This window comes from Sphaerospermopsis aphanizomenoides BCCUSP55 (genome assembly GCF_001586785.1).
Taxonomy (GTDB): domain Bacteria; phylum Cyanobacteriota; class Cyanobacteriia; order Cyanobacteriales; family Nostocaceae; genus Sphaerospermopsis_A; species Sphaerospermopsis_A aphanizomenoides_A.
The window spans coordinates 1-57,671 of the sequence record NZ_LUFH02000022.1; the positions used below are offsets into that span (position 1 = coordinate 1).

Genomic DNA, 57,671 nt, shown 5'->3' on the forward strand with positions numbered 1-57,671 from the left:
AATTAGATTATAGTTGCCATGAAATTGCAAAAATAAACAAACAAATGCAAGAAGATTTTGATAAAATAAAATAATTACATCAGGAGAATAAAACAATGTCAAGTTTTCAATTTAATGCTAAATCCCAAAAGGTTAACCAACTTTGCCAAGAAACAATAGACATTTTAGAAATTCGGACAGAAGATGAAGTTAAAAAATTAGTTGATAATTTTCAAGACTTCTGGGAAGAATATCAACAACAGAAAAAACTATCTCTTGCTTTTATTGGACAGTACAATGCTGGTAAATCTACTTTAATTAAAGCTTTAACTGGAAATGAAACAGTTAAAATTAGTGCAGAAATATGTACTGATAAAGTTACAGAATATGCTTGGCAAGATGTATTACTATTAGATACACCGGGAATTTATGCAGGTAATGAACAACATGATGGTATTACCTTAGAAAGAATTTCTAAATGTGATTTACTGGTGTTTGTCGTTCCCAATGAACTATTTAACCCCCAAGGTGCAGAATTTTTCCAAAAAGTAGCTAACCAAATGCAAAGAGTTGGCCAAATGGTGCTAGTAGTTAATAAAATGAGTCGTGAATCAGGAAGTCCCCAAGATTTATTATCAACAATTACACAAGTTATAGAACCATTTTATCCTCAACAATTCTATACCTGTTTTATTGATGCTGATTCCTACCTCAAATCTCAAGATCCTAAATATATAAAATATCAGCAATCTTTACAAACTAAATCTAATTTTAATGATTTTCTTGATTCTCTGCAAAAGCTAATTCAAAAAAATGAACTTTCCGCTAAATTAGTTACTCCTTTGCATCGTGCTGTTGGTACTCTGGAGAAATCACTAAATTGTTTAAGTAAAAATGATGAAAAAACCCGTAATTTATTAGAGATATTACGACGCGAAAAAATCATCATACAAGCATCTCAAACTAGAGCGAGAAACGCTTATCGTTCTGAATTAGCTAAACTTAAACATGAAGTGATCATGCTAGGTGAAAAAATAGCTAGTATGATTGATGGACACCATACGAAGGAAGAAATTGAAGTAGAAATAGAAAAAGTCACACAAGAAATTACCACTTTGTCAGAGAAGATTATAGGAAAAATTCAAGCTGCTTTAGAAGAAGAATTAAAAACTCTTGAAGAGAAATTAAAAGACTTACAAAACTCTCAATTAGGTAAAACTATTGATAGGGAAATAGTTATTGATTTAGTAGATGGTAAGAGGATTAACGATCCTAATATTCCTGATGAATTTGGACAATCAATCTTAGAAAAAAAAGGTGGTGAAATCCTGGAAGAACTTGGAAAATTATCATCCAAAGTATCCAGAAAATTAGTTTATAAGACAGGAAAATTTCTGGGGTTTAAATTTAAACCATTTGGTGCTATAAAGACAGCTAAATTTATCCGTAACTTGGGTCCAATTTTTACTATTGGTGGTGTAGTATTGGATGCAGCTATGACAGTTAAAGCAGAAAAAGATGAGGAAAAAAATCAGCAAACCCTACGTAATGCTAGAAACCAGAAGCGAGAAGAGTTTAGAAAGTTAGCAGAAGAAATGGTAGAAGAGTATGAATTAAACATTGAAGAAGCTATAAGTTTCTATGATGAGGAATTAAATGATATTGAAGCTAAAGCGAAAGAATTGAGAAATTTTGACCAGTCTAAACAGGAGATATTAACTCAAATTGAGAATAAACGTCAGGAGATAAAGAAAGAAATTAAGATATTATTGAAGTAATTTCAGGATGTAATTATCAGAATCCTGTAAATCCTAAAATCCTGGATATCCTGATTCAGGCAAAATAAACATCTTGTAAATCCTAAAATCCTGTACATCCTGATGCAGACAAATTACGACTCGTAAACGAATTTTATCATAAAATCAATTCTACATATTCGGTATTATTAGTTAAGTAATTCTGCTAACGGTAAGTTAATGCAGATGAACGCAGATAGACGCAGATATTCTTATAATGTTTGCGACAAATAAAGGAGATAATTATTGTTAAATATCTTAATAAAACATATATGAAAACTTTCACCATCGGACATTCAAATCATTCAATAGAAACCTTTATCGAACTGGTACCAAAACACGAAGTCACAGCGTTAGCTGATGTCCGGTCTCATCCCTATAGTAGTAGATTTCCTCAATTTAACCAATCAGCTTTAAAAGCAGAACTCAAAACCGTAAATATCGCTTATGTTCCCCTTGGAGATAATTTAGGTGCGCGTCCTCTTGATAGAAACTGCTATGTAGATGGAATGGCTAGATATGATTTAATAGCAGCAACAGAAGCTTTCAAAATAGGGATAAATCGTTTAATTCAAGGTTCACAGAAACATCAAATTAGCTTAATGTGTGCGGAACAAGATCCTATTGTTTGTCATCGCGCAATTTTGATTTGTCCACATTTAAAAAGTGCTGGTTTGGATATTCACCATATTCTTAAAAATGGTGATTTAGAAACAAATGAAGATTTAGAAAATAGAGTTTTAAAACAACACAATTTATATACAATGTTGCCTGAAAATCAAAGTCCTATTAAACAACTTTCTCTGTTTGAACTGCAAGCTACACAAACTATAGAAAAACAACTTTCCCGTGCAGAGTTAGTAGAAAAAGCATATAAATTACAAGCTGAAAAAGTCGCGTATACTGAAAATAAGGATGAAGATGAATAAAGAAATTGATTTATTTACTATTGGTTTTACTCAAAAAAAAGCAGAACAGTTTTTTGAACTTTAATAAAATCTGGTGTGAAACGAGTGATTGATACTCGATTAAATAATGTTTCCCAACTTGCGGGTTTTGCAAAAAAACAAGATTTAGAATATTTTCTGCGTAGAATTGGGGGAATTGAATATATGCATATTCTTGATTTAGCACCAACTCAAGATATTTTAGATGCTTATAAAAAAAAGCAAATTACCTGGGATGTTTATGAGGAAAAATTTAATCTTTTGATTTTACAACGTCAAATTGAAAAGAACTTATCTATAGATATCATAGATAAAAGCTGTTTATTGTGTAGTGAACTCAAACCCCATAACTGTCATCGTCGGTTAGTAGCCGAATATTTGCAATGTAAATTAGATAAAAGTATCAAAATTCATCATCTTTGAGTATATTCCTAGATTTATATCCTTGGTTTTTTGTTTAAGCAGTACGTGATTTTACTGTTCACATATAAATTTGTCTTATTCTACTATTACTTAGGTAGTTAGGGTGCTAATGAGACTAAAGAATGTTGAGTTTTGATATTATCTGTCTTGCGAAATCTACTAAACATGGTGGAATTTGTATTGCTGGGATAAAAACCGATGGTTCTGGGTGGTTGCGGCCAATTTCTAATAAAAGAGATGGTACTTTATATCCAGAACATTACACAACTAGAGATGGTAGAGAACCGGAATTATTTGATATTATTAGAATTCCTTTGATTAGACATGAACCACAATGTCATCATCCAGAAAATTATTTAATTCATTATAGTTATAAATGGCAGATTTTAGGAAAAGCTAGTTTAGAACAAGTAAGGAAATTAATTAAACCAGAAATTCAAATAAATTCTTCTGAACCTAAATTATTAGGTAATTTTGATAAATTAATTCGTTATGAAGATTTAGAAATAACACCTCTTAAATCTTCCTTGACTATGATAAATCCAGAACAATTAGAATGGGAAATTAAATATAATTCTCACAACAAAAAAACTTTTAGATGTCTTTTTTCTTTGTGTGGTAATTTTTATGATTTACCAATTACTGATCCGGTTTGGATAGAGAAAATGAATTCTTTAGAAGAGGGAATTTATTCCTGTAAAGATGTGATCAAAAAATTGGATTTAGTAAATTTTGAACCTGATAAATTTAGATTAACAATTAGTTTAAGTGAACCTTTTCAACCTTCATTGCAAACAGAGTCAGAATTTTGTTATAAATTAGTTACATCTGTGATTAATGTTACAGATATTTCTAAACGTTTAGGATGGATTTTATAAAACAAGATTTCTGAATTTCTGACTAAATTTGTCTTTTTAAATACTACATCTATTATTTTTTCAGCTATAAAATGTGGGTAACAATATATTTTTTAAGGTTGTATTTCTACCGCTTCAAATGTAAATGTCAAAAGTATATTTTACCATTTTAGGTATTGATAATGACTTACAATTCAGAAGAAATGCAACAAATTCTCGAAGTTGCTTTTAGACGTAAGCAACAGGGAGAATTCACGCGGGAACAGATTATAGAAATTGCATCAGAATTAGGTGTTTCTTCAGAATCTCTCATTGCTGCGGAAAAAGAGTGGTTAACAAAAGAAGTAGAAGTGAAAAAAGATCAGATGTCTAATAGTCACAAACGCAAAGAGTTCCAAGTACATTTGATTACTTTTATTGCGGTTAATGGGTTTTTGATTTTGCTGAATTTGTTTACAAGTCCTGGATATTTTTGGGCAATTTTTCCCCTTTTGGGTTGGGGTTTAGGTTTGTTTTTGCATGGGATGAAGGCTTATATAATGTAAGGATTTACCTCCCCCCAACCCCCCTTAAAAAGGGGGGCTAACGTTTGCTATTCTCCTGCAACTAATAAAACTTCTGCATACAACTGTTCACGAATCCAGAAGCCATTAGCAATCAAATCATCTAATATCGGTTTTACCAGTGGAATAAACCCTTGTTGTCTAGCTGCTAGTACAATACCTAAGAGTCCAGTAACCTGTAAACCGGACTTTATTGCTTCATTTCTACCTTTTCGCTCATCAATAATCAGTCTATCAGCATTTAACTCAACAGCAAGAGAAATCGCTTCTGCTTCACCTGGATCTAAAATTGTTTGTAGAGTCTGAACTAGGATAATATTTGTAACTGGTATAACTTCAATCCAATCAAGAGTTTGAAGTGCTAATGTACCTGGATCTGTACTACCACAAGCAAGAATTTCCTGATAGACTGCTTGTGGAATAATGACCTTACCATAAAGTTGTTGCAACAAAGTTAATTGTCCAATCGCAGCGAGGTTACTTATAGGTGATGTATTGCTAATAATAATCATCGCCAATTATTAGCTTTCAAACTTTTTACATCTTCCCTAAATTCAGCAATATCATAGTGAATGGGAATTTTTCGACTAGCAAGTAATCGTTGAAATTCAAGTTGATTCATTCCTACAAAATGACTCGCTTGTCCTAAAGTAAACCGTTCCTGTACAAAGAGCAAAATTGCTATTTCTTGAACTAATTCTTTCTCAGACATTTGAATTGTCTGCAAAACTTCATCGGTGATAACAATACTCATATTTCTATTCTCCTGCTGAGATTCGGCGTTGCTGATATGATAACTATCGCACTATTCAATTATCCTTCAAAATCATCTCTATCTTTTCACTGATCATCTGCGTTATATCCACAAAATCATTTTTACTAAAATCCTCCCAAAAATTCAGAATTTTTTTGATTATATTTTCAATATCACCATCCTCATAATCAATCTCGGTTAAAATTGGTTTCTCATAAAGAGTAATTTGATCTTTCTCTAGCTCTATAGTTGTTAGGTCGAGAAATTTTGAATAGTCTTGGTTTTGTAATAATTCAAATATTTTCGGACGGATTTTTTAGGGATTTCTTTACGGTTTTCTTTATAGTCACGGTCTCCGATTTGCACTCTCATTTTAAGAGAACCAATAAGATTTTCAAATTGAAAATAAATCAGTGTTCGACTTCCTAATTTATTTTCATTTTCCCAGGGTTTAGCTCCAAAACTTGTGTATCCATTGTTCCAAAAATCTGCAAATATTTTGTTAGATTTAATAAGTGGATTTAGTAATTTCTTAATTTCTACATCTATTTCTGATTGTAATTTTGATTGTAATTTTGGACGATGCTCAATAATTAAATCAAGAGCTTGCTTATGCTTAAAATAAATTTCGCGGCAGAGTTTTGCAATTTCTGAATCACTCACAATACGTCTCCTAATTAATGTAGAATAATGTGTCATTAATGTATAAAGATCTCGTTCAAGAATAGATTTATAACTGATACAAATACTATCAATTATTTCAACCACTTTATAGTAGTCATAAGTTCTCCAATTTGTTTCAGATGGTGAACTTCCTTCGGGATTTAAATAAATAAAAATTGCTTGACAATCCTTATAGTGTCTGTTAATAGTTTCTTCGTATTTTTTCAGTTGATTTGGACGTTCTCCTGAACGAATTTTATTTTCTATAACACATACTAATTTATTTTGTGGTGAATGGATGAGAATATCAATATAGTGCTTCTCACGACTAACTTCTGCATCTGTCAAATCAGCTATATCTATATCAGCATGATTAATTGCATCTGTAGGGTTATCCGTTTCTAAAAGCACTCGCTTCAGAAATAGCTTGAGAAAAATATCACCAAGTCTATGATTTTGAGATGGATCTAAAAGAAATGCTAAAAGATTTGAATGTACCTTTTCTTTTCTAACTACACCAATAACCTCAAAAATATTGAACTCAGCTAGTTTTGTTTTTAGCTTTTTTAAATCTTGACTGTCAACAAAACTTTCTAATAATTCGTGTTGTTTATTTGAAATCAAATTTCACCCCACCCAAATCCTAAAATTTTACCTAAACAGAGATTTATATTATTTTACAAGAAATTCATGACATGAAACATACTTCTTTCTTTCATATTTTTGTTAATTATTCGGAAATAAAAACCATCTTTGGGATTATAACACCTGACAAGGATCTTCATCAGGTGGATGTAACCCAGCTTTTACCCAAAAACCTCGCGCACTACGGATAGAATCATCTTCTGTATATCGCTCATCATTAACATCAAGTCGCTTACAAGTAGCTCTACCTGTAGGAGTTGTTCCTAAAATAGTCTTACCGTCAGCACTCCAGATAAAATGATCTGACCATTTTTGTTGACGAGGATTAAATAAAGGGGTAATGGCTTGTGTTTCTGGGTCAATTCCTGCTAAAAAATTATAGCGGCGTTCATTGCACCGACGACAAGCTAAAGCTAGATTATTAATATCATCAGCACCACCCAAAGATTTAGGTATTACATGATCTAAAGTGAATCGAGTTGTAGAAATGCGCTCAGGAGAATGACAATACTCACACAAATATTTTGCCCGGTTACGCACTAATTCCCTGGTAATATCATCAATAGTCATACTTGAGCTACTAACATCGCATTAATGTGAGTGAAAATTCTGTCTAACTCTCCAATAGCTTCTAATTCTATAACTTCCTCTGAAGTTAGCAAATCAGCTTTTTTTCTCTCCAAAAGTTCCTCCATTCGCTTCTGGAGTTCATCAGTAAATTTAAATAAATTGAATTTATCTACTTTTTCAACTTTAATTCGACCAAGTAAAGTTGAAGGTCTACTAATAGCTGGTATCATAGTTTAGCTCCATGATTAATTTTTATTTTACCTTTTAGTAGCAAGTAAGATTCATCGCAAACATCTAATTGCTTCTAACAAACCTCTAGCTTTATTGAGGGTTTCTTCATATTCCTTTTCTGGTTCTGAATCTGCTACTAAACCTGCACCGGCTTGGACGGTAACAGTATTATTATTTAATACCATTGTTCTAATAGCGATCGCACTATTTAATTGTCCTTCAAAATCATAATATCCATATACTCCAGAATATACACCTCTGCGAGTTGGTTCTAACTCGTTGATAATTTCCATTGCGCGGATTTTTGGCGCACCACTAACTGTACCCGCTGGAAAACAAGCTTTTAATAAATCCCATGCTGTCTTGTTTTTGGCTAATTTCCCTACCACATTACTAACAATGTGCATCACATGAGAATAGCGTTCAACTATCATTAATTCATCAACTTTAACAGTGCCATTTTCACATACTCTGCCTAAATCGTTGCGTCCTAAATCAACTAACATGATATGTTCTGCAACTTCTTTAGGATCTTGTAGTAAATCTGCTGCAAAAGCTTCGTCTTCTTTAGTTGTTTTTCCTCTGGGTCTTGTGCCGGCAATTGGTCGAACAGTGGCGATTATTCCCCCTTCTTCGTCTCGTTCTGCTTTGACCATAACTTCAGGACTAGAACCGATAATTTGCCAGTCTTGGAAGTTAAAATACGCCATGTAAGGTGAAGGGTTAATTTGGCGTAGAGAACGATATAAAGCGAAAGGATCTCCCTGATATTTTGTAGATAATCTTTGAGAAATTACAACTTGAAAAATATCGCCGGCTTTAATATATTCCTTGGCTTTTTCTACGCTGGCGCAAAAGTCTTTTTTAGTAAAATTGCTGCTGTATTCTTCTATTCCCGCTTTGGGTTTATTTTGGGGAGAAGTCCAAGGGAGTTGGGTATTTTGGGGTGATAGAGGTAAGGATAATTTACTTACCATTTCCTGAATGCGATCGCTCGCCTTTTGATATGCTGCTTCTAAGTTATCTGTGTTCCTTAAATCAGCGTAGGCGATCGCCCAAATTTTCCGCTTCACCTGGTCAAAAATTAACAACTGATCTACCTGCATCCATAATCCATCAGGGATGTTACGCTCATCTTGAGGATGAATTGGTACACGCGGTTCAATCCAGTTAATTAATTCATAACCCCAAAACCCAAATAAACCGCCAATTCCTGAAGGTAATTGTGGTATTTTCACTGGGTGATAAGGTGCTAAACAGTCAGCTAAAACCGTAAAAGGATCACCTGTGAAAACTTCCTGTGAACCATTGCGGTGTGTTTGGGTGGTTTTGTCCCCCCGCGCTTCCAAAATCCACAGCGGATCACAACCGAGTAAACTATAACGACCTACCTTTTCTCCACCTTCCACCGACTCCAGCAAAAAGCTATAAGGTTGACCTGCACACACCTTGTACCAAGCAGAAACGGGAGTATCTAAATCAGCAACCCATTCTTGATAGACAGGGACGAAATTACCTTGTTGAGCTAGTTCTGTAAATTGGTGTAAATCGGGGAAAATCATAAATGAAGAGGTGACAGGTGACAGGTGACAGGTGACAGTAAGAAGAAAATAAAAGTTTATGAGTATGGCGATCGCCAAGTTATGCTATCAGAATGCAGGTATTAAGAATAAAGAAATTTTATAATACAGGATTTATAGACGTGAGTAATGGGTAATTAGCAAAGGTTCTTCCCATTACCCTTCGGGTTCGTCAGTCGCTCATGAGGGAAACCCCCAAGACCGCGCTGACTCACCAATTACCCATTACCAATTACCTAAACATTAGGCATCGTGAGTAGCTTTACCACTGAACTTAATTTGTGCAGGACTGGGGTTTTGACCAATTCTGCGGGGTACGTGGCGGACTTTTTCACGACCAGCATTTACCTTTTCAGGGAACACACCATCAGCAGGGTGAATGAAGGAAGTTTCACCGCTGGGGAGAATCCGGTAAACTTTGTAGTCTGTGATTTTGAATTTGCGGAGTTGAGCGCCTAAAGCAATGCCATACTCCTTGCGAGCCAAGTACAACAAGTTTTCGCCCTTCAGCATTGTAGCAGCGCCACCGGTGGGCATTTCAAAAACTTGTTCTTTGGGGCTAGTCCATGTGATAGCGTACTTTTCTTCTACTTCTGCTTTCTTGAGTAGACCGCCAGTGCTACCACCAAATAGGGGGGTTTGTCCAGTTAGAGTTGCCATAAGGTTAAGGTTTTCTCTCAACGTTTTTAGGGCATACTAACACCGTAACCTAACTTATATTGCGATCGCGTTATAGACTGTAACAGTTTTTAGTGTTGATATCCTACCCATATCACACAAGCCATTTTCCGGCGCAAGAGATTTTCTGGCTCGGTTGGTGGATATAAACGTTTATAAAGGCTTTTCTATATTTTACATACCATATTAACTGTTAAGCCTTCCTGGAAGGACGGGGTTTTCGACTCAGATTTTTCGATAAACCGGAAAATTTGACAAAGATTTGTGATAAAATGTAGGTACTTAATAACTAATAACTGCAATTCATCACAAAAGTAAAATTGCATGACAGATAAGTAAACCGATGTAATTATGTCGAAAGTAGAGAAAATACTGAGTTACGCTTCTCAAACAGGTGTAATTAGAGCAAAAGAAATCGCAGCCAAAGGTGTTCACAGAGAATATTTGAAACGTTTAGAAAACCAAGGAATACTTGTACGTTCTGCTCGTGGAGTTTACACTTTTACAGATGCAGAAATTACAGCCAATCACACCCTAGCTGAAACTGCAAAAAGAGTTCCTAACGGAGTAGTTTGTCTTCTATCTGCACTCAGTTTCTATCAACTAACCACGCAAACACCTTTTGAAGTTTGGCTGGCAATTCCTCAAAAATCTCGTCCTCCTAAAGATAATCTTCTACCGATTAGAATTGTTTATATGTCAGGTAAATCCCTAGAAGAAGGTATTGAAGAACATATCATAGAAGGCGTGTCAGTTAGTATATATTCTTTGCCTAAAACAGTTGCTGATTGTTTTAAATTTCGCAATAAAATCGGTCTTGATGTTGCGTTGGAAGCATTGCGTGAATGTTGGCGAGAGAAAAAATGCTCAATAGATGAAATATGGCATTATGCCAAAATTTGCCGAGTACATAATGTAATGCGTCCTTATTTAGAATCACTCACATGACATCGAAAAAGCCTGTTAATACCGCAGCATCTATCCAAAACTGAAGTGTTTGTTAATGATTCAGATAAGCAAAAGCAGTGGCAAGCTTTTAAAAATAAATTAAAAATAGTAGATACACCAAATTCATTTGGTGAATTAATTAACGAAATTAAAGATTTTATCATGCCACCTTGCCTAGCTGCGGCTGAAAATGAAACCTTTGACAAATTATGGTCTAGATCAGGAAAGTGGCAAGATGCAAATTTTATTTAATCAAATTTCCGTCCCTATGCTTTGGGCGTAAATCACCTCAATATTGCTACCAAAATCCAATTTATCTAAGGATTCTGTGAAAAATACAAAACCCTTATACGCCGTCACATACTTATATATTTTCGTAAAATAACCCTCACTGGTGACGATGACCAGCGGCTCTGCACTCTTGGAGAGAATATTTAAAAAATCCTCTAATTTTACACAAACGCCAGTACCCCGATGAGTGAAAATAGTCCCACCAAAAGCAGCAGGTTGAGTAGCCGCATCACCACTGTAATAAGTCATTTGGCGCTAATTTTTACATATATTGACCTGCTGATTTTAAACTTTTGTTTTAATTACAGGCTGTGAAGTTTGTAACGTTTGGGGTAAACTCCAATCTGGACGAAGTTTAGCCGCTTGACGCAAATAAATGTGGTGAATAGTTGCAGAAGTTGGTAAATAGGCGTGAATTAAAAAGCGGATGCAGCGTTGTAGACTACCTTCAACGTGCATTTGCTGAACATCCAACATAGCTACACTATCCCATAAGGGACGACTGCGAGCGATCGCGGCGGGGAAAATAGCGTCTATGTCTCGTGTGACGGAAAAAGTGACGCTAATCATATCTTCAGGTTGAATCTTATTTCTTTGTTCGAGTTCGTCTAATAATTCTGTTACTGCTTCTCGAACTGCTTCCACGCTATTTTCTGCAACAGTTGTTGCACCACGAATCGCTCGCATTTGCCACTCCACGCGCAAAATCCTCCTTAATTAGTCAGTTATCAGTTGTCATTAGTCATTAGTCATTAGTCAGTTTTGATTGTTTAAACCCTTGTAACAACTGGATTTATACTCAGAACTTGGTACTCAGTACTCGGTACTCGGTACTCAGCACTTTACCATCACTGACCACTGACTCTCTAAGGTCTATATAACCACAAGGGTAAACCACTTGTAGACATTTCAAATTCCAGCCAATCAATTCCAGCCCCAATTCCTGATTTTACCTGACGACTCCCTGGTAAAACTCGACTTAACAAAGGTTTCCGTTCTTCTAGCGTATAGCAAGGAGTTTTTTCCGGATCAAGTCCGACTAATTCCGCTGTCCAGCGGCGTGCATCTTCTTCTGTTCCTAAACGGTCTACCACTCCCAACTCTAAAGCTTGCTCTCCGGTGAAAATTCGTCCATCAGCAAAGCCTTTGACTGTTTCTACAGCCAGAGAACGCGCTTCGGCTACCGTTTGTACAAATTGCTGATAGCTGACATCTATTAACTGTTGCAGGATGTTTTCTTCTGCTGGAGTCAATTCTCTATCAAAAGACAAAATATCTTTGTAAGGGCCAGACTTAATCACTTTAAAGGAAACACCGACTTTTTCTAACAGGCGTTCCAAGTTATTTCCGCGCAAAATCACGCCTATGCTACCTGTGATTGTTCCTGGGTTAGCCATAATGTGTTCGGCTCCCATCCCGATGTAAACACCGCCAGAAGCCGATATATTGCCAAAACTAGCCACGATTTTCGTTTTTTTGCCTAACCGCTTGAGGGCGCTGTAGATTTCCTGTGAGTCTCCTACTGTACCGCCAGGACTATCAATACGTAGCAGTAAAGCCGGAAATTTCTTCTCTTCTACAGTTTTTAGGGCTTCTAAGACTCGCTTGCGGGTAGCGCCAGCGATCGCACCAGTAATTTCAATCCGCGCAATTTGTTTACGAAACTTGGGTTTAAAAGGCCAAACCATGAGTTATGCAATCACTTATTAATAAATTTAATATATAGCAGGTGACAGGTGACAGGTGACAGGTGACAGGTGACAGGTGACAGAAGAAGCAGGGGGGACGGGGGCAGGGTGCAGAGGAGAAAATTTTCCCCTTTGCTTCCTGCTCTTCTGTTTGTGAAAAAGAGTGAGCAAATATGGGTTTCTTTAAATCTTAAGGAAATTTTTAGATTTTGTATATAGTTCTATTTGCTATATTTCTTCATGAAGGAGTATGAATTATAAATTCTCATCTTTCTCCAAGACATTAAAAATTGCAGGCAAGCAAAATTTAATCACCACAATCCGGGATTGTGGAGTTAGGAAATACAAATTTGAGTATAAGCATAGACTTTAGTCTTTAGTAACTAGTGACTAACACAGTTTTTGCAGCATAATATTTAGCCATATCAAACTCTGAATCTGAGTTAGAAACAGCAACTATAGTTTGTTTTTAGGTAGATAAATTGAACTGTAACCTATTATCACCTATAGAGAAAGCGTAATCACTCGTTATCACTTGCTTAGGAATCTATGCGAAGAATTTGGTAACGATAATAAGCATAGATATCAAATAAACCACCCACAAAACCACAGGTCAGACTAATAATCAATAGTCCATTCATAGGACTACCAGTACCAAAGGTAGCCAGAAAATGCAAAATCTGAGTAGGAATATCTTCCGTCCAGCCTTGTAAGCCAGGAACATAGCCGGAAAGGCACAAAAACACCAATGTACCGCCCACAAAAAAGATAGGAGCGATAAAACTGAAAACGGTAGTTAGGAGAAGGGAGCGGAGAAAATTAGTAAAGATACTCATTAGCAGGCAAGCTCCGAGAGTAATGTAGACGATAACAAAACATTTGCACGTCCATTTCTACAATACTGGCGATCGCTCCTCAACAGTGAATATGTCAAAAATCTTAAGTTTTCATTAAAAGAAGCAGTTAATAGTTACTGCAAATGCTGTTTCTATTTAACTCACTTCCAGACCTGGAAACCCTTGATAAATCAAGATTTTGGCTAAAAAATTTCACTTATATGTAATTAATTGCGCTTAAAATTAAGCTTAACTTTATGAGAGATTCTTTAAACTAAGTTAACGTTTGACCAACAAGTAATCAGCCATCAGCTAAGGGACTTCCAACTAAAAAAATATTCCATCGTTTGGGTCAGCAGGGGAAGCAGGGGGCGCTGGGGAGGAAGAATCTCATACTCATCTTGGTTCTCACTCATTGAATAATTTAATTTCTGGAAGTCCCTAAGACTCGTCCAAAAAAGAGATGACAAATGGCCAATGACTTTCGCTATTCTTAAAGCAGTTACCGAGTTAGCTAAAAAACATTGAGCCAGACTATATCTAAATCCAGTTTAGGTGCATGGAGTCAGCGACTGCTGGCAGCGATTTTTTTGGGTGGACAAGTAATAGTTCATCTGATGAAAGGCAAAATCCATCGACGTAACACCTTAGAACAATTAGCCGCAGTTGGCCCAGACTCCCTGTTTATTGCCCTACTCACAGCTGTTTTTGTGGGGGCAGTATTTACTATTCAAGTAGCGCGGGAGTTTATCAACTTTGGTGCAGGAAACCTGGTTGGGGGTGTACTAGCAGTAGCCTTGACAAGAGAACTTTCACCTGTGTTAACAGCAGTAATTTTAGCAGGACGGGTTGGCTCTGCCTTTGCTGCGGAAATTGGTACAATGCGAGTCACAGAGCAGATTGATGCCCTGTTCATGCTCAAAACTGACCCTATTGATTACCTAGTTATTCCCCGCATCCTGGCTTGTTTATTGATGCTACCTATATTAACCCTTCTGTCTTTAGTGACTGGTATGTTTGGGGGATTAATCATTGCCACCAACATCTACAACCTCTCAGACACAGTATTTTTAGATTCAGCCCGTAACTTTCTAGACATCTGGGATATTTGTAGCGCCATGATTAAAGCCGGTTGCTTTGGCGTTTTAATTGCCATAATTGGTTGCAGTTGGGGCTTAACAACCACAGGAGGAGCAAAAGGTGTGGGACAATCAACCACAACCGCTGTTGTCACCGCCTTGCTAATAATCTTCATTAGCAACTTTTTCCTTTCTTGGCTAATGTTTCAGGGGACTGGAAGTGGATTAAGTTCGGGGCTGTGAAGGAGAAAGGGTGTAGGGTGTAGGGTGTAGGGTGTAGGGTGTAGGGTGTAGGCGGAAAAATCAAGTCAAAAGTCATGCATTCAAAAGTCAAAATTAAGAACTCTTGCCTTTTATCTATGCCCAATGCCCAATGCCCAATGCCCCATGCCCAATGACTAATTTCTTTTACCTTTAAAAAACACGATATGAACAGTTCATTAACACCTAACGCCACCGTAACGGTGGAACTCAAGCCGAGTTACAATATCCCTGTTGTCTTGGTGCTTGGTTCAATTCCACTGTTGTTAGTGCAACCCTGGATAGGAGGATTTTTCGCAGTGCTGGGATTATTTCTGATGTTCCAAGCTGTGACACTGCGGTTTCAATTCACAGCTACTGACTTTGATCTTTATCGTGGTGAAAAGCTAATTCGGCGTTTTCCCTACCAAGAATGGCAAAACTGGCGGATTTTTTGGGATAGTGTTCCCATCTTGTTTTATTTTAAGGAAATCAACAGCATTCACTTTTTACCAATTTTATTTGACCCTAAAACCTTAAAATCTTGCTTAGAACAGCGTTGTCCCCGTATTTAGTGCTGAGTGCCTTCGATTTATTAGCGTTATAGGAATTACAGTATTGTTTATGAACCCAGAGGAATCTCAAACTCCAAAACCGATTGATGAATGGTGGGAAGAAACGCCAGAACAAAGTTCTACAAGTCTGTCTACTGATTCAGGATTAGAAACAGAAGCAGTACCACCATTAGATGAATTGCTAGAAGATACTGTTGTTGAGTCAGCTATCATCCCTACAGAAGTGGAAAAACAGGAAATAGTATCAGCACAGGAGTTTAGTGAAGTACAAACTGAGGCGCTGGAGTCAGAATCAGAACTTAATTCACTATATGCACAAGCGGCGCAACGAGTAGCCCAGTTGCAAGAAACAGAAGCTGCACTAAAAGCAGAAATATCTCAACTGCAAACGACTTACAAAACTCTTCAGGGACAAGTGAGTGAAACGCAAACTGCACTCTCGAAAATGGTGCAAGAGTCTCTAGCGCAGTTGGAACAACGGAAACAAACCCTGCAAATTTCTGTAGAACAACTGGAACGCAGACAAGAACGCATTAAAAACGAAATGCGAACTACTTTTGCGGGAACATCTCAAGATTTGGCAATTCGGGTACAGGGTTTTAAAGACTATCTCACAGGTAGCTTACAGGATTTAGCAGCAGCAGCAGAGCAGTTGCAACTTGTACCAGCAACTGTTAAGGAACGAGAAAAACCAGCAGTTAAAGAAGCCAAACCTGTTGAAAAAGAACCGACAACGCTGCAATTTGCCCAACAACAGTTTCAAGATACGACAAAACAAATTCGTCGTTTAATTGACCAATATCGTAACCAGCCCGATTATTATGGCCCTGCTTGGCAGTTACGCCGTACCTTTGAACCCGTTCATGCAGAAAGAGTCTCTAATTGGTTTTTTACCTTGGGAGGACGGGGTGCGCTGCGGACGATGGGTAGCCGCTTGCAGAATATTTTGATTGCTTCGGCGGCGATTTCGATTTTAAATAAATTGTATGGCGATCGCGTGCGGACTTTGATTTTAGCTAATAGTCCAGAACGTTTAGGTGAATGGCGACGCGGTTTACAAGATTGTCTGGGAATTGGCCGCCCAGATTTTGGACCCGACAGAGGAGTGGTTTTATTTGAATCCGCTACAGCGTTAGGACAAAAAGCAGACAGATTAGTTAAAGCCAACCAAATGCCTTTAATTATAATTGATGACTCGGAGGAGCAAATTAGTTTAGGATTATTACAATTTCCTTTGTGGTTAGCTTTTGCTCCTGATCCAAAAATGATGCGCGACAGAGATTTTGATGATGAATTTTAATTAATTAAAGGGAACAGGGAACAGGGAATAGTGAATATGTAAAAATTCCAAATTAACAACTTCCTAAATCCTGACTCCTGACTCCTTCTCTTGTTAGCATATATGCTCACTATATGAGACAATTCTAATCCTGAACTCCTGAACTTCTAAAATTATGGCTATTTGGTTAACTTTGTGTGGGGCTGTTGTTGTATTAGCTTACCTAGTGGGTTCTTTTCCCACTGGGTATATTGCGGGAAAGTTGTTAAAGGGTATTGATATTCGGGAAGTTGGTTCTGGTTCGACTGGGGCAACAAATGTATTGAGAACTTTGGGCAAAGTTCCTGGGGCTTTTGTATTATTGATTGATTGCTTGAAGGGAGTTTTCGCAATTATTCTCATTTATACTTTGTTCAATTTTGCTCCTAGTCAGAATCTCATCCCTACAACCCTAGATTTGCAATTATGGCAACCTTGGTTAGTTACCTTAGTGGGTTTAGCGGCAATTTTGGGACATAGTAAATCTATATTTTTGGGTTTTACTGGTGGTAAGTCTGTTGCTACTAGCTTGGGTATTTTGTTAGCAATGAATTGGCAAGTTGGTTTAGCAACGTTGGGAATATTTGCTGTTGTTTTTGCCATCTCCAAAATTGTCTCTTTGAGTTCTATTTCTGGTGCTGTTGCTGTTTCTATATTCATGATAATTTTCCAACAACCGTTAGCATATATTCTGTTTAGTATTGCTGGTGGGTTATATGTGATTGTTCGACATCGTAGTAATATTGAGCGTCTTTTGGCAGGTACTGAACCGAAAATTGGACAGAAAGTGGAGACAAAGCCAGAACAAACTGCATAGGTTAACAATTGATAATTGATAATTGATAATTGACAATTGATTCATTCAATGTCGATAGGATAAATCTAATAAATTCGCCAATTTATAAACGATTCTTGCACCTACATTGCCATCCCATTCTGCATCTCCAACTTCACAAACATCAAAGCCAATAATTTTTCTACCGCTATTAACTAATTCTCTAAACAAACAATAAGTTTGCTCTAATTCTAATCCTCCAGGAACTGGAGTCCCGGTATTGGGGCAGAGTTTAGGATCTAATCCATCTACATCAAAGCTGATATAAACATTTTCTGGTAAATGATTGATAATTTCTCGGCATATATCAATCCATGTCATACCTGAATATAATTTTTGTTTAATCGCTGGGTCATAATAAGCAGTAATACGATCATGAGATTCATTAATTATATCTATTTCATCTTGACAAATATCTCTAATAGCTACCTGTACTAATTTAGATATTTGCGGAATTTTTATGGCGTTAAACATGATAGAGGCATGGGAAAATTCAAAGCCCTCATAAGCGTCTCTCAAATCAGCGTGTGCATCTATATGAAGAATGCCATAATTTTCATATTTGGTGGCTAATGCTTGAAAATAACCTAAAGGTGAACTGTGATCTCCACCAATTACAGCCACTTTTTTACCCTGATTTATTGCTGCTAGAGTTTGGGTAAACAGCCATTGATTTATTTGTTCACCAGCTTGATTAATTGCTGTGATTACAGGTGTTAAATCTGGTGTTTCTGTTAGTGCTTTACCTTCCGCTTGTCGTTGGATAATTTTTGCTGCTTCTTGACGATAATAATTATTTTTATCTAAAATATCTTTGGGTATTTCTACCAGGAAAATTCCCTGTTTCCAACCGTCAGGATGATCAAAATCAAATAAATCTATTTGATAGGAAGCGTCTAAAATTCTTTGTGGACCGTTCGCTGTTCCTGCACCATAAGAAACGGTAACTTCCCAGGGTACGGCAAAAATAATTAAGTTTGCTGAGTTGTAATCATCAGGTAAACCTAGAAGATTACCGTTGATTTCAGCTATACCACTGGGGTTGTAGTCTTGGTTGTGATTATTCATCGCTGAGATTCTGAATCTGTATCAGCAGAGAAAATCTGCTTGGTTTATCTCTGCATTGTAGCAGTATAGACCGTAAAATAAATATTAAAAAAAGGTTTGGCAGTGAACCAAACCTCTATAATTGCTGTGCTTAACAACGTACTAAATTAATTTAATTCTAGTTTGCTTACAGAGCATCTTCCTAAAGGATGTATCCAAATATCCTCAAAACTGATATAGCATTACTTGTGCAAAACTTTTAATCTAGTTTTATGCTGTTGTATTAATACAAACAAGTAATATTGTAAGCATGAAAAAGGCTTGGATTGAGTCCAAGCCTTAGTATATACCAGGTGTTTACCATATATAGTTAATTTAAACCTTATTTTCTTGTGGTTCATCTTCCTATAAGGTGTGTACAAATTTTTTAAAAGCTGCTATTCAATCACACTTTTATTAAAATATAATACAAGGTGTTGCCTAATAATACAAACAAGAAAGGTAAGCATTGAGCTATCAGTAATCAGTAATCAGCTAACAACATCACGAGCAAAGATTTATAAGCATTAGTTTCAGGAAAGTTATACCGTTTTTTGATGAGTCTGCGCTAAATTTCTTTAGCTCTTTCTTTGTGTACTTTGCATCCTTTGCGGGTAGTTATATAATTTGGCGCATCTATGGCTACGCCACGGAAGCTATTAAACGCTCTTGATTGGTTCTCATTCTTTGTATTTCAGGCTTCAAAGCTGACGGCTGACGGCTGATGGCTGAATACTTACCAAGAAAGTTTTGAGAAGTATTCTGGCTAATCAATACTTAGATAAAAAATACCCTAGATATACTCTAGGGTAATAAACTTTTTTCAGGCATTAATAAATTAAATATTACTTTTAAGAGAAATATACTTCTACTACCTAAAGTATCATTAAGTTAATTTTGTATTGATGATTTGAGTAATAGTTTACCAGAATTATGGATTTGAGCAGTAAGTTTGACATTAGAAACAAAAAAGGCTTGGTTCTTAGCCAAGCCTAGATATATACCAAGTGTTTACCATATCTAAATAATTTAGATTTATTTATATTTCTCTTCATCTACCTATATGCTGTATACAAATATGGGTTCATCTTTTATTCATTAGTCCAATAACTATAGCATTTATAAATCATCAGTGAGCAATAAGATCCCCGGCTTCTATCTGAAGTTGATGATCTTGTTTTTTCAACCTCTTGCTTAAGGCTGACGGCTGATTGCTGAATACTTACACAGCTATATATAGAAATAAAGACTTGGTGCAACACCAAGCCTTGGCTAGAAGTAGAATATACTAGCATAATTTAGCTAAAAAATGGCATCAATTAATCAGTCTTTAGGAAGTATACAAAATTTTAAAACCTAATATGTCTATATAAATTTATAGATAATAAAAAAGGTTTAGCAACTTCGCTAAACCTCCATAGAAAGCAGTTATTCGACACACCAGAATTAATTTAATTCTATCCTTTTTGATAGTCATCTCCCTACAGGAACTATCCAAAAGTTACACAATCTGATATAAATTGGCAAAATTAGCTATTGATATTTATCCACTATCAAAAGACAGATTAAAAATAGAAGTTATTACCTTTATAAACAATTTTATCACACTGTAAAAAAGACTATTTGGTTACATGATTTTATATATGTTCCTACTTAAGTGATATAGAGTTTCCTAGTCTGGTGAATTACAAAATCATCTGCGTTTATCTGCGTTTATCTGCGTCTATCTGCGTTTAATTATTACAGCTTGTACCTCACTTGAATAATCATTGCTATGGTATATTTTATGCCAAAAAGTTATCTAAATAATAAATAATTCACATTAAAAGCCGTTTTGATTCAAGGTTCTTTGGAGAGATTGAATGCTGGCTTTTACTTCTACTTTAGGTTTAGCACCGTTGGTTTTTGAAGGTGGTACTGGTAAGGAAATTTTACAACCGCATAGAAGCGGTAGTTACAACTAAACTCAAAACTGAAGACATACCAAATTCAAATCACAGTAAACTTAGTGAAGGTGGTCAGGTTGTCGAAGTTGGTAAATATCATTTAGAATTTGTAACTGAACCAGAAAGTAAAGGTACACACCTAGATTTTTATCTGCTTTCTAGTGATCAACATGAAGTAGTTCCTAATGCAAAGGTAACAACACGGGTTAACGCACCCAAAGACGAGCAAAAAACATTAAATTTTACCGATAATGAAGAAGCTAAACATTATGCTGTTCTTTTACCGGAAACAGCAGTAGGTAAATATCAGGTAGTTGTAATTTCTGACATTAAAGGTTAAAAAGTAAACGGTAGATTTTCATTGAAACGTTAGATTTTAATCGGGAATAAGAGAAGTATGAAACATATTTTGGTAGGAATTTTCGCAGCTACATCTTTATTAGTGTCTTCTGGTTGTTCATCTACGGTTAAATCAGGTGAAGCACAAATTTCTAATCATGAAAACGTTCCTAAAACTGAAAAACAAGAAACAAAACCCATGAGTGACAATCACGATGGTCACTCAATGGAACACAAACACCATGAAGAACAACCAAAAACAGCCACCCAAGCCAAATTAACTACTCCTAAGAACTTAACCACTAATCAACCGATTAACTTAGTCATTGATATTCAAGACTCTGCTGGAAAACCAGTCAATAATTTTGATGTTTTCCAGGAGAAAATAATGCACTTAATCGTTGTTAGTAATGACTTGGAACATTTCGACCATTTGCACCCAGACTATAAAGAAAATGGACGCTTTGAAGTGAGTGCGAACTTTCCCCAAGCAGGAGATTATACACTTTTCAGTGATTATAAACCCGCCGGACAAAAAGAATCTTTGTCTTTAACAAAAATCAGTATACCTGGTACAGTTCCTCTCCCCAAAAGTTTATCTAAATATGAAAAGACTAAAACTGTATCAGATACCAAAGTAAATTTTAAAGCTTCTCAAGAAAAAATCAAAGCGGGTGAAGAAGTAAGCTTAATCTTTGATTTAACAGACAGTCAAAAACAACCAATTAAAGACCTACAACCCTACTTAGGAGAAAAAGGACATTTAGTAATTATCAAAAGTTCATCTCCTCTGACAACAACTGATTATATTCACGCTCACGCCATGAAAAATACGAGCGATGGAAAAATCGAATTTCATACCAAATTTCCCAAATCAGGAACATATAAAATGTGGATGCAATTTAACCGCAACGGTAACATCAGAACCGCAGATTTTTGGGTAAATGTAGAATAAGAGCAGAATAAATAATTTGTAAAAATGTAGGTTTGGTTAATCACATTCCAACCCAACAGCAAGTTTTATGATTGATAATAATGCTGGGTTTAATTCTTTTACCTAACCTACTTTTTACATGGATTATTATCTATACTTCGTCTACCTCGGTTGTGATTGTGGTTTTCTCCCCTGACGTTGCTGCTGTAATTTTCCTAATTGGCTACGCTGTTGTGCTGTTAAAACTTGTCGTTCAGCTAACATCACTTCAAAACGTTTGTTATCTAGTTTTTGACGTAATCCTTGGATGGTTTGATGCTGTTTTCGTAACTGTTCTGGGGAAGCGTCACTTGCAAAAAGCGATCGCATTTTTTGATCAGCTGCCATTAGTTGTGAACGTAAAGATTCAGTATCTTTTTTAGCTTGTTCATGCAGTTTTTTAATTCTTTCTTTTTGTTCACTAGAAAGATTTATATCCTTAGTCCAAGGTGGTTCTCCATTACCACCCCGTTCACCTCTACCACCACCAGGAGGAGGGGGAGGAAAACCATCCCCTGGATCTCCGTCACCAGCTGGTGGTTGATTTTGTGATCCTTGAGCAATCATAGGTGCTGAATGGGTTTTAGTGACAGCAATTGCACTACTAACAGGGATTAAAAGTGATACTGCACCTATCAAAATCAAATTACGTGGATTCATAATTTTTCTCCTCAATTGCTTGATTTTCTTATTACAGCAGCCCAAAATTACAGATAAATATACAGTTAAATTACTATTTTGTAATTGTGGTTCAAACAACAGAGAATTAGAATGGGAGATGAAATTATTAGTCAAAAATCTTCCTAAATTCTCTATAAGTCCTCAGCATCTCAAGTGGTTTGTGATATGCACATTTTGTACATCGAAGACGAAGCGAAAATTGCCAACTTCGTCTGTGCGGGATTAAAAGAACAGGGTTTTGTCGTCGATTATGTTGATAACGGTGATGAAGGTTATTATCGAGCGATGGAAAATGAGTATGATGTTCTTGTTTTGGACATCATGCTACCGGGAAAAGATGGACTAGCAATCCTCAAAAGCTTGCGTCGTGCTGGACGTAATGTACCAGTCATATTATTAACTGCTCGCAATGAACTAGATGATCGCCTAGAAGGACTAAATTTAGGTGCTGATGATTATTTATCTAAACCGTTTTTTGTAGAAGAATTAATAGCGAGAATTCATGCAGTAATTCGTCGCATTTCTGGAGAACGTCAAAATATTCTCCGTGTAGGTTCTCTTGCACTTGATCGCATTACCCGTGAAGTAACTTGTAATAATCAATTAGTAGAATTAACAACTCGTGAATTTAATTTATTAGAATATTTAATGCGTTCTCCTGGGAGGGTGTTTACTCGAACGCAAATTTTAGAACACGTTTGGGGTTATGACTTCAATCCTAATACTAATTTAGTTGATGTTTGTGTGCAAAGATTACGAAAAAAAGTTGAAAAAATTGCTGGAGATAGTTGGATTGATAGTGTGCGTGGTGTTGGTTATTCATTTCGTAAACCGGAGAAATAGGTGATAGGTGACAGGTGACAGGTGACAGGAAAGAGAGATTTTTATTTATCTTTTTTCATACATAAATTACATGGGTTATCAATTACAAATTCGTTCTTTTCGTCTTCGCATTGCATTACTTTCAGCTTCACTTGCTGGTACTGCTTTGATAGGATTTGGTTTTGCTTCGTGGTTGCTGATTTATAAAACCAAAATTGACGCGCTGGATTCAGAAATTAAAAGTCAGTTATTACAAAATATTGTTCGTATACCCAGATTTGAAAGTAATTTACATAAATCAACTGCTTTATTAGTCATAGATAGAAATGGTGAAACTTTATATCAATCAAATAATTGGCCATCTAATTTAGATTCTATCAAACTATGTTCACCACAGTCAGAGTTCAATTGTCAACCATTTCCACCACCATTACCACCTAGACTACCACAACCATTTCCCCATCAAAATCAATTACCACCTTTACCACCACCAATTAAACTTTCCCCAGTTGCTACAAGGCGAACATATCAGGAAGTGTGGCGAATTGGTGTTATTACATCTCCTCGTCATCGCTTAATTATTGCTATTAGTTTAAGTGAAATTCACCGGGAAATGGACGCTATTCGCAATGACTATCTAGTTGCAGTCCCCGTTGTACTGATTTTAGTGGCGATCGCAGCTTGGTGGTTAGCAGGAACAGCTTTACAACCCATCCAAAAAGTGACTACAACCATTCGCGGTGTGACAGCAAAAGGATTAAATCAGCGCATTCCTATGGGAACAACAGATATTGAATTTTTGGAACTGATAAATGTTTTCAATCAAATGATGGAACGTTTAGAACGCAGTTTTCAACAAGCATCAAGATTTAGTGCAGATGCAGCACATGAATTGAAAACACCATTAGCCATTTTACAAGGAGAATTAGAATTAGCTTTACACAAAGCTGCACCCGGTTCAGAACTTCAGCAAAGTTTAAGTAACCTCATTGATGAAGTGCGACGTTTAAGTTCTATAGTCAGAAAACTGCTGTTATTATCTTTAGCTGATGCTGGACAAATGCGGTTACATCTAGTGGATGTGAACTTATCAAAAATTTTAGATGATATTGTCGAAGATATAGAAATACTTGCGCCAGATTTGGAAATAAAAACAAATATTATTCCAGATTTATGGGTAAAAGCAGATCAAGATTTACTAATTCAAATTATCCAAAATTTGATTAGCAACGCCATTAAGTATAATATTCCATCTGGATGGATAAAAATAGATTCTCAATTTCAGAATAATTTAGTTTATCTAACTGTTACTAATAGTTCTCAAGATATTTCTCCCGAACATAAACAACGAATATTTGAGCGTTTCCATCGTGGAGATCCATCACGGAATCGGTAAATTGAAGGTAGTGGTTTAGGACTGAGTTTATCACGGGAAATCGCCCGCGCACATGGAGGAGATTTGCTGTTAGATGATACGCCAAGTGGTGAGACAGCTTTTACATTAAAGTTAGAGAAGTTGGTAAAATATTAAAGAGCAGAATTTTTTTAACAAGACTACTCCTATGTATCAAACTGATCCACCCCGTTCTCCCCAAGAAGTATTACCAACAATGTATGATTTGAAAAGTGAAGATCCAGAGGAAAAAGGTTTGCCTGATCAATTTCATTTATTACAACCCCGGTTACTAGATGAGACTTTTCGTTCTCCTACCTATCCTAGCGACAAAATCTTTACTGCTAGTGATATGAATTTATATTATGATCCCAATCACACAACATGGTATAAAAGACCAGATTGGTTTGTTTGTGTGGGTGTTTCTCCTCTTTATAAGAATGGTGATTTACGGCTGAGTTATGTAATTTGGCAAGAGGGAATTACTCCTTTTATTATAGTTGAATTACTTTCACCAGGAACAGAAAAAGAAGATTTAGGACAAACTTTGCGTGATGTAGAAAAACCACCAACCAAGTGGGAAGTTTATGAACAGATTCTAAGAATTCCCTATTACGCTATTTTTGACCGTTATAAATATGAAGTTAGAATGTTTAAATTAGATGGCGGTCGTTATGCGGAGATAAATTTATCATCATCAAATTGTCGTTTTTGGATACCGGAAATAGAATTAGGTTTGGGAGTTTGGGAAGGAACTTATAATAATATTCAACAACCTTGGTTACGCTGGTATGATGCTTCTGGTAATTGGGTTTTGACTCCAATGGAACAGGAAAGACGACAAAAAGAAAGATTGATAGAACAACTGCGTGCGTTAGGTGTAGAACCTGATATTTAATTTGAGATTTAATTTATCTATTAGGATATGTAGCCGTAGACAGAGTAGTTAGGACATCAATTAATCATGAAACTCGGGAGCATCCCAATTTTGAAAAAATAACCGCAGCAACACCAAAAACTCTCTTCTTCCCTCTTCCCTTCGTGTCCTTCGTGTCCTTCGTGGTTCGTTTATTTCAAGTCTTGAACTCAAACGAAAAATAAACTTACACATTTGGGATGCTCCCTGAAACTCTTACTACAAAAGGGTTTTACTCCTGACTCCTGACTTCTGCTATACAGGATTTAAGGATTCAACAGGATAATAATCAATAATGATGTTTGAGTTGGGTTTTCTTAACCCAACCTACTTCTTTCAATATCAAGATACTTCCGTACCCAAAGTTATTCTTAAACTCCAAAATACAATTAAAATCAAAATTGCTACCCAATCACCTGTTCCTAACTTTAACTCTTGCCATTTTACTCGATGTTCATTAGGACTAGTAAAACCCCTTACCATCATTGCATTTGCCATTTGTTCCGCACGTAAGAGCAGATTTTCTAACAATCTCTCAATTACAATTAACCAAACTTTCGCACCACCTTTTAATCCTAGCTTTTTCCAATTAATTGCTCTAGTCATTACAGAACGAATCAGGTTTTGGATTTCTTCTAAAACTAAAGGAATAAATCGCAAAGATAATGTTAGCGTCAGGGTGATTTCTGTAACTGGTATTTTAAACCTTCGTAGCGGCTGCATTAAGCTTTCCATCCCAGAAGTTATTTCTTCTGGTGCGGTTGTCAACAGATATAAATTAGTGCTGTAAATTAAAGTAAATACTATTGTACTCAGACTAATTGCTAAATCCAAAGAACGGCGATTTACTTTCACTGGGCCTTTATTAAATAGAATATATTTATATTCTTGATTGCTATTTACTTTGTTTGAATTTTCTTGAATATTCTCAGCAGTTGCTGGTTGAGTTGATACTTGTCGATTAACTGGTAGCCGTGATTGATAACTTATACCTAATCCATCCGGACTGATAGCACCAAGCGCCAATACCATGAATGATAGCACCAATAACCAGCCCATTTGTTGCCGCCATACTCTCAGGGGAATTTTGGCAAATAGGGTAAAAATAATCAACAATATCACCAGCAAGACGCGCCAATAGTTGTTAGCAACAACATAGCTGGTAAGAAAGCTTAACAACCAAATTAACTTGACTCGCGGATCGAGTTTATGTAGCCAAGTTTGCGGTTGTTCTAAGTATAAACCTAGTGGGAGCGATCGCAGTAAATCCATTTGTAATTAGTTGTCAGTTGTCAGTTGTCAGTTGTCAACATAAATAACAGATAGACAACTGAACAGTGACTACTATTTTACGCGAGTTGCTCGGTTGACACTACCAAGTTCCATTTCTCGCACTTTCTTACTCCGCCAAAATAAACGAATCGGAGTACCATCAAATCCTAATTGTTTGCGGAACTGTCTTTCAATGTAACGGCGATAATTATCATTAAACCGTTGTGCATCGTTGACAAACAAAGCAAAAGTTGGTGGTTGGGTACTTACTTGCGTACCATAATATATCTTACCTTGACGACCGCCCCGTGTTGTCGGTGGAGAATGCCAGCTAACAGCGTCTGTAAGAACTTCATTAACTACGGAAGTGCTGACACGACGTTTGTGTGCTTCTGCCGCCTTATTCACCAATTCTAAAATCTTTTCTACCCGTTGTCCTGTCACCGCACTGACAAAAATTATATCTGCCCATTCAGTAAAATGCAAGCGGGATTCGAGACTCTTTTCATAATCATAGATGGTGTAAGAGTCTTTTTCCACTGCATCCCATTTATTAACCACAATAATGCAAGCACGACCTTCTTCAATAATGCGACCTGCTAATTTTTGGTCTTGTTCAGTCGCTCCATCTTCAGCATCTATCACTAGTAAAACCACATCAGCGCGACGAATGGCTTTAAAAGCGCGGTTAATGCTAAAAAATTCTGTACCGTATTCGATGTGTTTCTTTTTACGAATACCGGCAGTATCAATTAAGCGGTAGGTTTGCCCATTCCGTTCAATTTCGGTATCAATTGTATCACGAGTTGTACCAGAAATAGGACTAACGATCGCTCGTTCTTCCCCAACAAAAGCATTTAATAAACTGGATTTACCCACATTCGGACGACCGATAATGGCGACTTTAATCACATTATCTTCTGGTAAATCCTTTACATCGGGAACGTGGGTAATTAACTCATCCAGAATTTCACCTGTACCGCTACCATGAATTGCGGAAATCGGGAAAGGTTCACCTAAACCCAGTTCCCAAAATTCACTAGCTTGCATCAAACCTTGTTCTGGTGACTCACATTTGTTGACAGCCAGTAAAATTGGTACTTTTTGCTGACGTAACCAATCAGCGATTTCTTGATCTGCTGGCATTGGACCCGTCTGTCCATCGACCACAAAAATAGCTGCACAGGCTTCTGAAAGCGCCATTAATGCCTGTTGACGAATCAAAGGGAGAAATTCGGTGTCATCGTTAAATACTAAACCGCCAGTATCAACTACCACAAATTCGCGGTTTCCCCAAAATGCTGGACGATAGGTGCGATCGCGTGTCACACCCGGTTCATCATGGACTATCGCCGTTTGATCACCGGCGAGACGATTAACTAAAGTGGATTTGCCCACATTGGGGCGACCAATAATTGCAACAATTGGCAGTGCCATAAACCAGAGTTCTTTGTGCTGAGTGTGTAGATGTGCTGAGTTTTATCTCTACGTTCTTCACCCAGCACGGTTTTAGAGAACTATTTATAGTATCACATTTTTTGATTATATCGAATTTATTTTTTATTTATTTCTGGCTTTAGTGGGTATTACCTACCATATTCAATTTTTGACAAGAATAATCATATAAAAATATACTAATTTAATACTATAGTTAATAGTCACATGAATAAACGTAAATGGCTAGAAATTACCGAGTATATATGCTTAGGTTGTTCAGTATTGGGAACAATAGCAGCAGCAGTGACTCAACAGGTAGTTTATGCAGCTATTCCCCTAAGTTTAAGCATAGTATTAAATTTAGCTAATCGTCCCCGGTTGAATAATTCCCCATCGCAACAACAAATTGAACAATTACAGACAAGTTGGCAAAATATCACAGACAATTTTTACCAAGTACAAGAAACTATGGATACATCTAATCAGCGGTTGCAACAAATTGAGTCTTGGAGACAACAGTTAAGCCAAATTATAGACCAGAAAATTGAAACATCACTACAAAAAATCAGTACAGAAATTAACCAATTTAATCAACAATTTCAAGGAATTAATAATCGTTTAACTGAACTGGATAATTCTGTGCAGAATTTGAACCAAACAATTCAGCAACACAGGGAAGAATTAAACAATGTGCAAAAATTAAAATCTGAATTTTCACAAATGCTTCAAAAAATCGAAGTTGTTAATTCTCGATTTGAGCAAATTGAAACCTCTTTCAAAGATTGGAACGAAACCAGTCAGCAACAATTAGCGGAATTACGCCAAAATCAAGAAAATAAAAATCTGGAATTTGCTCAAATTAGCCAACAAATTGCAGACTTTAACTCTCGATTCGCACAAATTGAAAACTCCCTACAGCAATTTAATCAAACTCTGAAGGACAATTCTCAGGAATTAGAGAAAGTTAAACAAAATCAAGATGCTCAAAATTCCAAATTTAATAACATCTTTGATTCTATCAACCAATCATTGCAAGCACTGGATGTTTTGACAGAATTAGATACTTCGTTTAATGCTTTATTAAAACCGTGGTCATGATAATGACGTTCCAATACTTTTCGGTTAAGCCCCAAAAATATCATTATGTAGGTTGGGTTGACGTTAGGAAACCCAACATTGATAGACTTTTGTTGGGTTGCGCTATCGCTTAACCCAACCTACGAAAACTCTTAACCGAACAGTATTGAATGACGTTATTTCTGTAGATTTTAGGTAAGCATTCAGCCGTTAGCTAACGCCTAACAGCAAGCTGCGCTAACAGCAGTCAGCTTGATTTCTCTCATCAACATTTCTCGAATGGGCGCAAAATTCTGATTGTATTCCCAAGCTGCCTATATATAGCTGATTACTGATAGCTGAATACTTACGCTTTTAGTCCCAATGGTAAAATATTAGCTAGTGCGAGTAAAGATAAAACAGTGAAGTTGTGGTTTGTTGATAATGGTGCAGAAATTTCTAGTGTTAAATGTGCTGATGACACAGTTTATTCAGTAGCTTTTAGTCCTGATGGAAAAATTTTAGCTGCGGGAAGTGGAGATAAAACAATTACCTTATTTCCTTGTAAATGAAGAGGAAATTTTATAGATTAATCATGGTAATTAGTGATAAAATTTTCATCTGAATCCTGTAAATCCTTAAATCCTGGAAATCCTGATATGGCTTGCGCCACGCTACGCTATCAGACAATTACCTTACTAACAATTTTCTTTATCAAATCAACTCCGCCTCTATAAAAAGCTGCCTAACCGTCAACTCAAACCCAGGCAACAAACTATCAACAATTAACATATCACCAGTATAAACCTGACTTTCATCAGCAGACAAAAACACCCTAATCTTCATCGCTTCCGGTTCAATTACCCAAACCCGTGAAACACCTGCTGCAAAATAATCTCTTGCCTTATCTTCAAAATCCTTCATCGTTTGGTCAGGAGAAATAATTTCAATCACCAACTCTGGAGGAACAGGACAAGCTTCATTAAACAGCCAACTTTTGGGCAAACGTTGATAGGAAATATAACATAAATCCGGTACTGGACACCAATCTTTACCCTTACGTCTTAAAACAATAGCCCATTCTGTACCTACTCTACCTTTTCCCTTACACCATTTGCGGAGTAAAGATCCTAAAGTTAACTGTAAAACTGAATGATAAAATTTGGGTGACACTTTCGGTACTGCATAACCATCAACAAATTCATAGTTTACATCTTCCGTTGACAGTGACAGAAATTCCTTTAAAGAGAGTTTTTTACCTATGGTTGCCTTAACCATAATCATCTCCCACAATTAGCTACTAACTATATTTTAAATATTGTATTGCCTTTGTCAGAAAAAATTACCCCTCCCAACCATCACAAACAAAACTCCGCGAACCTCCGCGCAAACCTCCGCGTTCCTCTGCGTTAAAAAAAACGATCGCACCCCAAAACCGAGAATGCGATCACCTTTCACAATTAAACCAAATGCAAATAACTAACCACCGCCGTCACAAGACTGCGAGTAAAAGGTAGACTATCAACCACCATTCCCAAACACAAAAGCATCATGTAAGAAATGGAATAAAGGAACAACTCCCTAGCTACAGTCCTATCCTCTGGACTTTGCAACAAACGCCAAGACTTGTGAACAAATATCCCACCCAAACTCAAAGCGATAATTGCATAAACAACACCGCTGGCGTGTAAAGGATAAAACAGCAACACCGTTGTCACTACCGTAATTACCGTATAGTACCAAATTTGGCGAACCGTAGCCTGATCCCCAGCTACCACAGGTAACATTGGTATCCCCACCTTAGCGTAATCATCACGAATCATCAAAGCCAAAGCCCAGAAATGAGGCGGAGTCCACAAAAAGACAATTGCAAAAATCAACCAAGCCGCCCAACTTAAAGTATCAGTAACCGCAGCCCAACCCACCAAAGCGGGTATCGCACCAGCCGCACCACCAATGACAATATTTTGAGTGCTATGGCGTTTTAGCCAATGTGTATAGACTAAAACATAAAAAACAATGCCAGAAAATGCTAAAAGTGCAGCCAGTAAATTGGCGAAAACCGTCAATAGAGTAAAAGAAAGTACAGCCAGAGCGATCGCAAAAATCAAAGCATCACGAGGCTGAACCCTACCCGAAGGCATAGGACGATGGCGCGTCCGTTCCATGTCATAATCTATATCGCGGTCATAGATACAATTAATCGTTTGGGCGCTGGCAGCAGCCAAAGTACCGCCAATCAAAGTTACAATCAACAACCAGGGATCAACCTGCCCCTTAGCAGCTATCCACATACTCCCAGAAGTTGTAATCAACAGCAGAGGAATAATCCTGGGCTTGGTTAGCTGATAGTAACTCTGAATAACTTGTAGAAATGTATCGTGGTGGCGACGAGAGACATTTGTCTCAATCATGTTGGCTCTCTCTCTTTCCTTAATTTGTCAATAACTGAGGGAACAGGGAACAGGGAACAGGTGACAGGTAACAGGTAACAGAAAGAAAAATTCTCTGCACTTCTTCTCCCCTACACCCCACACCCTACACCCCACAACCTCTTCTTACCCATTCGCAATTTTGATTTCTCGGTTCGCAAACCAATCCCGGACTGCTAAAACTGTAAATACAACCAAAGTACCCAACAAAGTCGCACCAATGGCTTGATGAGAAACGGTGAGAGGTTCGACTTGTAGATGTAAACGGAAGGTGGCAACTCCCAAAATCAGTTGTAAAATTAACAACCCACCTGCCATATTTGCCAATTTTCGCAAGGCTGGGTGTAGTGCTGGTGTGCGCCAGGAAATGAATACAACCGCTAAGGTTGCTACCGTTGGTGGCACTAAACCAAAAATATGGCTGTACATCACTCCACAGAGTTGATCCCCAGCAAAACACTGGTGTAGCGCCCAACGAGAACCTACCACCGCACCTAGTAGACTCTGCACATAAACCAAAACCGCAGCAGCTAAACCCACCCAAGGCAGCTTTCCAACAGTGCCAGTTCCTTGATAAGGACTAAGTGCTGTACCGATAACCAGGAGGGTAGTGAAAAATAATAGCGCCGTTCCCAAATGGGCGGTAACAATATCAAACCGCAGCAGTTCGGTAACGGTCAGCCCTCCCAAAATCCCTTGGAAAACGATTAAAAACAGGGCAAATGCCGAAGCCCAAGGCAGCCAATTGGGTAAAACACGACGATGCCACCAGGATAAACCCAAAAGAGCGATCGCACTAAAACCAATCAAAGCTGCATCTAATCTGTGAAACCACTCCAAGAAAACCTGGAGATTCATTTGTTTAGCAGGCACTAATTCCCCATAACACAAAGGCCAGTCAGGGCAAGCAAGCCCAGCATTCATCACGCGGGTGGCACTGCCTATGGCCATCAAAATCAAGGTGGCTATGCAAATCTTCCACACCAAGCGACGAATTACTTCCTTGGGGCTATTGTGTTGGGTTGCCGCTTCATTTTGTTGTTGTAGGACAAATTCGTTCATCAACGATACCTTCTGCCCGCTTGAGGTAGATATTCTTAAAATTTACTATTTGATCAATTGTTGCAGTGGACAAGGTTCAGGGCATGATGAAAAGCTAAAAGCTTGTGATGAGAAGGTTTGTAATGTTGCCTTCTCCCTTCTGCCTCCGGTTGGTGAGCGAAGTCGAACCACTGCCTTCTGCCTCCTGCCTCCTGCCTCCGGTTGGTGAGCGAAGTCGAACCACTGCCTCCTGCCTCCTATCTTCACCCTAACCGATGAGCCAGGGTTGAAAAATTGGCTTTCCCTTATACTTTGAATCACCCCAGCTACTTTTAGCTGTAAGATTTAGGTATTTTTTAAGATGTGAATTATTAATTATTGGCAATTATTTAGATTTTCTGAAAAATTTTCTAAAATTTTCCTTAAATTTTGGCAGGAATTATAATTTATTCTTGACAACATTAACATGAATAACTTTACTCAAGATTTGGAAATTAGTGAAAAAATTAATAAAAATTTCAGATATTCATACTCCATATTCCCTGACCTACACTACCTTAGTAAGTGAGTTAGTTTCAAATAACGTAATCAATTCAAATTAAGTAAGCCGTGAAAATTCCAAGTTCGATCTGGACGTTACTCATTGGCATTGTGCTAACCCTAGTCAGCCTTTGGTACGGTCAAAATCACGGTCTGTTACCCACAGCCGCATCAGATGAAGCCGTACTGATAGATGGTCTATTCAGTGCCATGTTAACTGTTTCCATGGGTATATTTTTAATAGTTGAAGGTGTTTTAATCTACTCCATCTTCAAATATCGTCGGCGTGCAGGTGATAACGAAGACGGTCCACCAATTGAAGGTAATGTACCTTTAGAAATCCTCTGGACGGCGATCCCAGCCATTATTGTCATCGGTATTTCCGTTTACAGCTTTGATGTCTACAACCAAATTGGTGGATTAAATCCTCACGGTGGCCATGAAGCACCAATGATGCAAGAAGCAATGAAGCAACAGGGAACTGCCATTGCAGCCACTTTAAGCGATACACCAAGCAACAAAGCACAAAATCTATTATCCCAAGCGGATCAAGCTGCTCCCAACAACGCACCCCAATTAGTGATTGACGTTTCTGCCCTCCAGTACGCTTGGATTTTTACCTATCCAGATACAGGGGTGACTACTGGAGAACTTCATTTACCAATCGGCAAAGAAATACAAATGAATATGACAGCTAACGATGTCATTCATGCCTTTTGGGTACCAGAATTTCGCCTCAAACAAGACGTGATCCCCGGTAGACAAACAGAAGTTCGCATCACACCCAGAAAGGAAGGCAGCTATACTTTAATTTGTGCGGAACTGTGTGGCCCCTACCACGGTGCAATGCAAACTCAAGTAGTGGTAGAGTCCCAAGCAGCTTTTGATAGTTGGATGCAAGAACAGTTAGTTGCTAGTAAAGATACCTTAAACCAAGCTGTGGCCATGAACCCAGCAGATATGCCACCAGATGAATTTCTCGCCCCTTACACCCAAAACATGGGTATTCATCCAGAAATGCTGCATCAAGTCCACCATTAGTCAGCAGCTAATAACTAATGACCAAGATTGATAACTTTTTAACGGTACAAACACCTCAAACTTACGCGAGGTAAATCCAAAATCCAAAATCCAAAATCTAAAATCCAAAATCGAATGACTCAAACACAGTTACAAGAAACCGCTAATATTCCCACTCCCCATGAAGAATCAGGGGACAGGAAGTGGTGGGAATTTTTTACATTTAATACCGACCATAAGGTAATAGGGATTCAATATCTAGTTACATCCTTTATTTTCTACTGCATTGGCGGCGTGATGGCTGACTTGGTGCGGACAGAATTACGCACACCAGAAGTAGATTTTGTCACTCCAGAAGTCTATAACAGCCTGTTCACACTCCACGCCACAATCATGATTTTCCTGTGGATTGTGCCAGCAGGGGCGGGTTTTGCTAACTATCTCATCCCCTTGATGATTGGGGCTAGGGATATGGCTTTTCCTCGCTTAAATGCCGTGGCTTTTTGGATGCTTCCCCCAGCAGGTGTGTTACTGATTGCTAGTTTGGCAGTTGGTGATGCCCCTGATGCTGGTTGGACTTCCTACCCTCCCTTAAGCTTGGTAACAGGTCAAGTGGGTGAGGCGATTTGGATTATCAGCGTCTTGCTTTTAGGTACATCGTCTATTTTGGGGGCGATTAACTTCATTGTTACTCTCCTGAAAATGCGTGTTCCCAGCATGGGAGTCCATCAAATGCCCTTGTTTTGTTGGGCGATGTTGGCAACTTCGGCATTAGTGCTGCTGTCTACACCAGTTCTCGCCGGGGCGCTGATTTTGCTTTCCTTTGACTTACTAGCAGGGACAACATTTTTTAACCCGACTGGTGGTGGTGATCCAGTGGTTTACCAACATATGTTTTGGTTTTACTCCCACCCAGCGGTGTACATCATGATTTTGCCTTTCTTTGGGGCAATTTCGGAAATCCTGCCAGTTCATGCCCGGAAGCCCATTTTTGGTTATAAAGCGATCGCCTATTCTTCCCTAGCTATCAGCTTTTTGGGGCTAATCGTTTGGGCGCACCACATGTTTACCAGCGGTATTCCTGGTTGGTTGCGGATGTTTTTCATGATCACAACAATGATCATTGCTGTTCCCACCGGGATCAAAATTTTCGGTTGGTTAGCAACTATCTGGGGCGGCAAAATCAGCCTCAATAGTCCCATGATTTTTGCCATGGGTTTCTTGGGAACCTTTGTGATTGGTGGTATTAGTGGTGTGATGTTAGCATCAGTACCTTTTGATATTCACGTTCACGATACCTATTTTGTGGTCGCGCACTTACACTACGTTCTCTTTGGTGGTAGCGTACTAGGAATTTTTGCGGCGATTTACCATTGGTTCCCAAAAATGACGGGACGAATGATGAACGAATTTTGGGGTAAGGTTCACGCAATTCTGACCATTGTTGGTCTGAATATGACTTTTTTACCCATGCACAAGCTGGGAATGATGGGAATGAATCGTCGTATTGCCCAATATGACCCCAAATTCACTTCTTTGAATGAAATCTGTACCTACGGGTCTTATATTCTGGCTATTTCCACATTACCCTTTATTATCAATGCTGTATGGAGTTGGTTGTACGGACCTAAAGCAGCTAATAATCCTTGGCGCGGTCTGACTCTAGAGTGGATGACAACTTCACCACCAGCCATTGAGAATTTTGAAAAACTCCCTGTTTTAACCACAGGACCCTATGACTACGGCGTAGGTGAGAAAAAAGCTGACATTAGCAAAGTATTAAGTGTCAAACCAGACGAACCCTATCCAACTATTGAGTCTGGTGTTTAATTCGTAATTCGTAATTCGTAATTCGTAATTGAAAGAAAATTATGAATTATGAATTACCGATTACCTATTACCAATTACCCATTAGCAATTTAAAAATTCATGCAAAGTCAAATCATTGACCCAGCGAAAATAGAACAAAATCATCATCACGTAGCAACTGTTGATCATCACGAAGCGCATCCAGACCATCGTTTATTTGGTTTGGTTGTGTTTCTGATTGCAGAAGGGATGATTTTCATGGGTATGTTCGGTGCTTATTTAGCTTTCCGTTCTACCTTACCTGTATGGCCTCCCGCTGGGACACCTGAGTTAGAACTTCTGTTACCTGGGGTGAACACAGTTAACCTGATAGCCAGCAGTTTTGTCATGCACAATGCTGATACCGCTATCAAAAAGAATGATGAAAAGGGAATGCGTACCTGGTTAGCTATTACTGCGGCGATGGGTACCATTTTCTTGGTGGGTCAGGTTTATGAATATACCCATCTGGAATTTGGTTTAACTACTAATTTATTCGCTAGTACGTTTTACGTTCTCACCGGTTTTCATGGTTTGCACGTTACCATCGGCGTTTTAGCAATTTTGGCGGTGTTGTGGCGATCGCGTACTGCTGGTCATTACAGCAACCAAAAACACTTCGGTATTGAAGCCGCTGAACTTTACTGGCACTTCGTAGACGTAATTTGGATCATTTTGTTCGGATTACTATATCTACTGTAAGTATTTATTACTTAGTTGTTCACTCCACGCGAATAACTGACAGTCCCCCACCCAGGGGGTTTTTTTATTGGATTTGCCAGATATTAATTTTTTGATCAAAACCACCACTAGCCAGGATTTTACCATCTGGACTAAAAGCGATCGCACTCACCCAATCTTGTTGATCAGAGATACTAGTGATTAACTCACCTGTAGTTAAATCCCACAATTTAATCCCATCTTTACCAGCACTAGCTAAAATTTTGCCATTAGGACTAATAGCAATCTTATTTACCCAATCATTATGTCCTGTCAGGGTTTGGACTGCTTCACCATCGTTAACATTCCAAATTTTAATAGTTTTATCCCTACTGGAACTAATTAACTTTTCACCATTAAGTGTAAAAGCTAACCCAGTCACAATTTGAGAATGTGCGTTTATTTGGCGAATTAATTCACCAGTCTGCAAATTCCAAAGTTTCACAACACCTTTATTATCACCACTAGCTAAAATCTGACTATCAGGACTCATCGCTAAGATATGAACTTGATTGTCAAAACGTGCCAGTGTAGCTAGGGGACGCAGTTGTTTTAAATCCCACAAACGAATCCCGTCTAAACCACCACTGACGAGAACGTTACCAGTCAAAGAAACAGCCAAAGATAAAACTGAACTGGTATGTCCCACAAAGGAGCGACTAAAGGTCAGCTGTTTGAGATTCCAAAGATTAATTCTGTAGTCATTACCACAACTGATCAGAGTTTGACCATCTGGCAAAATTAAAATTGAGTCTACAGATCCTTGATGCGCTCTGTTAATCGTAGCCAGTTTTTTACCAGTTTGAGGACTCCAAAAACGAATCATCCCCTCATTTTCTGAGCCACCACTGACTAGCATTTTCCCATTGGGACTAAAACTCAGAGATTTAACAGTTGACGTATGTCCGTTTAAAGTGCGAAGTAGTCGAGGATTGACAATCGGTTGACTACTTGGAGAATCTATGATCATCTCATCAGCAGCATGAGCAGAGTGAGTGTAAAACTCTTGTCCGATAGATATTGATAAGGCTAAAACTGGCATCAATGCCAAGCTCAGACAAGAGCGAATCAAAGTCTTACCTACCCTTCTTCCCTCACTCTTCACAGTGTCTCCTCACCTTTGAAAACATCAAATAGTAATTCGTAATTCGTAATATTGCCTCCGGCACGCTGCGCGAACGTAATTCGTAATTCCAATTTATGAACTCCTAACGTTAGTTGTAGAGACTTAAAAATTTATTTCTTAGTTCAAGCCCCTAGTTCTAGACGTAAGCTGTTACAGCAAATTCCAGGTGCATTAGGTACAAATATTCATGATAAATCTCTGATGGGGTAAATATCTTGGCGGCTATGAGTCTACTTTACTCAGATCAAATGTGCTTTAATTACGAATTACGCATTATCAATTACGAATTACTTTGACGTGGTTTTTTCTTAGAAACCGTCATGGTTGGTAAAGGCGGACTAGAGGACTGAGGAGGTAAATAATGTTGGACTACAGGCTCTTCTGGTAAAGGAGATTGCTGCTGCATTTTCCATACCTTCAAACACAGTGCTATTCCTGCTGTTCCCAAACCAAAAGTAAATAATGACCAACTATCATCTAAACCACCAATCAGCGCATCTACCACACCTATTGTTACCAATGCACTGATTATAGGTTCTTTCCGGTAGGCTGACTTCAAAAAACGAGGTAATACAGCGTTCATCACAGCTTGTTTGGTTTCCGTTAAGTTTTTGTATAAATTTACCTGGAATAGTTCAACCGCAATTTACCTTTCTAATCTGGGGCTATCAAGGTATATCACATTATAGTTGTTTGGAGTAAAAAATCAGATGTGGAAATTTACCCTCTCCTATGTAGTAATTTCCTGCCAATGGAAATAACGTGAAAACCAGCCGGATTATCCAACTGGTTTCAACTCTTCTATTTACTAGCTTACAACTGAAAACAGTTAACTTGCAGATGGAACTACTTCAAACCCAGCCATGCAAGTACACCTTGATTGGTGAGATATTCAATCACTACCATCAAGATAAAGCCAATCATAGCGGCTCTCCCATTCAAACGTTCAGCATATTCATTAAAGCCGAACTTGGGTTCTTCTAGCTTGGGAGTGACGGTAGGTTGTTGTTGTGTCATGATTAACTATTCCTCTCTTCTGAACGGCAAAAGAATATTAATGGAGATTTTTCAACTCATTGCAGGGATTAGCTTTGAACAGCTTAATGGCAGCCTCTGGGTGAGAGCAATGCCAACCCTTTGTTTACAATTTTTAATTATTCTTTGTCTATTGTAATAATCCTGGGAGATTAGTCACGGGAATGTTCACAAGTCAAAAGTCAAAAGTCAAAAGGCAAGAGATAATACATTGTTGTCCCCTGCTCCCCAGTTCCTCTGTTTCCCCACACCTCACACCCTACATTCCAAATCCTGATTTTCTTCATTTTGAATTAATTAATACGGACAAGGTGACGTAAATACTGGCAGTCTAGAGTCAATCAAAAATTATTAGAGGCTATAAATAAATGCAAATAGGCGTTCCTAAAGAAACTAAAGATCAAGAATTTCGGGTTGGTTTGAGTCCTTCTAGTGTGCGGGTATTAACAGAAAGTGGTCATACTGTGTTTGTAGAAACAGATGCAGGTAAAGGTTCGGGGTTTACTGATGATGAATACCGTAGCTCTGGTGCGAAAATTGTTGAAAAACCTGAATTTGCTTGGAATCAAGAGATGGTTGTGAAGGTGAAAGAACCTTTAAGCAGTGAGTATAAATTTTTGCAAAAAGAACAGTTATTATTTACTTATTTGCATTTAGCAGCCGATCGCCAATTGACAGAACAATTAATTGATAGTGGCACTAATGCGATCGCCTACGAAACTGTAGAACAACCAGGAGCAAATAGATTACCTTTGCTCACACCCATGAGCATTATTGCTGGTCGATTAGCAGTCCAGTTTGGAGCTAGATTTCTAGAACGTCAACAAGGAGGTAGGGGTGTACTTTTAGGTGGAGTACCCGGTGTTAAACCTGGAAGAGTTGTGATTTTAGGCGGTGGTGTGGTAGGAACAGAAGCCGCTAAAATCGCTGTGGGTATGGGTGCAACAGTCCAAATTTTGGATGTAAATGTTGAACGTCTATCCTATTTAGAAACTCTGTTTGGTTCGAGAGTAGAATTACTGTACAGCAATTCTGCCCACATTGAAACCGCAGTGCAAGAGGCTGATTTACTCATCGGTGCAGTGTTAATACCGGGACGTAAAGCACCTATATTAGTATCTCGTGAATTAGTTAAACAAATGCGTCCTGGTTCAGTGCTTGTAGATGTAGCAGTTGATCAAGGTGGTTGTGTGGAAACATTACGCCCCACATCTCATACTAATCCAGTTTATATTGATGAAGGTGTAGTACATTATGGCGTGCCTAATATGCCCGGTGCTGTACCTTGGACATCAACTCAAGCATTAAATAATAGTACATTGCCTTATGTTGTGCAGTTGGCAAATTTGGGAATTAAAGCTTTAGATGTTAACCCCGCATTAGCTAAAGGTTTGAATGTCCAAAATCATCGTTTAGTACATCCTGCGGTGCAAGAGGTATTTCCTGATTTAGTGAGTTAAAATCAACTCCAATTAATTGAATTTTGAAATTTACTATAATTGGACTCAGCTTGCTAATGTAGGCTGAGTTTTTACGTTGAATAGTGTTATACTAAAAATCCCTATCTAAAAAGTTAGTTAGTAATCTTGGCTAACAAATATGAAAGCGTTTGATTCACAAATACCAAAACAAATAGAACTACCTCTACAATTAGTAACTTCTCCCAATAAATTCAAGTTTATCGATCTATTTGCAGGTATTGGTGGATTTAGAATTGCTTTAGAAAAACTAGGTGGTCAATGCTTAGGCTATGCTGAAATAGATAAACAAGCTATTAAAGTTTATCAGAAAAATTTTATCAGTTATTTCAATAAAGATGAAATTGAACTAGGAGATATCACTAAAATTCGTGAACTTCCATCTTATGTGGATGTAGTGGTAGGTGGTGTCCCTTGTCAACCTTGGTCTGTTGCGGGTTGCTTAAGAGGCTTTGAAGATCCTAGAGGAAAATTATGGTTTGATGTTATTCAGTTAGTTAATAAAAGTAATCCTAAAGCGTTTATTTTTGAAAATGTTAGCGGTTTAGCAAGTCCTAAAAATCGAGATAATTTAGACTTGATTTTACAAAAATTGCAGCAGATAGGATATTGTGTGAAGTGGAAAATATTAAATGCTTATGACTTTGGTTTACCTCAAAATAGAGATAGAGTTTTTATTGTTGGGATTAGAAATGATCTAGACAGATGCCAAGAATACAAATTCCCCGAACCTTTGAATGTTCATCCCAAAGTTTTAGATATTTTAGATGAACTTAAAAATGTTCAACCTGTTGAAAAAGTTAAATTAGATCCACATACTTTATTTAAAGGTGTGATACCACCTTCAAGAACTAGATTTCAAAAAAATGATGAATTAAATGATTTTTTCATTTTTTCAGATTTAAGAAATGGACATACCACCATTCATTCTTGGGATATTATTGAAACCAGTGATAGAGAAAAAAAGATTTGCTTAACTCTTCTCAAACACAGAAGAAGTAAAAAATATGGAGATAAGGATGGAAATCCTTTATCTTTTGAGAATTTTCAAGAAATAATAACTGATATAGAATTAAAAGAATTAAATCAACTTGTTGAAAAAGGAATATTCCGTTTAAGTAATGAGAACAAGTATGAATTTGTTAATTCTAAAAATATGACTGGGATTAATAATATTTATAGAATAATCTTACCTACTGCTGATATCGTCCCAACTTTAACTGCTACTGGTGGTAAAGATTATATAGCAACTGTATCTATTCATTCTAGTCATCCAGAAGCATATAAAAAGATGTTCTTGGACAAGATTTATTATCCTAAAAAATATATTCCTATCACTGCAAAACACGCTTGTAAATTACAAGGATTTCCTGCTAATTTTGAATACCATCAAAAAGATGAGATAGCTAAAAAACAATTCGGTAATGCTGTTCCTGTACCTGTGGTTGAGTATGTAGCTAAAGAATTACTCGGTAGCATCCCAATTTGACAAAAAAGACTACACAAACAAAATTTGCCTACATCAACTAAATAAAATCAAAGTTTTTAATCCAATGTAGATGAATTTTGCCTGTGTAGCCTTAACTTGTTACCAACTCCTAGTTTAATCCGCTGCTAATCGCAAAGCAGGATATGGAAACAGACTTTTAAATCCAGATAACCGCTCATTTAAAGATTCTTGAGCATTATTCCACAGACTTTCATAGTAGAAGAAAACAACACCTAATCCCCGTTGTTGTGCTGCTCGGACTTGGGATTTAATTTGTTGCATGGGTACAGGCTTAGTTCTTAATCCTGCCATAATCCCTACTCCAGTCGGAATAGTTTGTTGTACTTCTTGCATTTCTGGACGAGAAAGTTTAGCAGTAAAGCTTTCTAAATTATCTCGATAAACTTGCACAACTAGTTCATCTACTATGTTAGCTCGTACCCATTCTAGCCAATCTTGTAATTGAAACTTGTAAGCAAAATCGTAGTAGTTGGGTGAAACGGAGAAAATCGCTTTTGGTTTAATTTGTTTGATTCTTTGATTCAATCTCACCATAAAATCTGTGATTTTATTTGCTCTCCAACTGACCCATTCTGGATCTTGCGGATCTGCGGGTGGATTCTTTTTAGTTTCTTGACGGTATAAGGAAATGGTGTATTTATCGTAGCCAAATTCATGGGGTAAACTTGTATGATCATCAAACTGAATCCCATCAATATCATAATTGTTGGCCAGTTCTACCAATAAATCAGTAATAAACTGTTGTACTTCTGGATGAAAAGGATTTAACCATGCAACTTCACCGGCAGCACTAACAGAAGTTTGGCTACCATTGCGTTTTTGTGTTAACCATTCTGGTTTATTTAATGCTAGTTCTGAAGTTGGAGGTGTCATAAAACCAAATTCAAACCAAGGTACAGCCAGTAAATTTTGACGATGGGCTTGATTGATTAAATCGGCTAGAATATCATGACCATCTAAACCGCGAAAAACAAAGGGTTGAATATCTAAACGTTTGGCTACATTGCTAGGATACATGACATAGCCTGAATTCCAAACTACAGGATAGATAGTATTGAAGTTAAGCTTTCTGAGTTTAGTGACAGCATCCCGAACTTTAGTACGATCTCTGAGAATGTTGAGATCATTGTTGGTCATCCACACACCGCGAATTTCTTGACGAGTAATTTGGGCATGAATGGGTGTAAAATTATGCCCCAACGAAACTGTAACAAAGGAAATTAAAAATAACAGCGGGAACAGACGTTTAAGTAATTTCTGATGCCAATTCATTGTTTGTTCACGTTGCCAACCTAAAGAAAATAAATTAAATTTCATCCTTTTGCAGGATGTGTAATGTAAAGATTTATGCAGCCGCATAATATTGTCAGAAAATCTACGATTCATCTTGTCTCAACAGATTAAAATTAGAATTTGAGCGTTGTTCATTTCATGCGGCAAGTTGCATTTTGTTTTGGGAATAATCCCAGCTAAAAGAGTAAATTTAAAATTGTTGACGTAGATACACAAAAGTAGTGCCTGATTTGACGATTTTTTTATAAACCGGGCTATGTCAAATTAATTTCCAGCAAATTTTTTCACCAAAAAACTCTTTTTTATTAAGTTCAAGATTGAGAAATATCAATTTTATTCAACTCCAACTCATTTTGATAGATTTGTAAAATTCCAAGGTAAATTACTGAGATATTGAATATGACTTGATTATTTAATACAAAATTAATAATATCTTTATTTTTGGTTTTCAACAAGTGATCTAAGTAAATCACAAACTGACAGCAGCTAATTCCTAAAAACAAGCTAACCCAACAGCAGCCAGCAGTCAAAAGTCAAGAATTAAAGATCACAAGACAAAAAAGACACCATAGAATAGTGTAAAAATGTATAGAATATTGTAAAAATCTCAATTACACTGCTGTTTAAGATGCAAACCTTAAAGCCTTCCTCCTCGATGCTGTCTATAGCGCCAAAACTATGTCAGCCTTTAAAGATTGTGGCCTTGGGAGATAGCTTAGTGTATGGATACGGCGACCCAGAAAAAGGCGGTTGGGTAGAACAACTGCGACGGTGGTGGATGTTACCAGATAGTATAGGCCACGTACTGTATAATTTGGGAGTAAGGGGCGATCGCACACAGCAAGTTTCCCAAAGGCTAGAAATCGAATTTCGCCATCGCGGAGAAATACGTAACCGAGTTCCTGACCTGATTATCCTCTCTGTTGGTGTGAACGACTCACCACGCCTAGGTCGTCCCAACGGCAGAAATTATACCGATTTTCAGCAATTTGAAACGGAAATAGCGGCATTATTAGATCAAGCACAGCAACTTTGTCCTGTCCTCTTTGTAGGCATGGTTCCCGTAGATGAAACAAAAATGCCCTTCCTAGATTGTCTGTATTACAATCATGAAGACCAATACCGCTACAAAGAAGCTACACGCCTAGCTTGTACACAACGGCAAATTCCCTACTTAGATATATTTGACCAATGGATGCAACACAGCCAAACCTGGAGAAGTCAACGCATCAGTGCAGATGGGCTTCATCCCAACACTCTGGGTTATCAAGACTTACTAGAAGCAGTCCTCAACTGGTCAGAATTATCTAAGTATCATTGTCAACAAAATTATCAACTTTGAGTGTAGGGAACAGGTGACAGGTGACAGGTGACAGGTGACAGTTAAGAGAAAATAATGGTTGACCAGTTACTAATAATTACTAATAATCTGTTACCAATTTTTAACCTGTTATACCAACTTTATGTGAGGTTGCACATAATTAAATCCATTGATTTATCTGCCTTTATCCGCGTTTATCTGCGTGCATCCGCGTTCAATAATTTTCTACATCTGATTCTCTGTCGCTGCATATTAATCTGGTATTACGAATTACGTTCGCGTAGCGTGCCGGAGGCTCTATTACGAATTACGAATTACGAATTACGAATTATTTATGACTCCCACTTTATTTGGTCGTTGGCAAACTAGATTATTACTACTTTTAACAGTTGGATTTTTCGTATCAATACCCTTTGCTGTTGGGTTAATTGGCAACATTTCTAATCCTGTTTATTTTTGGATAATTTTATATGTTGCTATCTTTGGTTTAGCTTGGGATGTTGTTTATAACTATCTGCAAAAATCCCGGTGGGATAGAGACTGGCCAGCAGCTTATCAACTTTTTGCAGGTATTTGGGAAATGATATTTGTTTTTTGTGGCGTGAAAATTTTTGGTTTTTTACCTTTACCTATGCCTAAAGAACAATTATCACCAGGTTTATTTTTACTGCATTACTCTGTAGTTTGGTTGGCGGTTTTTATTGCTTCTCAAAGTTTAATGAGAATTATCTTTCCCAGATGGCGATTTCGGGGTGGACAGTGGCTGTAAGAAAAGGGTGTAAGGGTTTAAGGGTGTAAGGGTGTAGGGGTATAGGGGTTTTCCTCTCCTCGACCTTCATCTTTTCATCACTTTATACCTTTGTCCAAACCCTTAATCTTTCATTTTTCTGCCTAACTCCTATCAATAGAGGGAACAGGCAAAAGTTGCTAATTTTGAATTTTTAATTTGTATGAGGAGATTGATTAAAAACCCATTTTATCCACTGATTTAAAGAACCGAAAGTATTTAAACGACCAACTCCTGGCGCACGGGAATTATATAATCCATCCACAGCTACTAAAGCCGCATATTGTAAACCTAAAAAACTATCAACTGCGGCATAAGGACCACCTAAAGTTATTGCGCCCGCTGCATACACTTGACCTTTGGTATTCCGCATTTCCACTAATTCAAAATTGTTTGCTACTACTAACCGTCCTAAATGATTTAAAGGTAAATTGTAATGTGTCACCACATCTTCTAACAAAGGATTAGCATTGACTTTAGCATCAAGTCCGGTAGCATCAATAATGAAATCAGCAGTTAATTTCATTTCCCCAAAACCCTTTTCTTGGATATGGGTAATAGTATGGTTTTTGCCATCCTGTTCTACACCAAGCACTTGACCAAAAGTAATTTGATACCAACCTTCTTTAATACCTTGTTCCGTGATTTTTTGCCAGTCCACACGGTCTGCGGTGGTAGTTCCCCCCCAGTCTGCTAATAAACGTTGGCGTTCTTCCGGTGTAGCTTTTTCTAACATTTCCCGCAGTTCACCACCCCAACAGGCTTTTGGCCAGTTAAAAGGTTGAAACTCGTAGTGATTTTTTACAAGACGGGTTGCTTTTTGAAATTTGTTACCTTGGGGTTTAGGCGATCGCATTAAATGTAAAACTGTAATATTGCGATTTTGCTGTCTCACCTCATAAATACGTTGTAAAATCCGTGAAGCTACAATACCTCGTCCCCGAATTAAAACCGTTCCACCTTGTTTTTCTAGCTGTTCATATACATGATTGTGGTCTTCATAGGCATTGACAACCAACTTAAAATCTTGATATTTTTCCCGATAAGCTTGTAAATCTGGTAGAAATTGAATCGCTGGATATCCCGTAGCTAAATGTAAATAACGACAAACTAAAAAAGCATAATTTCCCTGACCACGGGAATAGGCTACACAATATCTACCATCTTCTGTTTTGCGAATAGCCCTCACTCTTCCATAACGATAAATTTGATTCCAACCTATACGTTTAGTTTCCCTATCTATAGAATCGAAAACATTACCTGCACGGGGAGTATAAGTTTCTGCAAAGGTGGGTTCATTAAAAACTTGCCATAAATATTTAAATGCTAAATTTAGCTTACCATTAGTTAAATCATGCCAAGATTCTCTTAAAGCATAACTAGGCCAACCCCAAATATTATCGGGACAAGAATCAGAATTAGAACGCAATCTTTCATGTAAAGGAATTTGCGAATTTAAACATAACCGCTTATAACGGGCATAAGGTTCTGCTTCTAAACCCACAGCAATAATTTTCTCAGCTTTAACACCACTGATTCTTAATAAATCCACCCAAATAAAACTACCTAAACCAGCACCAACTGCTAAATAATCACATTCATCCACAGGTAAACCAGTAGCATGAATAGCCTGTAAATCAACTTTGGTATCCTGAAATGCAGGTGGAGGAAAATTACTGCTTAAAGGTGTAACAGGACGGACTGGAGATAAACTAGGATCTGGCAGATTAGTCTGGGGATTAAATTGAATAGTTGAAGGATTATTAGGAGTAGGAATTACACTATTAATCCCAAACTGCACAGTTATTATATAAGGCCCAATCTGCAAAGTATCCCCATTAGCTAACTGACAGCGCGTTTGGCGTTGACCATTGACATAAACACCATTCACACTATTTTGGTCAATCACCACAAAATGATTTTGATCCCAATCTTGTTCCCAGTCAATCAAGGCATGATAGCGAGACACTTCATTACTATTTAGCAGCATCCGCGAAACACGCTGACCTCTAATTTCTGTTGGTAACTTGGCAAATTCTCTACCAAAAGCAATAGGGAGATTTAACTTTGGTTCTCTACGTTCCCCGGTTGCTGGGTCTTCCCAGCTTAATTGAATTTGTAAATTAGTCATTAGTTATTAGTTATTAGTTATTAGTCATTAGTCATTAGTTATTAGTCATTAGTTGTTGGAAAACACTATTCACCTATTCCCTGTCACCTGTCACCTGTCACCTAATTAGCACACTGACTGCTGCTGCTAAAGATGTACCACACCAAGGACAGCCTATTTGCAGATTTTCTGGTGGAGAAACTTTATGACATTTGGGACACTCTAAACCATACACAGGATTTGGTTGCGTAGGAATTGGCTGTTTATGCTGGTGATGTTTTGGTTGTACTGGTGGTTGAACTATAACTGTGGCAGGAAAACTATTAATTGAAACCTCTGTCACTTGCAGAGATTGCTGTCCTAAATAAATAATACTTCCTTGACTTAAAGGCATTTCCCCTTTCACTAAAGGTTGACTATTTACTTGTGGAGGGTTTGGTTCTCGCAAGTTTCTAATATAAAAACGTTGCTGCTGAGAATCAAAAAATATTTCTATGTGTAAACCGGATACAGTCGGGTGAGTTAAAACAATATCACACCGGGATGGGTCACGACCGATGCGACAAGTACCAGGGTTTTTGCTGGGTTGTTGTTCATAGACCTGTTGAGTTCTATTTTGACCCGCCTCTTGCCACTGTAAGGTTAGTACGTTCATTGTTATTAAATAAGTTTAATATTTAACTACATCAATTCTTTGCTGTGCGATTCCTAACACGATTAGGGGTTAGTCAGCAAGTGTTAAGAATTAAATTTAAAAAATAATTATTGCCAAAATTGAGACTTTATCTGTCAGATGCTAGTTTATCAGCAATGCGTGTAGTTTCTGGCAAGCGATATTTAGGAGTGCAGCGTAATACATAGTCAATTGCTGTTGGTAAACTAATGCGATGACCACTGGAAATATACAAAGGTTTGACTTTGTTGCGAGTCCGTAAAACTGCACCCACAGTTTCACCTCGATGTATTAGTGGTTGCCAACTCCCCTTAGTATCTGGTAGTTTTTCGTGTTTACCAATCAACAAAGATTTCGCTACACCTATAGTTGGTATATCTACTAAAACGCCTAAATGGCAAGCAATTCCTAACCTGCGTGGATGGGCGATACCTTGACCATCACACAGTATGATATCGGGTATAGTGTGAATCTTTTCTAAAGCATCCAAAATAGCGGGTATTTCCCGAAATGAGAGAAAGCCAGGTATATAAGGAAAGGATGTAGGACGGTATGCGAGGCTGGTTTCCACAACTTGCAAATCAGGAAAACTCAGCACTGCTACTGCTGCACGGCTCATTTTACCATCTTCCAAAAAACCCATATCCACACCAGCAACATATTGGATAGGTGTGTTGAGTTGATCTGTAGTAATTACTTGATTTCGCAGATTTTCTTGAATAACTACAGCTTCCTCAATTGTCGATGGCCAAGCATGAGATTGATAAATTTTCATATTTAAATTGTCATATTTGTATGGGTTTAGCGGGCAAGATTCCCACACCACAGGATTTAGCTATATTAGGATTATCAAATTTAGCTGCGTAACAGCTTATAAAAGCTTGTGTTGTTAATCTTTAATTTTTAAATTTTTACTGGGAATTAGTTGATCAAAATTAGTTCTCTCTGCCCTACACCCCTACACCCTTATTTCTGGAAATAGGACAGGGTGTAGGGGAAGAATAACAAATTACCCATTCCCCATTACCCATTACCTATTTACCTAATCTACAATTCCTTTGCTTGCTTAGTAATAGTTGCACTTGCTTGTGTACTCACCACTTTTGTCGCTTGCAATATGGGAGTATTAGCAACTGAATTATTAGCTAAAGTAAACAGTGGATTTGACAAAATCCCGGCGATTGAAGTAGCAATTAAAGTTACTATCAATCCTACTTGTAAAGGTCTAAAACCTGGTAAATCCCAACGCACTTGAGGATAATTCTTCACTACGTCGGACATTTCTTGTGGTTCTTTGACTACCATCATCTTGACTACACGAATGTAGTAGTAGATGGAAACAACGCTGGTAACTAAACCTAGTAGCACTAACCAGTAAAGGCCAGCTTGCCAACCTGCCCAGAATAAGTAAATCTTCCCGAAAAATCCAGCTAGTGGGGGAATACCACCCAAGGATAACAGAGAGATACTTAAAGCCAGTGTGAGCAGTGGGTCTTTTTGATACAAACCTGAGTATTCAGCGATTTGGTCAGTTCCTGTCCGCAGGGAGAAGAGAATGACGCAGGTAAAGCCGCACAGGTTCATAAATAGGTAAACCAGCAGGTAAAATATCATACTGGAATAACCCGCGTCGGTGCCAGCAATTAAGCCAATCATCACAAACCCAGCTTGGGCAATGGATGAATAAGCTAACATCCGTTTCATGCTGGTTTGGGCAAGGGCAACAACGTTACCCAATACCATACTCAATACAGCTAGGGCTGTGAAGACAAATCTCCACTCATCGGCAACGAGGGGGAAAACTACTGTTAGTAAGCGGATAGCGAGGGCAAAACCTGCTGCTTTAGAACCAACGGATAGAAAAGCTATTACGGGGGTGGGAGCGCCTTCATAAACGTCTGGTGTCCACTGGTGGAAGGGTGCAGCGGAGATTTTGAAGCCAATACCGGCAATGACAAAAACGAGGGCAATAACTAAACCTAGAGATTGGCCAACATTTGCTGTAGCGATACCGTTAGCGATCGCACTCAGTTCCGTTTGTCCACCGGATAAGCCGTACAGTAATGATACACCGTACAAAAATACTGCTGTACTGGAAGCTCCAATTAACAGGTATTTCAGCGCCGCTTCATTAGAGCGGGGGTCACGTTTGGTATAACCCGTCAACAAATAAGAGGAAATACTCAAAGTTTCTAGGGAGATGAAAATCATCACCAACTCACTAGCACCAGAGACAAACATTCCTCCCAAGGTGGCTGTCAATAAAATGGCGATGAATTCTGCTAGAGCAGTGCCACTTTGCTCCACATAGCGAATTGACATTAAAATTGTCACCGCAGATGACAAAGCTATGATGCCACGAAAGACAATACTCAGGTCATCACCATTAAAGCCACCAGTGAAACCGATGGGATTAGTAGCATCCCATTGTAAACACAGGGCGACAATCGCAGCTAATAAACCAGCGATCGCTAGATATCCGATCCAGCGTGAAGATGTACGCCCCAAAATCAAATCAACAATCAAAACCCCCAAGAGGGTGACAATGACAATTCCCTCTGGTAAAATCGTTCCCGCATTCAATTGGGATGCAATATTAGCAAAATCCATGATATGTATAGGTTTTGGCGATTAGAGATCAAGGCTAACTGAGTTAATTGTATCTATAGTTCTTTACCAAAATTGCATTTATCTGTCTGTTTTCAACTCTAGTGCCAGAAGACAGGAGGCACAAGGCAGCCCAACTTCTCCAGACAATCAGAGATCTGAGCCTCTAGATGCTCATAAATCAGGTAGTATTGATTCACCTGATGTGAATGGTAGTTTAAATATCTCGACAAAACAGAATTAACCCATAACTGGCCTGGTGTCTTCATCTTCTCAACTGCAACGTTAATACTAACAAATTAAAAATTAAAAAACTCCGCCTCCTGCCTCCACCTAAGCGTATTGCAGATCGGGAAATGACAGGCTATTTTAAAACTGGATTCGCCATTTATGCCTGAGATAAGTTAAAGATGGAAATAGCTGGCAATTGACTCTCAGCGGTTGCATATCCGATTTTCTGGGTAGCAGTGTGCCTCACGTTAAGCAAAACTTCGCCTTAACGGGTAGTTTATGTAAGGATTAAATCACTACCTCAGCGTGAAGTTTTATCTTGACATTTCGCCAAAATTGTCCCAACTTGACTGTTTAGCTTCACAGCTATTCTTTTTTTGAAAATTTCCATGTCAACTCTCGTCATCGTCGAATCTCCAACCAAAGCTCGTACCATTCGCAACTACCTGCCAAAAGACTATCGGGTAGAGGCTTCTATGGGTCATGTGCGTGACCTTCCACAGTCAGCTAGTGAAATTCCCGCCGCTGTCAAAGGGGAAAAATGGGCGCAGCTTGGGGTGAATATAGAAGCCGACTTTGAACCGGTGTATGTCGTTCCCAAGGATAAAAAGAAAATTGTCACCCAGCTTAAAGATGCTTTGAAAGGGGTAGACGAATTAATATTGGCAACTGACGAAGACCGGGAAGGTGAAAGCATCAGTTGGCATTTATACCAATTGCTGAAACCGAAAATTCCCACCAAGCGAATGGTGTTTCACGAAATTACTCAAGAAGCTATTAAAAAAGCTTTGAAAAACTGCCGCACCATTGATGAACAATTGGTTCGCGCTCAAGAAACCAGACGAATTTTAGATCGTTTAGTAGGATATACCCTATCGCCCCTGCTGTGGAAAAAAATCGCTTGGGGACTTTCCGCCGGACGAGTGCAATCTGTAGCGGTGCGGCTATTGGTTAATAAAGAACGTCAACGTCGTGCTTTCCATGAAGGTACTTATTGGGATTTAAAAGCCAGCTTATTACAGGAAAAAACGCCCTTTAGCGCCCAATTGGTGACTCTAGGCGGGACGAAAATTGCTACAGGTAGCGATTTTGACCCAGCAACGGGACAAATTGCCGCAGGTCGCAATGTGGTGCTGCTGAATGAAGAGCAAGCTTTAGCATTGCAGGAACGGCTGGAGGGTAAAACCTGGAATGTGAATGATATGGAAGAACGTCCAGTCACCCGCAAACCCGCACCACCATTTACTACTTCCACATTGCAACAAGAATCTAACCGCAAACTGCGTCTTTCGGCGCGGGATACCATGCGGGTTGCTCAAAATTTGTACGAGCAAGGGTATATTACCTATATGCGGACAGATTCGGTGCATTTGTCAGATCAAGCGATCGCCGCTGCTCGCAGTTGTGTAGAAGAAAAATACGGCAAAGAATATCTCAGCCCCCAACCTCGACAATACACCACCAAATCTAAAGGCGCACAAGAGGCACACGAAGCTATCCGCCCTGCTGGTAGCAGCTTCCGCACGCCCCAAGAAACAGGTTTAAGCGGACGGGAATTTGCGGTATATGATTTGATTTGGAAGCGCACCGTCGCCTCACAAATGGCTGACTCTCGCCAAACTCAAATTACTGTCCAGCTACAAGTTGAAGATGCAGGTTTTCGTTCTTCTGGTAAGCGGATAGATTTTCCTGGATATCTACGCGCCTACGTTGAAGGTTCTGATGATCCCGAAGCCGCATTAGAAGACCAAGAAGTAATTTTACCATCCCTCAAAGTTGGAGATCATCCCACTTGCACAGAACTAGAAGCCGTAGGACACGAAACCCAACCTCCAGCTAGGTATACAGAAGCCAGTTTAGTGAAAACCTTAGAAAGTGAAGGTATTGGTCGTCCTAGTACCTATGCCAGCATTATTGGTACTATCATCGACAAAGGTTATGCTCAATTGGTGAGTAATGCCTTGATTCCCACTTTCACAGCCTTTGCTGTCACCGATTTATTAGAAAAACATTTCCCCGATATTGTTGATCCTAGCTTTACCTCCAAAATGGAGCAAACCCTGGACGACATTGCTACAGGTGAAGCTAAATGGCTACCCTATCTCCAGAAATTTTATCTGGGAGAACAAGGTTTAGAAACCTTGGTGAGAGAACAAGAAAGTCAAATTGATGCGACTACAGCTAGAACAGTAGAATTAGAAAATTTGGATGCTAAAGTCCGTATTGGCAAATATGGGCCTTACATCGAAGTTGAAAACGGTGAAGGAGTGGTTACGGCTTCCATTCCCAAAGACCTGACACCCGCAGACCTCAACCCCAAACAGGTAGAAGTCTTACTACGACAAAAGACCACAGGACCTGACCAAGTAGGACGACATCCCGAAACTGGTGAACCAATTTATGTGAAGATTGGTACTTATGGACCCTATGTGCAGTTGGGTGACAAAACTGACGAAAATCCTAAGCCAAAACAAGCATCTTTACCCAAAGGTGTTACACCAGAAAATCTCACTTTAGAGATGGCTGTGGGGCTGTTGGCATTACCCCGGACATTGGGAGTGCATCCGGTCACAAATGGGAAAATTCAAGCCAGTTTAGGACGTTTTGGCCCCTATGTTGTCCATGACCAGGGCAAGGAAGGGAAAGATTACCGTTCTCTGAAAGCTGCTGATAATGTATTGACAATTTCTTTAGAACGTGCATTAGAGCTATTGGCAGAACCGAAAAAGGGACGCGCTGCCAGCAGTAGTAAATCTAAAGCGGCTTTACGGGAATTGGGTACACATCCAGAGGACGATTCACCAATCAATATCTACGATGGACCCTATGGCCCTTACATTAAGCACGGCAAAACTAATGTCAGTCTACCTGAAGGTCAGACAGTAGAAACAGTAACGCTTGCTGCTGCTCTAGAATTGCTGCAAGCCAAAGCATCGACTAAATCTACACGCAAAACAACTAAATCAACGACTTCTAAAACTAAATCAACTACCACTAAATCATCAACTAGTAGAGCCAAAAAGAAAGAAGCATCAAGTTAGGGAAACGGGAAACGGGAATTATGAAATCTTAAGAATTCAGGAGTATGGAGATCGCCAAGCTGCGCTATCAGAAGCCAGGAGGATAAGCAAGTAATTCCCAATGCCCCATGCCCCACGGACTGTATCCTCCTATATCAACATTCAACCCCAACAGCATTACTTTTCCTTTTAGCTTGTGATAATCTAATAAGTAAGGAAGAACACAAAACTAAATTTTGTCATTGGTTTATTTCCTCCTAAATACAGAAATGTATCAGCCCTGTTAGAAACCAGAAGTGCGACAATACGCCAGTTTCTGCAAAGAAAGTTAAATTAAAATTGAGGTAGTATCTCAGGAGCGTTCAGTTCAATGGACTATATAGAAAAGGTACTGGAAAAGCTGAAAGAGTTAGCACGGAAGCTAGTTGAAGCATTGCTGGGGCCAGAAGCTGAACCGGAGCCGGAACTGATTCCGATTCCTGTGAACGATCGTTCGCGTCGTCGTTAACTACTTAAAGTGATTGGAGTTGACATTGCCACCTTTAAGTATTTTGGTACTGCACGGGCCAAACCTGAATTTACTAGGACAGCGAGAACCGGGAATCTACGGTTCCCTGACCCTGGGAGAAATTAACCGCCTATTAGCAGCAGAAGGACTCAGGTTACAAGCAAAAGTAACTACTTTACAGTCCAATCATGAAGGAGTATTACTAGATGCAATTCATGGTGCATTAGGACAACATCAAGGAATTATCATTAATGCTGGTGCCTATACTCATACGAGTGTGGCTTTGCGGGATGCGATCGCAGCGGTGAATTTACCAACAGTAGAGGTGCATCTCAGTAATATTTACCGCCGAGAAGATTTTCGACATCATTCCTATATAGCCCCGGTTGTAATTGGTCAAATTAGTGGCTTCGGTGTTCAAAGTTATTTATTGGGCTTACAAGCATTAATATATGATTTGCGAAAAAACGAAGTTTAAAATTTTATAAACTTTTATAAAGTTTTTTGTAGCTTGGGTTTTGGGATTAAATACTTCAGTTTAAAATCCAAAATCCAAAATCCAAAATCCAAAATCCTATGCGTTATTCTCTCGTCAGTCGGGTTAGAGGTATTTTTTTGGGAGCATTGATAGGAGAGAATTTAGCTACTCCTAATGATGGTGATTTAGGTAAAATGGCGGTTTTGGGTAGCCAAAGTTTAATTGCTCTAGGTAAATTAGATGTAGATGATTGGTTAAAGCGTTACCAAAAAGCAGCCATTGATTTAGAACAGACTAATACTAATTGGGAAAGAATAATTTTAGCCACCTTACCAGTGGCAGTTTTTTTTCACGAAGATACTATTAAACTCAAACAAAACTTGCTGCAAGTATTACAAATTTGGGATACTGACCCGATGGTGACAGATGCAGCTTTAGTAATAGGATATGCGATCGCTCAATCTTTAACAGAAACACTCGACCCCTTGACCTTCATCCCCCAAACAATTTCTTTTCTGGAAAAAACTACAACTCCAATACCCCAAAATTTATTAAAAGTCGATAAATTATTAGCCCAAGGTGCGGGATTACAACAAGTACAGAACGAATTAATTAAGCAAAAAGAGCTATGCAGTCATATTACATTAGCTGTTTATTGTTTTTTGAGTAGCTTGGAAGACTTCCGACTGACACTTTTGCGAGTTAGTGCTAATTTTAGTGAGCAAGAGTCTGGGAGTTTAGGCTTACAGACTAGAAGTGCGCTCGCTGGTGCATTATCAGGGGCATACAATAGCACAACAGGTATTCCGGTGAATTGGCAAGTTTTATTCTCAGCAAATAATTCACCCATTTGGAAACAGAACAGTTTTTTCCAGATGTTAGAATTAGCTGATCAACTTGTGGCGGTCTGGTCAGGTTTGTATAATCTGACCTCAAATACCAAAGAGTTAACAGAAGTTGGATGTGGTATGAATGGGGATACACTTTCAGTCTATACTGCACCTAGTGTGATTCGCCCACGATAAAAAATACTAGGGTGTAGGCAAGTAAGCAGCGATGAGTAATGAGCAATGAGTGGAAAGACGAATGAAGGGAGTGTAGGGGTTAGGGTGTGGGGTATAGGGAATCCCATAATTAAAATCAGGGGTTTCAAGCAAGGACGCTGTATTTTGAGGCACTACGCGCCTCAAAATACATCTTTTTTCTGTTTCCATACTTAGAAGTAGGGGCTTTTTCTTCCCCACCCCCCACACCCCACAGCCCCGAAGGGGCTGGTTAATCACTCGGTACTCGGTACTCGGTACTTCACTGTCTATCCCCTGCCATAGCATTTTGTATCGGAACTACAGCCAGAAGTAATGAAAACGCAGCAATTTTGGCAGTCTTTGACCCAGCAATTGAGGCAATGGCGGCGACAGTACAAAGTCTTATGCCGTAAAGGAAAGATCCTTGGTTCAGTGAGTAATTCTAAGAATCCCAGTGGTAACAAAAAATTTTTTAAGCATCTAATTTTGTATTTATTACCCAGTCATGATGAAGGTGGAAACCGACAAAGAAGAAAAGCACCTCCATCAACGACACAATTTTTTCCAACTCATCATGGCATTTGTGCAGTCGTTTTTAATTGGTTACATAAAAAACGTTCTGTGGTAATTTTATTGATAGCTGTGGTATCTCTTACAGGTGTGATAGGACATGAATTTTACAATCAACCCCAGATGAGAATTGGGACTGTTGCACCACAGACATTTATCGCTCTATACAGTACCAGTATCGAAGACAAGGAAAAAACTGAAGCCAAACGCAAAGCAGTAAAGACAAATTCTCAGCCTGTATTAATGATTAATACCCAAATAAATCAGCAAATTAACGAAAATTTACGACAAATTCTGGAATATGGTCATGAACTTCGTGCTGTTGCTGGGTATTTTCCTTTTGCCAATGTTACCATTTTGTCTGTAACTACCCAGCGATATCTACGTTCTTGTTTAGAACCTGAGTGGCAACAGTTGAAAATAGCTTTAGAAACATATCAGAAACAAAATGATAAATTGTTAATTCTGAGATCGAGTCCAACAGATAGAAACCTATTTTCTAGACCTATCCGTAGTCCGTTATTGCCTTTATCTCCACCTAAAATTAAAGAGGAAAGTAATACTGGCAATCCTGATTTTGATCAAGCATTAGCAGAACTAAAAACCTACAGTATCAATACTTCTGCCCAAAATCTATCTTCATTGATTGCTCAAATATCGGAAATTAGACAAGGATATAAACAAGCTAGTGAAAAACTTGTCAAGATCGAGGCTGAACGACAAGAAATAATATACACAGATACCTTCCTATTGGAATTGTCAGAAGATGACTGGATAAAAACCCAAATGGGAATTCATCAAAGTGCAGAACGGATGCTTACTCAGGGTATACCACCCGGACTACCGCGTAGTATTTTGCAGGATGCGGTGAGTCTACAAGT

The 57,671-nt window shown here is 38.2% G+C and carries 55 protein-coding genes and 1 pseudogene (1 of these 56 running past the window's edge); 30 read left to right on the forward strand and 26 right to left on the reverse strand.

Translation table 11 applies throughout. From position 1 onward, the window contains the following. Window positions 1-95: 95 nt before the first annotated feature. From A0J48_RS07745 to A0J48_RS07765, 5 genes are all read left to right on the forward strand, one after another. Window positions 96-1,757 carry a GTPase gene (locus A0J48_RS07745; RefSeq protein ID WP_200321873.1) on the forward strand — a complete coding sequence of 554 codons (1,662 nt, stop codon included), beginning with the start codon at window positions 96-98 and terminating at the stop codon, window positions 1,755-1,757. 290 nt (window positions 1,758-2,047) lie between these two features. Continuing rightward, on the forward strand, window positions 2,048-2,704 hold the full coding sequence (locus tag A0J48_RS07750; protein ID WP_200321875.1) for a DUF488 domain-containing protein: 657 nt from the start codon (window positions 2,048-2,050) through the stop codon (window positions 2,702-2,704). An 84-nt stretch (window positions 2,705-2,788) separates the two neighbouring features. Continuing rightward, on the forward strand, window positions 2,789-3,145 hold the full coding sequence (locus A0J48_RS07755) for a DUF488 domain-containing protein (protein WP_325078592.1): 357 nt from the start codon (window positions 2,789-2,791) through the stop codon (window positions 3,143-3,145). A 122-nt stretch (window positions 3,146-3,267) separates the two neighbouring features. Next, window positions 3,268-4,023 (forward strand): dual OB domain-containing protein, encoded by a 756-nt coding sequence (locus tag A0J48_RS07760; protein ID WP_200321877.1) that lies wholly within the window; start codon window positions 3,268-3,270, stop codon window positions 4,021-4,023. A 161-nt stretch (window positions 4,024-4,184) separates the two neighbouring features. Beyond that, window positions 4,185-4,547 (forward strand): 2TM domain-containing protein, encoded by a 363-nt coding sequence (locus tag A0J48_RS07765; protein ID WP_200321879.1) that lies wholly within the window; start codon window positions 4,185-4,187, stop codon window positions 4,545-4,547. 47 nt (window positions 4,548-4,594) lie between these two features. Here the strand turns inward: A0J48_RS07765 and A0J48_RS07770 are convergent, their stop codons facing one another. The 7 genes from A0J48_RS07770 to A0J48_RS07800 all read right to left on the reverse strand — a co-directional run bounded on the left by A0J48_RS07770 (window position 4,595) and on the right by A0J48_RS07800 (window position 9,668). Further along, entirely contained in the window at window positions 4,595-5,077 is a 483-nt protein-coding gene (locus tag A0J48_RS07770) for a DUF3368 domain-containing protein (protein ID WP_200321881.1), read from the reverse strand. Next, entirely contained in the window at window positions 5,074-5,319 is a 246-nt protein-coding gene (locus A0J48_RS07775) for a UPF0175 family protein (protein ID WP_200321883.1), read from the reverse strand. The genes A0J48_RS07770 and A0J48_RS07775 overlap by 4 nt, the downstream gene beginning before the upstream one ends. A 252-nt stretch (window positions 5,320-5,571) precedes the next feature. Then, window positions 5,572-6,606, reverse strand: a complete 1,035-nt coding sequence (locus A0J48_RS07780) for a PDDEXK-like family protein (protein WP_200321885.1) — start codon at window positions 6,604-6,606, stop codon at window positions 5,572-5,574. Between the two features lie 135 nt (window positions 6,607-6,741). Next, window positions 6,742-7,197 (reverse strand): HNH endonuclease, encoded by a 456-nt coding sequence (locus tag A0J48_RS07785; protein WP_200321887.1) that lies wholly within the window; start codon window positions 7,195-7,197, stop codon window positions 6,742-6,744. Beyond that, a complete protein-coding gene (locus A0J48_RS07790) occupies window positions 7,194-7,427 on the reverse strand; it encodes a hypothetical protein (RefSeq protein ID WP_200321889.1) in 234 nt (77 codons plus the stop codon). The genes A0J48_RS07785 and A0J48_RS07790 overlap by 4 nt, the downstream gene beginning before the upstream one ends. 51 nt (window positions 7,428-7,478) lie before the next feature. Then, window positions 7,479-8,990, reverse strand: coding sequence for an anthranilate synthase component I (trpE, locus tag A0J48_RS07795; protein WP_200321891.1), 1,512 nt, complete (start codon window positions 8,988-8,990; stop codon window positions 7,479-7,481). Window positions 8,991-9,251: 261 nt separating this feature from the next. Further along, entirely contained in the window at window positions 9,252-9,668 is a 417-nt protein-coding gene (locus A0J48_RS07800) for a photosystem I reaction center subunit II PsaD (protein WP_200321893.1), read from the reverse strand. A gap of 369 nt (window positions 9,669-10,037) precedes the next feature. On the opposite strand from A0J48_RS07800, the gene A0J48_RS07805 reads away from it, so the two are divergent. Then, window positions 10,038-10,634 carry a type IV toxin-antitoxin system AbiEi family antitoxin domain-containing protein gene (locus tag A0J48_RS07805; protein ID WP_200321895.1) on the forward strand — a complete coding sequence of 199 codons (597 nt, stop codon included), beginning with the start codon at window positions 10,038-10,040 and terminating at the stop codon, window positions 10,632-10,634. 45 nt (window positions 10,635-10,679) lie between these two features. Then, the gene (locus A0J48_RS07810; protein ID WP_200321897.1) at window positions 10,680-10,886 is read left to right on the forward strand and encodes a hypothetical protein; all 207 of its coding nucleotides are present in this window, start codon (window positions 10,680-10,682) and stop codon (window positions 10,884-10,886) included. Here the strand turns inward: A0J48_RS07810 and A0J48_RS07815 are convergent, their stop codons facing one another. The 4 genes from A0J48_RS07815 to A0J48_RS07830 form a co-directional block, all read right to left on the reverse strand. Continuing rightward, window positions 10,887-11,174 carry a hypothetical protein gene (locus A0J48_RS07815; RefSeq protein WP_200321899.1) on the reverse strand — a complete coding sequence of 96 codons (288 nt, stop codon included), beginning with the start codon at window positions 11,172-11,174 and terminating at the stop codon, window positions 10,887-10,889. 36 nt (window positions 11,175-11,210) lie between these two features. After that, window positions 11,211-11,624, reverse strand: coding sequence for a chorismate mutase (gene aroH / locus A0J48_RS07820; protein ID WP_325078593.1), 414 nt, complete (start codon window positions 11,622-11,624; stop codon window positions 11,211-11,213). A gap of 167 nt (window positions 11,625-11,791) precedes the next feature. Beyond that, a complete protein-coding gene (gene sppA / locus A0J48_RS07825; RefSeq protein ID WP_200321902.1) occupies window positions 11,792-12,613 on the reverse strand; it encodes a signal peptide peptidase SppA in 822 nt (273 codons plus the stop codon). Window positions 12,614-13,152: 539 nt separating this feature from the next. Next, window positions 13,153-13,449: a hypothetical protein gene (locus A0J48_RS07830; RefSeq protein ID WP_200321904.1), complete on the reverse strand. Its 297-nt coding sequence runs from the start codon at window positions 13,447-13,449 to the stop codon at window positions 13,153-13,155. Window positions 13,450-13,973: 524 nt separating this feature from the next. Here A0J48_RS07830 and A0J48_RS07835 point away from each other — a divergent pair. From A0J48_RS07835 to plsY, 4 genes are all read left to right on the forward strand, one after another. Continuing rightward, on the forward strand, window positions 13,974-14,771 hold the full coding sequence (locus tag A0J48_RS07835) for an MlaE family lipid ABC transporter permease subunit (RefSeq protein ID WP_200321906.1): 798 nt from the start codon (window positions 13,974-13,976) through the stop codon (window positions 14,769-14,771). A gap of 185 nt (window positions 14,772-14,956) precedes the next feature. Beyond that, window positions 14,957-15,343: a DUF3119 family protein gene (locus A0J48_RS07840; protein ID WP_200321908.1), complete on the forward strand. Its 387-nt coding sequence runs from the start codon at window positions 14,957-14,959 to the stop codon at window positions 15,341-15,343. 49 nt (window positions 15,344-15,392) lie between these two features. Continuing rightward, window positions 15,393-16,643 carry a DUF3086 domain-containing protein gene (locus tag A0J48_RS07845; RefSeq protein ID WP_200321910.1) on the forward strand — a complete coding sequence of 417 codons (1,251 nt, stop codon included), beginning with the start codon at window positions 15,393-15,395 and terminating at the stop codon, window positions 16,641-16,643. 154 nt (window positions 16,644-16,797) lie between these two features. Next, window positions 16,798-17,478: a glycerol-3-phosphate 1-O-acyltransferase PlsY gene (gene plsY / locus A0J48_RS07850; protein ID WP_200321912.1), complete on the forward strand. Its 681-nt coding sequence runs from the start codon at window positions 16,798-16,800 to the stop codon at window positions 17,476-17,478. A gap of 45 nt (window positions 17,479-17,523) precedes the next feature. Here the strand turns inward: plsY and speB are convergent, their stop codons facing one another. After that, a complete protein-coding gene (gene speB, locus A0J48_RS07855) occupies window positions 17,524-18,564 on the reverse strand; it encodes an agmatinase SpeB (protein WP_200321914.1) in 1,041 nt (346 codons plus the stop codon). Between the two features lie 1,929 nt (window positions 18,565-20,493). Here speB and A0J48_RS07860 point away from each other — a divergent pair. Together A0J48_RS07860 and A0J48_RS07865 are read left to right on the forward strand one after the other, a co-directional pair. Further along, window positions 20,494-20,868, forward strand: coding sequence for a hypothetical protein (locus A0J48_RS07860; RefSeq protein WP_200321916.1), 375 nt, complete (start codon window positions 20,494-20,496; stop codon window positions 20,866-20,868). 57 nt (window positions 20,869-20,925) lie between these two features. Then, window positions 20,926-21,822 (forward strand): hypothetical protein, encoded by an 897-nt coding sequence (locus tag A0J48_RS07865; RefSeq protein ID WP_200321918.1) that lies wholly within the window; start codon window positions 20,926-20,928, stop codon window positions 21,820-21,822. A gap of 141 nt (window positions 21,823-21,963) precedes the next feature. On the opposite strand, the gene A0J48_RS07870 is transcribed toward A0J48_RS07865, so the two are convergent. Continuing rightward, on the reverse strand, window positions 21,964-22,500 hold the full coding sequence (locus A0J48_RS07870) for a Spy/CpxP family protein refolding chaperone (protein ID WP_200321920.1): 537 nt from the start codon (window positions 22,498-22,500) through the stop codon (window positions 21,964-21,966). Between the two features lie 186 nt (window positions 22,501-22,686). Between A0J48_RS07870 and A0J48_RS07875 the strand changes: the two genes are divergently transcribed. The 3 genes and pseudogenes from A0J48_RS07875 (at window position 22,687) to A0J48_RS07885 (ending at window position 25,634) form a co-directional block, all read left to right on the forward strand. Continuing rightward, complete coding sequence (locus A0J48_RS07875; protein WP_200321922.1) at window positions 22,687-23,364, forward strand: response regulator transcription factor; 678 nt, start codon at window positions 22,687-22,689, stop codon at window positions 23,362-23,364. A gap of 70 nt (window positions 23,365-23,434) precedes the next feature. Further along, a pseudogene (locus A0J48_RS27720) lies at window positions 23,435-24,874 on the forward strand (ATP-binding protein). A 31-nt stretch (window positions 24,875-24,905) separates the two neighbouring features. Continuing rightward, window positions 24,906-25,634: a Uma2 family endonuclease gene (locus A0J48_RS07885; RefSeq protein WP_200321924.1), complete on the forward strand. Its 729-nt coding sequence runs from the start codon at window positions 24,906-24,908 to the stop codon at window positions 25,632-25,634. Window positions 25,635-25,994: 360 nt separating this feature from the next. Here A0J48_RS07885 and A0J48_RS07890 read toward each other — a convergent pair whose 3' ends face one another. Together A0J48_RS07890 and der are read right to left on the reverse strand one after the other, a co-directional pair. After that, complete coding sequence (locus A0J48_RS07890; protein WP_200321927.1) at window positions 25,995-26,924, reverse strand: energy-coupling factor transporter transmembrane component T family protein; 930 nt, start codon at window positions 26,922-26,924, stop codon at window positions 25,995-25,997. A 72-nt stretch (window positions 26,925-26,996) separates the two neighbouring features. Beyond that, window positions 26,997-28,361, reverse strand: a complete 1,365-nt coding sequence (gene der, locus A0J48_RS07895) for a ribosome biogenesis GTPase Der (protein WP_200321929.1) — start codon at window positions 28,359-28,361, stop codon at window positions 26,997-26,999. A 225-nt stretch (window positions 28,362-28,586) separates the two neighbouring features. On the opposite strand from der, the gene A0J48_RS07900 reads away from it, so the two are divergent. Both A0J48_RS07900 and A0J48_RS07905 read left to right on the forward strand, forming a co-directional pair. Further along, entirely contained in the window at window positions 28,587-29,459 is an 873-nt protein-coding gene (locus A0J48_RS07900; protein WP_200321931.1) for a hypothetical protein, read from the forward strand. A 380-nt stretch (window positions 29,460-29,839) separates the two neighbouring features. After that, on the forward strand, window positions 29,840-29,989 hold the full coding sequence (locus A0J48_RS07905) for a WD40 repeat domain-containing protein (protein WP_411841122.1): 150 nt from the start codon (window positions 29,840-29,842) through the stop codon (window positions 29,987-29,989). Between the two features lie 142 nt (window positions 29,990-30,131). Here the strand turns inward: A0J48_RS07905 and A0J48_RS07910 are convergent, their stop codons facing one another. The 3 genes from A0J48_RS07910 to A0J48_RS07920 form a co-directional block, all read right to left on the reverse strand. After that, window positions 30,132-30,695 carry a Uma2 family endonuclease gene (locus tag A0J48_RS07910; protein ID WP_200321933.1) on the reverse strand — a complete coding sequence of 188 codons (564 nt, stop codon included), beginning with the start codon at window positions 30,693-30,695 and terminating at the stop codon, window positions 30,132-30,134. 182 nt (window positions 30,696-30,877) lie between these two features. Next, window positions 30,878-31,831, reverse strand: coding sequence for a heme o synthase (locus A0J48_RS07915; RefSeq protein WP_200321935.1), 954 nt, complete (start codon window positions 31,829-31,831; stop codon window positions 30,878-30,880). A 144-nt stretch (window positions 31,832-31,975) separates the two neighbouring features. Then, the gene (locus A0J48_RS07920; protein ID WP_200321937.1) at window positions 31,976-32,911 is read right to left on the reverse strand and encodes a COX15/CtaA family protein; all 936 of its coding nucleotides are present in this window, start codon (window positions 32,909-32,911) and stop codon (window positions 31,976-31,978) included. A 588-nt stretch (window positions 32,912-33,499) separates the two neighbouring features. Between A0J48_RS07920 and A0J48_RS07925 the strand changes: the two genes are divergently transcribed. The 3 genes from A0J48_RS07925 to A0J48_RS07935 all read left to right on the forward strand — a co-directional run bounded on the left by A0J48_RS07925 (window position 33,500) and on the right by A0J48_RS07935 (window position 37,000). Beyond that, window positions 33,500-34,471, forward strand: coding sequence for a cytochrome c oxidase subunit II (locus tag A0J48_RS07925; protein ID WP_200321939.1), 972 nt, complete (start codon window positions 33,500-33,502; stop codon window positions 34,469-34,471). Window positions 34,472-34,585: 114 nt separating this feature from the next. Beyond that, window positions 34,586-36,280: a cytochrome c oxidase subunit I gene (gene ctaD, locus A0J48_RS07930; protein ID WP_200321941.1), complete on the forward strand. Its 1,695-nt coding sequence runs from the start codon at window positions 34,586-34,588 to the stop codon at window positions 36,278-36,280. A 99-nt stretch (window positions 36,281-36,379) separates the two neighbouring features. Then, window positions 36,380-37,000, forward strand: a complete 621-nt coding sequence (locus A0J48_RS07935) for a cytochrome c oxidase subunit 3 (RefSeq protein WP_200321943.1) — start codon at window positions 36,380-36,382, stop codon at window positions 36,998-37,000. A 64-nt stretch (window positions 37,001-37,064) separates the two neighbouring features. Here A0J48_RS07935 and A0J48_RS07940 read toward each other — a convergent pair whose 3' ends face one another. The 3 genes from A0J48_RS07940 to A0J48_RS07950 all read right to left on the reverse strand — a co-directional run bounded on the left by A0J48_RS07940 (window position 37,065) and on the right by A0J48_RS07950 (window position 39,161). Beyond that, window positions 37,065-38,123 carry a WD40 repeat domain-containing protein gene (locus tag A0J48_RS07940; RefSeq protein ID WP_325078594.1) on the reverse strand — a complete coding sequence of 353 codons (1,059 nt, stop codon included), beginning with the start codon at window positions 38,121-38,123 and terminating at the stop codon, window positions 37,065-37,067. Window positions 38,124-38,424: 301 nt separating this feature from the next. Further along, the gene (locus tag A0J48_RS07945; protein ID WP_200321945.1) at window positions 38,425-38,727 is read right to left on the reverse strand and encodes a hypothetical protein; all 303 of its coding nucleotides are present in this window, start codon (window positions 38,725-38,727) and stop codon (window positions 38,425-38,427) included. A 263-nt stretch (window positions 38,728-38,990) separates the two neighbouring features. Further along, window positions 38,991-39,161 (reverse strand): chlorophyll a/b-binding protein, encoded by a 171-nt coding sequence (locus A0J48_RS07950; RefSeq protein ID WP_200321947.1) that lies wholly within the window; start codon window positions 39,159-39,161, stop codon window positions 38,991-38,993. A gap of 386 nt (window positions 39,162-39,547) precedes the next feature. Here A0J48_RS07950 and ald point away from each other — a divergent pair, with 386 nt between their 5' ends. Both ald and A0J48_RS07960 read left to right on the forward strand, forming a co-directional pair. Then, window positions 39,548-40,639 carry an alanine dehydrogenase gene (ald, locus tag A0J48_RS07955; RefSeq protein WP_200321949.1) on the forward strand — a complete coding sequence of 364 codons (1,092 nt, stop codon included), beginning with the start codon at window positions 39,548-39,550 and terminating at the stop codon, window positions 40,637-40,639. 139 nt (window positions 40,640-40,778) lie between these two features. Then, window positions 40,779-42,146, forward strand: a complete 1,368-nt coding sequence (locus A0J48_RS07960; protein WP_200321951.1) for a DNA cytosine methyltransferase — start codon at window positions 40,779-40,781, stop codon at window positions 42,144-42,146. 114 nt (window positions 42,147-42,260) lie between these two features. On the opposite strand, the gene A0J48_RS07965 is transcribed toward A0J48_RS07960, so the two are convergent. Further along, a complete protein-coding gene (locus A0J48_RS07965; RefSeq protein ID WP_234300785.1) occupies window positions 42,261-43,484 on the reverse strand; it encodes a glycoside hydrolase family 10 protein in 1,224 nt (407 codons plus the stop codon). 604 nt (window positions 43,485-44,088) lie between these two features. On the opposite strand from A0J48_RS07965, the gene A0J48_RS07970 reads away from it, so the two are divergent. Together A0J48_RS07970 and A0J48_RS07975 are read left to right on the forward strand one after the other, a co-directional pair. Continuing rightward, entirely contained in the window at window positions 44,089-44,802 is a 714-nt protein-coding gene (locus A0J48_RS07970) for a GDSL-type esterase/lipase family protein (RefSeq protein ID WP_200321955.1), read from the forward strand. Between the two features lie 313 nt (window positions 44,803-45,115). Next, window positions 45,116-45,550, forward strand: coding sequence for a hypothetical protein (locus A0J48_RS07975; RefSeq protein WP_200321957.1), 435 nt, complete (start codon window positions 45,116-45,118; stop codon window positions 45,548-45,550). A gap of 172 nt (window positions 45,551-45,722) precedes the next feature. Here A0J48_RS07975 and A0J48_RS07980 read toward each other — a convergent pair whose 3' ends face one another. The 4 genes from A0J48_RS07980 to A0J48_RS07995 form a co-directional block, all read right to left on the reverse strand. Continuing rightward, window positions 45,723-47,699, reverse strand: coding sequence for an FHA domain-containing protein (locus tag A0J48_RS07980; protein WP_200321959.1), 1,977 nt, complete (start codon window positions 47,697-47,699; stop codon window positions 45,723-45,725). A gap of 97 nt (window positions 47,700-47,796) precedes the next feature. Then, the gene (locus A0J48_RS07985) at window positions 47,797-48,333 is read right to left on the reverse strand and encodes an FHA domain-containing protein (RefSeq protein WP_200321961.1); all 537 of its coding nucleotides are present in this window, start codon (window positions 48,331-48,333) and stop codon (window positions 47,797-47,799) included. A 127-nt stretch (window positions 48,334-48,460) separates the two neighbouring features. Continuing rightward, entirely contained in the window at window positions 48,461-49,126 is a 666-nt protein-coding gene (gene nfi / locus A0J48_RS07990; protein WP_200321963.1) for a deoxyribonuclease V, read from the reverse strand. Window positions 49,127-49,398: 272 nt separating this feature from the next. Further along, entirely contained in the window at window positions 49,399-50,961 is a 1,563-nt protein-coding gene (locus A0J48_RS07995) for an NAD(P)H-quinone oxidoreductase subunit N (RefSeq protein WP_200321965.1), read from the reverse strand. Window positions 50,962-51,578: 617 nt separating this feature from the next. Here A0J48_RS07995 and topA point away from each other — a divergent pair. The 5 genes from topA to A0J48_RS08020 form a co-directional block, all read left to right on the forward strand. Continuing rightward, window positions 51,579-54,230: a type I DNA topoisomerase gene (gene topA, locus A0J48_RS08000; protein ID WP_200321967.1), complete on the forward strand. Its 2,652-nt coding sequence runs from the start codon at window positions 51,579-51,581 to the stop codon at window positions 54,228-54,230. Window positions 54,231-54,579: 349 nt separating this feature from the next. Then, on the forward strand, window positions 54,580-54,717 hold the full coding sequence (locus tag A0J48_RS08005) for a hypothetical protein (protein ID WP_200321969.1): 138 nt from the start codon (window positions 54,580-54,582) through the stop codon (window positions 54,715-54,717). 25 nt (window positions 54,718-54,742) lie between these two features. Continuing rightward, on the forward strand, window positions 54,743-55,195 hold the full coding sequence (gene aroQ / locus A0J48_RS08010; RefSeq protein ID WP_200321981.1) for a type II 3-dehydroquinate dehydratase: 453 nt from the start codon (window positions 54,743-54,745) through the stop codon (window positions 55,193-55,195). Between the two features lie 98 nt (window positions 55,196-55,293). Continuing rightward, window positions 55,294-56,220, forward strand: coding sequence for an ADP-ribosylglycohydrolase family protein (locus tag A0J48_RS08015; protein WP_200321971.1), 927 nt, complete (start codon window positions 55,294-55,296; stop codon window positions 56,218-56,220). A gap of 333 nt (window positions 56,221-56,553) precedes the next feature. Beyond that, on the forward strand, window positions 56,554-57,671 hold the beginning of the coding sequence (locus A0J48_RS08020) for an HD family phosphohydrolase (protein ID WP_200321973.1). It continues 1,528 nt past the right edge of the window; 1,118 of the gene's 2,646 nt are visible here — the first part of the coding sequence; its start codon is at window positions 56,554-56,556; the stop codon falls past the right edge of the window.

Excerpts from the sequence above, each read along its gene's own strand:
- A0J48_RS07745 (WP_200321873.1), top strand. The coding sequence starts at position 96 with ATGTCAAGTTTTCAATTTAATGCTAAATCCCAAAAGGTTAACCAACTT.
- A0J48_RS07750 (WP_200321875.1), top strand. The coding sequence starts at position 2,048 with ATGAAAACTTTCACCATCGGACATTCAAATCATTCAATAGAAACCTTT.
- A0J48_RS07760 (WP_200321877.1), top strand. The coding sequence starts at position 3,268 with ATGTTGAGTTTTGATATTATCTGTCTTGCGAAATCTACTAAACATGGT.
- A0J48_RS07765 (WP_200321879.1), top strand. The coding sequence starts at position 4,185 with ATGACTTACAATTCAGAAGAAATGCAACAAATTCTCGAAGTTGCTTTT.
- A0J48_RS07770 (WP_200321881.1), bottom strand. The coding sequence starts at position 5,077 with ATGATTATTATTAGCAATACATCACCTATAAGTAACCTCGCTGCGATT.
- A0J48_RS07775 (WP_200321883.1), bottom strand. The coding sequence starts at position 5,319 with ATGAGTATTGTTATCACCGATGAAGTTTTGCAGACAATTCAAATGTCT.
- A0J48_RS07785 (WP_200321887.1), bottom strand. The coding sequence starts at position 7,197 with ATGACTATTGATGATATTACCAGGGAATTAGTGCGTAACCGGGCAAAA.
- A0J48_RS07790 (WP_200321889.1), bottom strand. The coding sequence starts at position 7,427 with ATGATACCAGCTATTAGTAGACCTTCAACTTTACTTGGTCGAATTAAA.
- trpE (WP_200321891.1), bottom strand. The coding sequence starts at position 8,990 with ATGATTTTCCCCGATTTACACCAATTTACAGAACTAGCTCAACAAGGT.
- A0J48_RS07800 (WP_200321893.1), bottom strand. The coding sequence starts at position 9,668 with ATGGCAACTCTAACTGGACAAACCCCCCTATTTGGTGGTAGCACTGGC.
- A0J48_RS07805 (WP_200321895.1), top strand. The coding sequence starts at position 10,038 with ATGTCGAAAGTAGAGAAAATACTGAGTTACGCTTCTCAAACAGGTGTA.
- A0J48_RS07815 (WP_200321899.1), bottom strand. The coding sequence starts at position 11,174 with ATGACTTATTACAGTGGTGATGCGGCTACTCAACCTGCTGCTTTTGGT.
- sppA (WP_200321902.1), bottom strand. The coding sequence starts at position 12,613 with ATGGTTTGGCCTTTTAAACCCAAGTTTCGTAAACAAATTGCGCGGATT.
- A0J48_RS07830 (WP_200321904.1), bottom strand. The coding sequence starts at position 13,449 with ATGAGTATCTTTACTAATTTTCTCCGCTCCCTTCTCCTAACTACCGTT.
- A0J48_RS07840 (WP_200321908.1), top strand. The coding sequence starts at position 14,957 with ATGAACAGTTCATTAACACCTAACGCCACCGTAACGGTGGAACTCAAG.
- A0J48_RS07845 (WP_200321910.1), top strand. The coding sequence starts at position 15,393 with ATGAACCCAGAGGAATCTCAAACTCCAAAACCGATTGATGAATGGTGG.
- plsY (WP_200321912.1), top strand. The coding sequence starts at position 16,798 with ATGGCTATTTGGTTAACTTTGTGTGGGGCTGTTGTTGTATTAGCTTAC.
- speB (WP_200321914.1), bottom strand. The coding sequence starts at position 18,564 with ATGAATAATCACAACCAAGACTACAACCCCAGTGGTATAGCTGAAATC.
- A0J48_RS07865 (WP_200321918.1), top strand. The coding sequence starts at position 20,926 with ATGAAACATATTTTGGTAGGAATTTTCGCAGCTACATCTTTATTAGTG.
- A0J48_RS07870 (WP_200321920.1), bottom strand. The coding sequence starts at position 22,500 with ATGAATCCACGTAATTTGATTTTGATAGGTGCAGTATCACTTTTAATC.
- A0J48_RS07875 (WP_200321922.1), top strand. The coding sequence starts at position 22,687 with ATGCACATTTTGTACATCGAAGACGAAGCGAAAATTGCCAACTTCGTC.
- A0J48_RS07885 (WP_200321924.1), top strand. The coding sequence starts at position 24,906 with ATGTATCAAACTGATCCACCCCGTTCTCCCCAAGAAGTATTACCAACA.
- A0J48_RS07890 (WP_200321927.1), bottom strand. The coding sequence starts at position 26,924 with ATGGATTTACTGCGATCGCTCCCACTAGGTTTATACTTAGAACAACCG.
- der (WP_200321929.1), bottom strand. The coding sequence starts at position 28,361 with ATGGCACTGCCAATTGTTGCAATTATTGGTCGCCCCAATGTGGGCAAA.
- A0J48_RS07900 (WP_200321931.1), top strand. The coding sequence starts at position 28,587 with ATGAATAAACGTAAATGGCTAGAAATTACCGAGTATATATGCTTAGGT.
- A0J48_RS07910 (WP_200321933.1), bottom strand. The coding sequence starts at position 30,695 with ATGGTTAAGGCAACCATAGGTAAAAAACTCTCTTTAAAGGAATTTCTG.
- A0J48_RS07915 (WP_200321935.1), bottom strand. The coding sequence starts at position 31,831 with ATGATTGAGACAAATGTCTCTCGTCGCCACCACGATACATTTCTACAA.
- A0J48_RS07920 (WP_200321937.1), bottom strand. The coding sequence starts at position 32,911 with ATGAACGAATTTGTCCTACAACAACAAAATGAAGCGGCAACCCAACAC.
- ctaD (WP_200321941.1), top strand. The coding sequence starts at position 34,586 with ATGACTCAAACACAGTTACAAGAAACCGCTAATATTCCCACTCCCCAT.
- A0J48_RS07935 (WP_200321943.1), top strand. The coding sequence starts at position 36,380 with ATGCAAAGTCAAATCATTGACCCAGCGAAAATAGAACAAAATCATCAT.
- A0J48_RS07945 (WP_200321945.1), bottom strand. The coding sequence starts at position 38,727 with ATGAACGCTGTATTACCTCGTTTTTTGAAGTCAGCCTACCGGAAAGAA.
- A0J48_RS07950 (WP_200321947.1), bottom strand. The coding sequence starts at position 39,161 with ATGACACAACAACAACCTACCGTCACTCCCAAGCTAGAAGAACCCAAG.
- ald (WP_200321949.1), top strand. The coding sequence starts at position 39,548 with ATGCAAATAGGCGTTCCTAAAGAAACTAAAGATCAAGAATTTCGGGTT.
- A0J48_RS07960 (WP_200321951.1), top strand. The coding sequence starts at position 40,779 with ATGAAAGCGTTTGATTCACAAATACCAAAACAAATAGAACTACCTCTA.
- A0J48_RS07965 (WP_234300785.1), bottom strand. The coding sequence starts at position 43,484 with ATGAAATTTAATTTATTTTCTTTAGGTTGGCAACGTGAACAAACAATG.
- A0J48_RS07970 (WP_200321955.1), top strand. The coding sequence starts at position 44,089 with ATGCAAACCTTAAAGCCTTCCTCCTCGATGCTGTCTATAGCGCCAAAA.
- A0J48_RS07975 (WP_200321957.1), top strand. The coding sequence starts at position 45,116 with ATGACTCCCACTTTATTTGGTCGTTGGCAAACTAGATTATTACTACTT.
- A0J48_RS07980 (WP_200321959.1), bottom strand. The coding sequence starts at position 47,699 with ATGACTAATTTACAAATTCAATTAAGCTGGGAAGACCCAGCAACCGGG.
- A0J48_RS07985 (WP_200321961.1), bottom strand. The coding sequence starts at position 48,333 with ATGAACGTACTAACCTTACAGTGGCAAGAGGCGGGTCAAAATAGAACT.
- nfi (WP_200321963.1), bottom strand. The coding sequence starts at position 49,126 with ATGAAAATTTATCAATCTCATGCTTGGCCATCGACAATTGAGGAAGCT.
- A0J48_RS07995 (WP_200321965.1), bottom strand. The coding sequence starts at position 50,961 with ATGGATTTTGCTAATATTGCATCCCAATTGAATGCGGGAACGATTTTA.
- topA (WP_200321967.1), top strand. The coding sequence starts at position 51,579 with ATGTCAACTCTCGTCATCGTCGAATCTCCAACCAAAGCTCGTACCATT.
- A0J48_RS08005 (WP_200321969.1), top strand. The coding sequence starts at position 54,580 with ATGGACTATATAGAAAAGGTACTGGAAAAGCTGAAAGAGTTAGCACGG.
- A0J48_RS08015 (WP_200321971.1), top strand. The coding sequence starts at position 55,294 with ATGCGTTATTCTCTCGTCAGTCGGGTTAGAGGTATTTTTTTGGGAGCA.